General features: G+C 61.2%; 39 protein-coding genes and 1 tRNA gene (1 of these 40 only partly in view). 20 read left to right on the plus strand and 20 right to left on the minus strand.

What is annotated here, in order from left to right:
* Nucleotides 1-3,129, minus strand: partial view of an ATP-dependent helicase gene (locus tag HMPREF3171_RS06330; RefSeq protein ID WP_083291996.1) — the 5' portion only. 1,536 nt of this gene lie to the left of the window's left edge; 3,129 of the gene's 4,665 nt are visible here — the first part of the coding sequence; the start codon lies at nt 3,127-3,129; the stop codon falls past the left edge of the window.
* Between the two features lie 30 nt (nt 3,130-3,159).
* On the opposite strand from HMPREF3171_RS06330, the gene HMPREF3171_RS06335 reads away from it, so the two are divergent.
* Genes HMPREF3171_RS06335 through HMPREF3171_RS06350 form a run of 4 tightly spaced genes read left to right on the plus strand, consistent with a single transcriptional unit; the run spans nt 3,160 to nt 5,496 of the window.
* Nucleotides 3,160-3,933, plus strand: coding sequence for a 3'(2'),5'-bisphosphate nucleotidase CysQ (locus HMPREF3171_RS06335; RefSeq protein ID WP_070483710.1), 774 nt, complete (start codon nt 3,160-3,162; stop codon nt 3,931-3,933).
* Nucleotides 3,934-3,936: 3 nt separating this feature from the next.
* Nucleotides 3,937-4,734 carry a thymidylate synthase gene (locus HMPREF3171_RS06340; protein ID WP_070483712.1) on the plus strand — a complete coding sequence of 266 codons (798 nt, stop codon included), beginning with the start codon at nt 3,937-3,939 and terminating at the stop codon, nt 4,732-4,734.
* Nucleotides 4,734-5,210, plus strand: coding sequence for a dihydrofolate reductase (locus HMPREF3171_RS06345; protein WP_070483714.1), 477 nt, complete (start codon nt 4,734-4,736; stop codon nt 5,208-5,210). Before HMPREF3171_RS06340 ends, HMPREF3171_RS06345 begins: the two co-directional genes overlap by 1 nt.
* A gap of 1 nt (nt 5,211) precedes the next feature.
* The gene (locus HMPREF3171_RS06350; RefSeq protein ID WP_070421450.1) at nt 5,212-5,496 is read left to right on the plus strand and encodes a mycoredoxin; all 285 of its coding nucleotides are present in this window, start codon (nt 5,212-5,214) and stop codon (nt 5,494-5,496) included.
* 25 nt (nt 5,497-5,521) lie between these two features.
* Here HMPREF3171_RS06350 and HMPREF3171_RS06355 read toward each other — a convergent pair whose 3' ends face one another.
* The gene (locus HMPREF3171_RS06355; RefSeq protein WP_070483772.1) at nt 5,522-5,998 is read right to left on the minus strand and encodes a GNAT family N-acetyltransferase; all 477 of its coding nucleotides are present in this window, start codon (nt 5,996-5,998) and stop codon (nt 5,522-5,524) included.
* 48 nt (nt 5,999-6,046) lie between these two features.
* Nucleotides 6,047-6,119 (minus strand) — tRNA-Arg (locus HMPREF3171_RS06360).
* 114 nt (nt 6,120-6,233) lie between these two features.
* On the opposite strand from HMPREF3171_RS06360, the gene trhA reads away from it, so the two are divergent.
* Both trhA and HMPREF3171_RS06370 read left to right on the plus strand, forming a co-directional pair.
* The gene (gene trhA, locus HMPREF3171_RS06365; RefSeq protein ID WP_070483716.1) at nt 6,234-6,935 is read left to right on the plus strand and encodes a PAQR family membrane homeostasis protein TrhA; all 702 of its coding nucleotides are present in this window, start codon (nt 6,234-6,236) and stop codon (nt 6,933-6,935) included.
* Nucleotides 6,936-6,972: 37 nt separating this feature from the next.
* Nucleotides 6,973-7,776, plus strand: coding sequence for a DUF1906 domain-containing protein (locus HMPREF3171_RS06370; protein WP_070450789.1), 804 nt, complete (start codon nt 6,973-6,975; stop codon nt 7,774-7,776).
* A 174-nt stretch (nt 7,777-7,950) separates the two neighbouring features.
* Here HMPREF3171_RS06370 and HMPREF3171_RS12395 read toward each other — a convergent pair whose 3' ends face one another.
* A complete protein-coding gene (locus HMPREF3171_RS12395; RefSeq protein ID WP_256365569.1) occupies nt 7,951-8,073 on the minus strand; it encodes a hypothetical protein in 123 nt (40 codons plus the stop codon).
* 73 nt (nt 8,074-8,146) lie between these two features.
* Here HMPREF3171_RS12395 and HMPREF3171_RS06375 point away from each other — a divergent pair, with 73 nt between their 5' ends.
* Nucleotides 8,147-9,361, plus strand: a complete 1,215-nt coding sequence (locus HMPREF3171_RS06375; protein WP_141743371.1) for a hypothetical protein — start codon at nt 8,147-8,149, stop codon at nt 9,359-9,361.
* 344 nt (nt 9,362-9,705) lie between these two features.
* The gene (locus HMPREF3171_RS06380) at nt 9,706-13,428 is read left to right on the plus strand and encodes a DUF4062 domain-containing protein (RefSeq protein ID WP_070483720.1); all 3,723 of its coding nucleotides are present in this window, start codon (nt 9,706-9,708) and stop codon (nt 13,426-13,428) included.
* 126 nt (nt 13,429-13,554) lie between these two features.
* Here HMPREF3171_RS06380 and HMPREF3171_RS06385 read toward each other — a convergent pair whose 3' ends face one another.
* The 5 genes from HMPREF3171_RS06385 to HMPREF3171_RS06405 form a co-directional block, all read right to left on the minus strand.
* A complete protein-coding gene (locus HMPREF3171_RS06385) occupies nt 13,555-15,207 on the minus strand; it encodes a solute symporter family protein (protein WP_070421456.1) in 1,653 nt (550 codons plus the stop codon).
* Between the two features lie 3 nt (nt 15,208-15,210).
* Nucleotides 15,211-15,549 carry a DUF485 domain-containing protein gene (locus HMPREF3171_RS06390; RefSeq protein ID WP_070421457.1) on the minus strand — a complete coding sequence of 113 codons (339 nt, stop codon included), beginning with the start codon at nt 15,547-15,549 and terminating at the stop codon, nt 15,211-15,213.
* Between the two features lie 227 nt (nt 15,550-15,776).
* Nucleotides 15,777-16,604 (minus strand): aldo/keto reductase, encoded by an 828-nt coding sequence (locus HMPREF3171_RS06395; RefSeq protein WP_070483722.1) that lies wholly within the window; start codon nt 16,602-16,604, stop codon nt 15,777-15,779.
* A gap of 10 nt (nt 16,605-16,614) precedes the next feature.
* The gene (locus HMPREF3171_RS06400; RefSeq protein ID WP_070451706.1) at nt 16,615-16,974 is read right to left on the minus strand and encodes an FKBP-type peptidyl-prolyl cis-trans isomerase; all 360 of its coding nucleotides are present in this window, start codon (nt 16,972-16,974) and stop codon (nt 16,615-16,617) included.
* A gap of 109 nt (nt 16,975-17,083) precedes the next feature.
* Nucleotides 17,084-18,379: a citrate synthase gene (locus tag HMPREF3171_RS06405; RefSeq protein WP_083291997.1), complete on the minus strand. Its 1,296-nt coding sequence runs from the start codon at nt 18,377-18,379 to the stop codon at nt 17,084-17,086.
* A 253-nt stretch (nt 18,380-18,632) separates the two neighbouring features.
* On the opposite strand from HMPREF3171_RS06405, the gene sepH reads away from it, so the two are divergent.
* Together sepH and HMPREF3171_RS06415 are read left to right on the plus strand one after the other, a co-directional pair.
* Nucleotides 18,633-19,547 carry a septation protein SepH gene (gene sepH, locus HMPREF3171_RS06410; protein WP_070483724.1) on the plus strand — a complete coding sequence of 305 codons (915 nt, stop codon included), beginning with the start codon at nt 18,633-18,635 and terminating at the stop codon, nt 19,545-19,547.
* A 3-nt stretch (nt 19,548-19,550) separates the two neighbouring features.
* Nucleotides 19,551-20,390 (plus strand): DUF6928 family protein, encoded by an 840-nt coding sequence (locus tag HMPREF3171_RS06415; RefSeq protein ID WP_070483726.1) that lies wholly within the window; start codon nt 19,551-19,553, stop codon nt 20,388-20,390.
* 31 nt (nt 20,391-20,421) lie between these two features.
* Here the strand turns inward: HMPREF3171_RS06415 and HMPREF3171_RS06420 are convergent, their stop codons facing one another.
* The 3 genes from HMPREF3171_RS06420 to HMPREF3171_RS06430 all read right to left on the minus strand — a co-directional run bounded on the left by HMPREF3171_RS06420 (nt 20,422) and on the right by HMPREF3171_RS06430 (nt 23,434).
* Entirely contained in the window at nt 20,422-21,222 is an 801-nt protein-coding gene (locus tag HMPREF3171_RS06420; RefSeq protein WP_070421461.1) for a TrmH family RNA methyltransferase, read from the minus strand.
* The gene (locus tag HMPREF3171_RS06425) at nt 21,223-22,668 is read right to left on the minus strand and encodes an NCS2 family permease (protein ID WP_070483728.1); all 1,446 of its coding nucleotides are present in this window, start codon (nt 22,666-22,668) and stop codon (nt 21,223-21,225) included.
* Nucleotides 22,669-22,759: 91 nt separating this feature from the next.
* Nucleotides 22,760-23,434 carry a DUF3027 domain-containing protein gene (locus HMPREF3171_RS06430; protein WP_083291998.1) on the minus strand — a complete coding sequence of 225 codons (675 nt, stop codon included), beginning with the start codon at nt 23,432-23,434 and terminating at the stop codon, nt 22,760-22,762.
* A gap of 39 nt (nt 23,435-23,473) precedes the next feature.
* Here HMPREF3171_RS06430 and HMPREF3171_RS06435 point away from each other — a divergent pair, with 39 nt between their 5' ends.
* Together HMPREF3171_RS06435 and HMPREF3171_RS06440 are read left to right on the plus strand one after the other, a co-directional pair.
* Nucleotides 23,474-24,271 carry a glutaminyl-peptide cyclotransferase gene (locus HMPREF3171_RS06435; RefSeq protein ID WP_070483732.1) on the plus strand — a complete coding sequence of 266 codons (798 nt, stop codon included), beginning with the start codon at nt 23,474-23,476 and terminating at the stop codon, nt 24,269-24,271.
* A 15-nt stretch (nt 24,272-24,286) separates the two neighbouring features.
* Nucleotides 24,287-24,784, plus strand: coding sequence for a DUF2771 family protein (locus HMPREF3171_RS06440; RefSeq protein ID WP_070421465.1), 498 nt, complete (start codon nt 24,287-24,289; stop codon nt 24,782-24,784).
* On the opposite strand, the gene HMPREF3171_RS06445 is transcribed toward HMPREF3171_RS06440, so the two are convergent.
* The gene (locus HMPREF3171_RS06445) at nt 24,785-25,168 is read right to left on the minus strand and encodes a cold-shock protein (RefSeq protein ID WP_070421466.1); all 384 of its coding nucleotides are present in this window, start codon (nt 25,166-25,168) and stop codon (nt 24,785-24,787) included.
* Nucleotides 25,169-25,452: 284 nt separating this feature from the next.
* On the opposite strand from HMPREF3171_RS06445, the gene HMPREF3171_RS06450 reads away from it, so the two are divergent.
* A complete protein-coding gene (locus HMPREF3171_RS06450; RefSeq protein ID WP_070421467.1) occupies nt 25,453-26,184 on the plus strand; it encodes a resuscitation-promoting factor Rpf1 domain-containing protein in 732 nt (243 codons plus the stop codon).
* Nucleotides 26,185-26,301: 117 nt separating this feature from the next.
* Here the strand turns inward: HMPREF3171_RS06450 and HMPREF3171_RS06455 are convergent, their stop codons facing one another.
* The gene (locus tag HMPREF3171_RS06455) at nt 26,302-26,496 is read right to left on the minus strand and encodes a hypothetical protein (protein WP_092101852.1); all 195 of its coding nucleotides are present in this window, start codon (nt 26,494-26,496) and stop codon (nt 26,302-26,304) included.
* Between the two features lie 53 nt (nt 26,497-26,549).
* Here HMPREF3171_RS06455 and HMPREF3171_RS06460 point away from each other — a divergent pair, with 53 nt between their 5' ends.
* Nucleotides 26,550-28,583 carry a helicase-associated domain-containing protein gene (locus HMPREF3171_RS06460; protein WP_070483734.1) on the plus strand — a complete coding sequence of 678 codons (2,034 nt, stop codon included), beginning with the start codon at nt 26,550-26,552 and terminating at the stop codon, nt 28,581-28,583.
* Here the strand turns inward: HMPREF3171_RS06460 and HMPREF3171_RS06465 are convergent.
* The gene (locus HMPREF3171_RS06465; protein ID WP_070483736.1) at nt 28,580-31,396 is read right to left on the minus strand and encodes an FAD-binding and (Fe-S)-binding domain-containing protein; all 2,817 of its coding nucleotides are present in this window, start codon (nt 31,394-31,396) and stop codon (nt 28,580-28,582) included. The two genes, HMPREF3171_RS06460 and HMPREF3171_RS06465, sit on opposite strands and share 4 nt — an antisense overlap.
* Before the next feature lie 56 nt (nt 31,397-31,452).
* Here HMPREF3171_RS06465 and HMPREF3171_RS06470 point away from each other — a divergent pair, with 56 nt between their 5' ends.
* The 3 genes from HMPREF3171_RS06470 to HMPREF3171_RS11905 all read left to right on the plus strand — a co-directional run bounded on the left by HMPREF3171_RS06470 (nt 31,453) and on the right by HMPREF3171_RS11905 (nt 34,109).
* Nucleotides 31,453-32,331, plus strand: a complete 879-nt coding sequence (locus tag HMPREF3171_RS06470; protein WP_070483738.1) for an ABC transporter ATP-binding protein — start codon at nt 31,453-31,455, stop codon at nt 32,329-32,331.
* Nucleotides 32,331-33,515: an ABC transporter permease gene (locus HMPREF3171_RS06475; protein WP_070483740.1), complete on the plus strand. Its 1,185-nt coding sequence runs from the start codon at nt 32,331-32,333 to the stop codon at nt 33,513-33,515. The genes HMPREF3171_RS06470 and HMPREF3171_RS06475 overlap by 1 nt, the downstream gene beginning before the upstream one ends.
* 420 nt (nt 33,516-33,935) lie before the next feature.
* Nucleotides 33,936-34,109, plus strand: a complete 174-nt coding sequence (locus HMPREF3171_RS11905; RefSeq protein ID WP_210385601.1) for a hypothetical protein — start codon at nt 33,936-33,938, stop codon at nt 34,107-34,109.
* Here the strand turns inward: HMPREF3171_RS11905 and HMPREF3171_RS06480 are convergent.
* Nucleotides 34,106-34,348 (minus strand): type II toxin-antitoxin system ParD family antitoxin, encoded by a 243-nt coding sequence (locus HMPREF3171_RS06480; protein WP_070451679.1) that lies wholly within the window; start codon nt 34,346-34,348, stop codon nt 34,106-34,108. The two genes, HMPREF3171_RS11905 and HMPREF3171_RS06480, sit on opposite strands and share 4 nt — an antisense overlap.
* A gap of 43 nt (nt 34,349-34,391) precedes the next feature.
* Here HMPREF3171_RS06480 and HMPREF3171_RS06485 point away from each other — a divergent pair, with 43 nt between their 5' ends.
* Together HMPREF3171_RS06485 and HMPREF3171_RS06490 are read left to right on the plus strand one after the other, a co-directional pair.
* On the plus strand, nt 34,392-36,032 hold the full coding sequence (locus HMPREF3171_RS06485) for a DNA repair helicase XPB (RefSeq protein WP_070483742.1): 1,641 nt from the start codon (nt 34,392-34,394) through the stop codon (nt 36,030-36,032).
* 10 nt (nt 36,033-36,042) lie between these two features.
* The gene (locus tag HMPREF3171_RS06490) at nt 36,043-36,687 is read left to right on the plus strand and encodes a DUF3239 domain-containing protein (protein ID WP_070483743.1); all 645 of its coding nucleotides are present in this window, start codon (nt 36,043-36,045) and stop codon (nt 36,685-36,687) included.
* Between the two features lie 244 nt (nt 36,688-36,931).
* On the opposite strand, the gene HMPREF3171_RS06495 is transcribed toward HMPREF3171_RS06490, so the two are convergent.
* The 4 genes from HMPREF3171_RS06495 to HMPREF3171_RS06510 form a co-directional block, all read right to left on the minus strand.
* Complete coding sequence (locus tag HMPREF3171_RS06495; RefSeq protein ID WP_070483746.1) at nt 36,932-37,897, minus strand: asparaginase; 966 nt, start codon at nt 37,895-37,897, stop codon at nt 36,932-36,934.
* Between the two features lie 130 nt (nt 37,898-38,027).
* Nucleotides 38,028-38,759 carry a hypothetical protein gene (locus HMPREF3171_RS06500; protein WP_070483748.1) on the minus strand — a complete coding sequence of 244 codons (732 nt, stop codon included), beginning with the start codon at nt 38,757-38,759 and terminating at the stop codon, nt 38,028-38,030.
* 16 nt (nt 38,760-38,775) lie between these two features.
* On the minus strand, nt 38,776-39,480 hold the full coding sequence (locus HMPREF3171_RS06505) for a DUF5058 family protein (RefSeq protein ID WP_070483751.1): 705 nt from the start codon (nt 39,478-39,480) through the stop codon (nt 38,776-38,778).
* Nucleotides 39,481-39,489: 9 nt separating this feature from the next.
* Nucleotides 39,490-41,796 (minus strand): penicillin acylase family protein, encoded by a 2,307-nt coding sequence (locus HMPREF3171_RS06510; RefSeq protein ID WP_070483753.1) that lies wholly within the window; start codon nt 41,794-41,796, stop codon nt 39,490-39,492.
* Between HMPREF3171_RS06510 and HMPREF3171_RS11660 the strand changes: the two genes are divergently transcribed.
* On the plus strand, nt 41,746-42,840 hold the full coding sequence (locus tag HMPREF3171_RS11660; protein ID WP_083292001.1) for a LysR family transcriptional regulator: 1,095 nt from the start codon (nt 41,746-41,748) through the stop codon (nt 42,838-42,840). The genes HMPREF3171_RS06510 and HMPREF3171_RS11660 overlap by 51 nt on opposite strands.
* Nucleotides 42,841-43,578: the final 738 nt, after the last annotated feature.

Consider the following 43,578-nt stretch of genomic DNA (forward strand, 5'->3'; position numbering starts at 1 on the left):
CGCACCGACGGCCAGCCCGAACGCGTCCGCAAGGTCGCGCAACACAAAGGGCCCGCGGGTGCGCACCCAACGCCCCACCAGTTGCGCCAACGCATCCGGGATGGTCTGCACCTGGGCGGGGACGCCGGGCGGGACGGGCACGCCGAGGCCGTCGCGAAGCAAGGGCGCGTCCAGCACCTGGGCGACGTGCTCGCGCCCGCCGATGCGCACCAGCATCATGCGTGCCCCCAGGGACTGCTCCAGGGAGGTCAGGGGAACCGAGGTGTAGGTGGGCAGGTCGTCGATAGGCACGGGCCCCACGATGCGCAGGGTGTCGGCGAACTGCTCGGAAGTTTCCGCGCGGCTCACCCGGCGCAGCGAGGCGTCGACCTCCGCGATGATGTCGGCATCCAGCAGCTCGCGCAACTCCACGGTGCCCAGCAGTTTGGCCAGCAGCGACGGGTCCAAGGACAGCGCCGCGGCCCGCTTCTCGGCCAGCGGGGTGTCGCCCTCGTACATGAACGCGCCGGTGTAGCTGAACAGCAGCGAGGAAGCGAACGGGCTCGGCTGGTCGGTGGTCACCTCGGCGATGCGCACCCGGCGCGTATTGATGTCGCGCATCACCTCCTGCAGGGCGGGTAGGTCGTAGACGTCCTGGAGGCACTCGCGCACCGTTTCCAGGATGATCGGAAACGACGGGTAGTTCCGGGCCACATCCAACAGCTGCTCGGCGCGCTGGCGCTGCTGCCACAGGGGTGCGCGCTTGCCGGGGTTGCGGCGCGGCAGCAGCAGGGCGCGGGCGGCGCACTCGCGGAACCGGGAGGCAAACAGGGCCGAATTGCCCACCTGTTCGGTGACGATGTCCGCGATCTCGTCGGCGTCGAATTGGAAGATCGCCCCGTCGGGCTCCCCCTCCCCTTGCGGCAAGCGCAGCACGATGCCGTCGTCGCCCGCTACCGCCTGGGCATCCATCCCGGTTTCCTGGGCGACCCGCCACCCGGTGGCCAGCGCCCACGCCGCGTTGACCCCTTTGCCAAACGGGGTGTGCAGCACGACGCGCCAGTCGCCTAACTCGTCGGTGAAGCGCTCCAGCACGAGGGTTTTCTCGTCGGGGAGGATGCCGGTGGCCTCCTCCTGCTCGTCAAGGTATTGTAGCAGGTTGATACGCGCGCGCTCGTCCAAGCTTTCGTCCAAAGCATTTCTTGCTTCTCGACGAAACGCCCCCACCGCCTTACCCAACTCATACGGCCTACCCAGCCCGTCGCCTGTCCAGAACGGCAGGCGGCCGGTGTGGCCGGGCGCGGGTGAGACCTGCACTTGGTCGCGGGTGATGTTTTCGATGCGCCACGAGGAGGCGCCGAGGGTGAACACGTCGCCGACGCGGGACTCGTAGACCATCTCCTCGTCCAACTCGCCGACGCGCCGGGGTGCTTTGTCCTCGGCGCCCGCGAGCAGGAAGACGCCGAACATGCCGCGGTCCGGGATGGTGCCCGCGTTGGTCACCGCGACCCGCTGGGCGCCGGGCCGGGCCTTCAAGACAGTGCCCTCGAGGATTGCGCGGGGCCGCAGCTCGGCGAAGTCGGTGGACGGATAGACGCCGATGACCAGGTCGATCACCGAGTCGAACACCTCGCGGGCAAGGTCACGGTACGGCCAGGCGCGGCGCACGGTGTCGTACCACTCGTCCACATCCAGGTCCTCCACCGCAACCGCAGCCACGGTCTGCTGGGCCAGCACGTCCAAGGGGCTTCGCGGGGTGTGCAGCTCCTCGATGAGGCCTTGGCGCATCCGGGGCACCGTCACCGCGGTTTGCACCAGGTCGGAGCGGTGCTTCGGGTAGAACGTGCCCTCGGAGACCGCCCCTACGGTGTGCCCGGCGCGGCCCACGCGCTGCAGTCCGGAGGCAACCGACGGCGGCGACTCCACCTGGATGACCAGGTCCACCGCCCCCATGTCGATGCCCAGCTCCAGCGAGGAGGTGGACACCACCGCGCGCAGGGTGCCCTCTTTCAGCATGGTTTCGGTCTGGGCGCGCTCGTCCTTGGACACGCTGCCGTGGTGGGCGCGCGCGATCACGGTCGCGGCGTGGCCTGCGGTGTCCACCGACTTCATCAGCTGCGCCGGCGGGCGGCGGGTCTGCGGGGAGAGCGCCTCCGGGTCGTGCTCCTTCGCCCAGAGCTCGTTTAGCTGGCTGGTCAGGCGTTCCGCGGTGCGACGCGAGTTGACGAAGACGATGGTGGACCGGTGGGCCATGACTTCGTCGTAAATCGCGCGCTCGATGTGGGGCCAGATGGAGTTGGTAGCACCGGGCGGCGGGGCGTCCAGGGCGTCGTCCACGGCGTCGTCGAGAATCGCATCGCCGATGGTGGAGGCGTCCTCGGGAACGGGCAGGTCGCTCATGTCGTCGACGGGCACGCGCACATCTAACTGCCAGCGCTTCTCCCCCGGCGGGTTGATGATCGTCGTCTTGGGGCCCAAAAAGTTGGCCACCGCCTCGATCGGGCGCACCGTGGCGGACAGTCCGATGCGCTGGAAGTCCCCGGCGAGGCGGCGCAGGCGCTCCAGCGAAAGCGCGAGGTGCACGCCGCGCTTGGTGCCGGCCAGGGCGTGGATTTCGTCGACAATGACCGTGTCCACCGTTTTCAGAATGCCCGCCGCCTTGGACGTGAGCATGAGATACAGCGACTCCGGCGTGGTGATCAGAATGTCCGGCGGCTTTCGCACCTGCCGGTTGCGCTCCGCCTGCGGAGTATCGCCCGAGCGCACCCCCACCGAAATGTCCGGCATGTCGCGGCCCAAACGCTGCGCCACCCGCGCAATGCCAGCCAGGGGTGCGCGGAGGTTGTTCTCCACATCCACGCCGAGGGCCTTCAGCGGCGAAATATAAAGGACGCGCACGCCGCCGTGGGTGGAGGTGTTCGCCCCATCGATGGGCAGCGCCTGCTGGCCGGCCCGCTCCACCAGGGAGTTCAGCGCCCACAGAAACGCCGCCAGCGTCTTGCCGGAGCCGGTGGGTGCGACGACGAGGGCGTTCTCGTCGTCGGAAATCGCGCGCCACGCCTGCTCCTGCACCGCCGTGGGCGCTGCGAAGACATCCTGGAACCACCCCGCCACCTGCGGGTGAAAGCGGTCCAAGATCGAGCCAGTCATTTCGCCAACCTTAGCGGTAGAGTCGGGCACATGACTGCTGAGTACTCCGACTCCCGGCTGACCAACCTGATTGCGGAAGGCACGGGTGAAATCCTCAAAGGCATCCGCGGGGTGGGCCTGCTGCGTGGCCGCGAACTCGGCGAGACTGGCGACGATCTCGCCCAGGCCTGGATCGAGCGAGTCTTAAGCCAACACCGCCCCAACGACGGGTTCCTCTCCGAGGAAGCGTCCGACAACCCGGCGCGCCTGAGCAAGGACCGGGTGTGGATCGTCGACCCGCTCGACGGCACCAAGGAGTTCGCGACCGGCCGGCAGGACTGGGCGGTGCATGTGGCGCTCGTCGAAAATGGCGTGCCCACCCACGCCGCCGTCGGGCTGCCCGACCTTGGTGTGGTGTTTAAGTCCTCCGACGTGCGCCACGTCTCAGGGCCGTTCGCCGGCAAGGTGGCCATGTCGCGCAACCGCCCGCCCGCCGTCGCCCGCTACGTCGCGGACGCGATCGGCTTCGAAACAGAACAGATCGGCTCCGCTGGCGCCAAGGCCATGCACGTGCTGCTGGGCGATTACGACGCCTACATCCACGCCGGTGGCCAATACGAATGGGACCAAGCTGCACCTGTAGGAGTCTCGCTCGCGGCGGGCCTGCACGCATCGCGCCTCGACGGTACCCCGCTTCGCTATAACAACAACGACACCTATATTCCAGACATGCTTATTTGTCGCCCGGAGATTGCCGACGACATCTTGGAAGCCGCCGCCCGCTACCACGACGAGCACGGCTCGTTCGAAGGAGTACTGAAGTAACCAATGGTCAAGACCCCATACGAGGACCTGCTGCGCGACGTGCTGGAAAACGGCACCGAGAAAGGTGACCGCACCGGCACCGGCACCCGCAGCGTGTTTGGCCGCCAGATCCGCTACGACCTCTCCGAGTCGTTCCCGCTGCTGACCACCAAGAAGGTCTTCTTCAAGGGTGTCGTCGGCGAACTGCTGTGGTTTTTGCGCGGCGATTCCAACGTGCGCTGGCTGCAGGACAACGGCATCCGCATCTGGAACGAATGGGCCGACGCCGACGGCGAGTTGGGTCCGGTCTACGGCGTGCAGTGGCGCTCCTGGCCCACCCCGGACGGCGGCCACGTCGACCAGATCGCCGAAGCCCTGGCAACCCTGAAGAAGAACCCGGATTCGCGCCGCAACCTGGTGTCTGCCTGGAACGTGTCCGAACTGGACAAGATGGCGCTCATGCCGTGCCACCTGATGTTCCAGCTCTACGTCGCCGACGGGCGCCTGTCCATGCAGGTCTACCAGCGCTCCGCCGACATGTTCCTGGGTGTGCCGTTCAACATCGCCTCCTACGCACTGCTGACCCACATGTTCGCCCAGCAGGCGGGCCTTGAGGTCGGCGAGCTGATCTGGACGGGCGGCGACTGCCACATCTACAACAACCACGTCGACCAGGTGCGCGAGCAGCTCTCCCGCGACGCCCGCGAGTATCCGCAGCTCAAACTGCGCAAGGCTGCATCCCTGTTCGACTACGACTTCGACGACATCGAGGTCGTCGGCTATGACCCGCACCCCACCATCAAGGCGGAGGTGTCCGTCTAGTGTTGGGCGCGATCTGGGCGCAAAGCGCCGACGGCATCATCGGCGACGGCGACGACATGCCCTGGCACCTGCCCGAAGACCTCAAACATTTCAAGGACACCACCAGCGGGCATCCGATCATCATGGGGCGCCGCACCTGGGAGTCACTGCCGGTCAAGCCGCTGCCGAACCGCAAGAACATCGTGTTGTCCTCGCGCGAGGCGGGCGCCTGGTCCCGCGGGGCGTCGGTCGTCGCCGACATCCCGGACCTCGAGGGCGACGCCTGGATCATCGGCGGCGCCCAAATCTACGCCGCCACCCTCGACGAGGTCGACGTCATCGAACGCACGCTTATCGACGTCCACCCCGACGTCCCCGATGCCAAAGCCGTCTACGCCCCGCGTATCGACGACACCTTTGCCCTCGTTTCCGAAACGGAGTGGCTCACCTCGTCGACAGGCTTGCGCTACAAATTCCAACGCTTCGAAAGGATCTAACATGACCGTCACCGCACCCGAAACCAACGCCCACGTGACCATCTTCGCCGCCGACTGGTGCCCGTTCTGCCAGAAGCTGCGCCAGCGCCTCGACCGCACCGAAACCCCCTACGACATCGTCGACGTCGAGGCCGACGGCATGGACGAGGTCAACGAGTGGATCAAGTCCGTCAACGACGGCAACCGCATCGTGCCCACCGTGCTCTTCTCCGACGGCACCCACGCCACCAACCCGGAGGCCTCGGCAGTGCGCGCCAAGCTGCGCGAGCTCACCGGCGAGGAGTAGGCCCGGAGAATCCTTCGGGGCCCTTCTACTCTCTCCGGTCCCAGCGGACTTCGCCGTCGACGACCTGCCCCGTGGGGACCAACCCTACGGTGGCGGCGACTCGCTGCGAGGCGATGTGGTCGGGGTGGATATGAGCGATGAGGTACGTAATGCCTCGCTCCGCAAGATAGGTGGAAAGCAGTTTCACGGCTTCTTTGGCGTAGCCGTGCCCCTGCCACTGCGTCCCGATCACCCACGCGATCTCCGTCGCACCGCCGTTGCGGGGCACGGTCGCTTGGACGTATCCGATCGGCTGCTTGCACGCACCGAGTGTGACGACGAAATTGATCCACTCCTCGGCACCATCGCTGGATTCGCCTCGAGTCTGGATCGCGTACCGCCGCGCAAGCTCATCCTCAGAGGGCGGCCCACCGCCTGTGAATGTGTAAAGGGTTCGATCCGAAAGCACATCAGCCATCTCGGTAGCGTCCTCGACGCGAAGTGGCCGTAATTCGATAGTCATCTTCACCACCCGCCATCTGACCTCGACGCCACACCAAACCCCTATTTGCGCCCCAGAGAGGAATCGAACCTCCGACACCGGCTTTAGGAGAGCCGTGCTCTATCCACTGAGCTACTAGGGCAATGGGGCTTAGGTTACCGCAGCGGTTTTCGTTCGCGGAATCGGCTGGGCTACCCACATAAGTTACCAAGTAGTAACATAGCGTCACTGTTCCTCCACCCCCAGTGAGGTCACTATGACGATCCTTCAAGAAGGCCAGGTCCAGCGCTCCTACATCATGGCGGACCGCGGCCCGCGCCCCCTGATTCGCGGCTGGGCCCACTTCGTGGCGGCCGCAGCCTTCGCGCTGGCCTCCACCGTGCTGATCACCTACGGGTGGATGACCCTGCCGGCGCTCCACGCCGCCGGGGTTACCGTCTACGGCGTCGGGGTCGTACTGCTGTTTGGGGTCTCCGCGATGTACCACCTCTACCCGTGGCGCTCCCCGTCCACGGTGCAGTGGTGGCGCCGCGCCGACCACGCGACCATCTCCATCTTCATCGCCGCGACCTACACCCCACTGTGCCTGATCGTGTTCGAGCCGCGAACCGCCGCGACCATCCTCGTCGTGTCCTGGATCGGCGGCCTGGGTGGTGGCGCGCTCAACCTGGTGTGGATCAATCACCCGCGATGGCTGGACGTTGTGGTGTACGTGGGGCTCGGCTGGGTGATCGTGCCGCTGATCCCCACCCTGTGGGCCAGCGCAGGGCCGGCGGTGGTGTGGCTCCTATTCGCGGGAGGCGTGCTCTACACGGTTGGCGCCATCGTGTACGGGGCCCGCTGGCCGGGGCGCGAGGCGCGCTACTACGGCTACCACGAACACTTCCACACTGCGACGATCGTGGCGGCCGTGTGTCACCTCGTCGCCATCTGGATCGTGGCCACGCAGGCAAACTAAGGTGCACAAGAGGCAAAACGAGACTAATGTTACGCAAGTGACTACTTTTGATCGCCGCTCGTTCCTGAAGTCTGCGGGCGCACTCGCGGCAACCACCGCCGCCGCCGGCGCCGCAGCCACCGCCCTCTCCCCTGCCGCACAGGCTCAGCAGCGCCGCGTGCTCGGCACCGTGATCGACTACTCCGCCGCCGTCCCATCCGCCCGCGCCGTGAAAGCCGCCGGCCACATCGGCGCCGTGCGCTACGTATCCCAGCCCCGCCCCGACGCACTCTGGATGCGCGGCAAGCCCGTCACCCTCGACGAAACCCAGGACTACAAGGCCAACGGCCTGTCGGTGGCGTCGGTCTACCAGTTCGGCCGCGCCGACACCGCCGACTGGCTCCAGGGTCCGCTCGGCGCTGCCAAGCACGCACCCCAGGCCATCGCCCTGCACCGCGCCGCAGGCGGCCCGACCGGGCGCCCGATCTATGTGGCTATCGACGACAACCCGACGCTCGCCCAGTTCAACAAATTCATCAACCCATACCTTTCCGCCATGGGCGCTGTACTCAGCGCCGCCGGCTACCAGTTGGGTGTGTACGGCAACTTCTACACCATCGCCTGGTGCCTGGAGGATGGCATCGGTAGCTACTTCTGGCAGCACGACTGGGGCTCGCGCGGCAACATCCACCCCCGTGCGAACATTCACCAGGTCGCCGGACGCCAGGCATACATCCAGGGCATCCAGGTGGACATCAACGACGTCTACACCGCCGATTGGGGCCAGTGGACCCCCGGCCAAAGCGATTCCCTGTTCCAGATGAGCAGCCTGCTGTCGTCGAATGGACTGTTGGTCCGGTAGGTCGTCGATAAGCACTTAGGCTCAATGCTTCTTCCGGAAGCGAAACTTTTATCCTAACACTATGCGGCTCGATTCAAATCGTCTGGTCATCGCATTGTCTGCCACTGCGATTGGCCTCTACAACTGCGGCGTCACGCTTTCGGAGTCTCATAACGCGTCCGTCGTCTCGCTCATCTACGCGAGCATCGCGCCTTTTGCCGCCTCGTATGCGCCAGCGCCTGGCCAGCCGGCATCACCAACGACCTGGATGACGATAGGTTTAATCCTCTCACTCCTTGTCACCTTCGGAGCAGTCATTTCTGCCCTACTAGGAATATCGCGTATCGGGTGGGCGAGAGCAACGAGCAAGCGCCGCCGAGGAGGTCCAGTGGTGATCGGCTCCTCCGAGGAAGCAAACAGCATCGTCCGCTCAGTCCTTGACCAAGAAAGGGAGCTCCCCGTTCATATCTTGGAGAAGGGAAACCCAACAGCCAAAGGCACGCTTGGCTTAGGGTACAAACAGCATCTGAGCGATGATCGGCTCGTTGCTCAAACTGTCAAACATGCTTCCCACGTGATCATCGCTGCCGAAAATGACATCGAAACAGCTCGCCTGAGTTCTGAGGCGCAGGACCTCCGTCACGCACAATGCGGTGAGACGGTATCAATATTCCAGCTTCTTCGGTCCCCCGAGTTAGCAACCTCAGCACGCTTTACCCACATCGCTCAACGACAACCTGTTGAAGCATTTCATCCAGCCGACCTCACAGTTCGCGCAATCACAGACAAAATACTCCACCTGCTGACCACACTCGAAGCTCACACTGTTGAGGTCAAGCAATGCGGCCCGGGAGATGAAAAGCGTGAGTTGGACGCGTGGATCCACAATTACAACCGGTTCGCTAACGAGCTGGAAGTTCAACAGATTGTGAGCCCTCAGGTAGAGGGCCTGGCAGATATGGTTGTCCTCGTCGGCGATCCAGTCCACGTCGCTGCTCAGATCCCCTCCCTCAGGAAACGTCGAGCGATTATTGCGGTGACTGACCACATACTGCAGGGTCTTGTCTGGAACGATGCCGAAGCCAGAACAGTTCTGGAAGTTATTGACCCACAAAAGGTTGGGTTGAGCATCGACGCCATCCGCGATTCCGCCTTCTCCGTCTGGGGCTGGGCATTCGACATCGCCTACACGTCGCTTTATGGCCCGCCATCCCCATCGCAGAAGCTTTCTCACGACGACATCCTGAAGGCACGACAAACTTCTGAAGCAGCCGCTCGGTACATGGTTAAAAACCTACGCCTACACGGTTTTCAGCTTATGAAGGACGGCTACGGGTGGGAAGAGCATCCCTCGGAACAGGAGATCACCTCGATGGCGGAAGCCGAGCACAATGATTGGATGCTCAAGCGCACATGGATTGATAGCAACGGAACCGAGCGTCGAGCATCCTATGACTACAGCAAGGAACCTCCTGCTCGGAAACCCTCATACAAACCGTTTGCAGAGCTCGACTCGCACACCCAGGATTACAACCACAAGATCGTGAAAGTTGTGTACCCCGCCCTGGCGGGGATGTTCGGTTACGGCATTTCTAGGATCTCGTAGGCCTCGGAAAACTCCGCATCTGGCACTGGCCAACACTCTCCTGTTACGCCACGGACCACCCAATCACCTGCGTGTGCGTGAGCCTCTCCCTCCAGCGTGGGGATCGTAGCGTCCTCGCTGAGTCGGCGGGCTTGGACTCTCCCCGTTTTCTTGTACTCCCCCGGCGCGACTTGGCTGTATGACTTGTCGAAAACCTCAGACGCAACTGTCCATGTTCGTGTCCCGTCAGTGACCTCCCAGTCCCCCGCCTTTGCGTGAAGGACGCTGCCAGTGGAAGTCCGCCACTGCGCGTCTTTGTCCAAGCGTCGGGCCCTAACCTTGCGGATCGGTTTATACCATGCAGCATGCGCGAGATGCTGGTCAAGGCGCTCTTGGGACCATTTTTTCATGCAGGCGATATTAGCGGGTTGAGCGAAAACCAAGCGGTCGTCGGCCTCCTAATATGCTCCGGTTGGCGCATAATGAGTGTTCAAACACTGACTGCGCTAAGGGGCCTCATGCTCAACATTCCTGTTTTTGTGTCATCGACCTTTCGCGATTTCCATACGGAACGTGACATTCTCAATGGTCCCGTAAGTGACCGGCTCAACGAATCTTTGCGCCGATTCGGCGCAAAGATGCACTTTATTGACCTGCGCTGGGGAGTCGACACCAACGACATGGATGAAGAGGCGGCTGGGCGCAAGGTATTAGACGTATGCCTTGACGAAGTCGATCGCGCGGCCCCGCTCTTCCTCGGGCTCATCGGAGACCGCTACGGTTGGATTTCAGACGACAAGTCTCTCCTCGAATGGACGGCACAGCGCGTTGGACTCGACCCCGAGAGGTCTCGCGAGTGTTCTATCACCGAGTTGGAATTCGCCAAAGCTGGTCTTTGGGACGCAGATGATACAACCACACCGTTCATCCTTTTCCGGCAGGTCGAAGGCCCCCCACCGCACGGCTGGGCCGACTCAGACCCAACCCGAATTTCTGACTTCAAAGACGAGGTATCTCAACGATGGGGCAATGCGGAGACGGTGAAACGCTACTCCGTTGCCTTCGACCAGAATGGTCAGTGGCCCACTGCTTCAATGCAGCACTTCGAGGATCTTGCGGTCAGTCTGCTTGAACCGCAGCTTCTGGAGCGAGCCCGCAGCATCCCGCGCGACGGTACCGCGGAGGAGGTCCTGTTTCGAGGTTCCCGCACTCGTAATTTTGGGTCAGAGGAACTGCTCAAATCGATCGATTTTTTCCTCCGCATCGATTCGCCTGTCGTGGTTTATGGCGAGTCCGGCGCGGGTAAGTCCTCACTTCTGTTGGCACTCGAGAAGTATTTGGCGGCCTCCGGAGAATCTATATCCGGCAAGTTGCCCATCACCGTCATTATGGGGCTGGACGACCGCATTTGGACGGGGGACGAGCTCGCATTCGAGATTACGCGATGCATAAACGCAACCTTGGGCCTGTCGCTTTTCGACGATTGGCGGGGCTCTCCCGAAACTTGGCGCCCGCGCTGGAGGCAAGAAATGGAAAAGGTTGTAGCTGAGTATCCTGATCTGCTTTTCATCGTCGACGGTTTAGAGCAGATTGTGGATGGAGCCGGCGGATTCTGGCCAGTGGAATGGCTCTCGTCTCGCACCGCGTTGGCTGTATCTTCTTCCTCGCGCTCGGACGTCACTCTGTTGAAGAACTCCGATTTCAAAGAAGTCTTGGTTGGGCCAGTGCCAGCCAACATTGCGCGAGAATTCGTAGAGGACTGGGAGCGCAGAATTAGGCGCGAGATCGGAGGCGGCGCTCGCCAGATCATCGCGTCCAAACAACGCTTACCTCTTTGGATAGAGCTTGCGCTGGATCTACTTCTCGATATCGATGGTGATGATTTCAAGTCCATCGAGGATGAACCTGATCAAGCCAGCGCAATCCAAAACATGCTTGCAGACCGCGCGTGGCTCATCCCCGATGACCTGTCAAGCGCTGCCCACCACTTTTTGGAAACCTCCATCGCATCTACCGATCGTGCCCTCGCCCGCGCTGCAGTAGGTCTCTTGGGTGCTTCTAGGATCGGGCTTTCGCAAGAACAAACCGTCAACGCGCTGCGCGACGCTGGCTTCACAACAAATACTGAGATCTCGGTTGCCCGACTTTTCCGTTCTTTGGCGAATCAACTAACTCCAAATGGGCCGGAGAAACGGATGCGCTTTACGCACCGAGTATTTAGCGAGGCCGCGGAGAGTTTTGGTTCACCGCTCACACATTCTCTACTCATGCGCATTTACGAAACCGATCTGCGCAACAGTGTCGAGACCACCCCAAAGTATGCGGCGCTCGAAAGCGAGGATTATTACGACATTGAGCATCAGTGGAAGAACCAGCGCAAACTCGCGGAGGCGTTCCTGTTCCACCTCTTTTCATCGCCTGCTCCCAAGGGTCCTCAAAATCTAGAGAGCATTCCGTTGGCGCTCGACTGCCTTCCGCAAACCACAGTGTACGACGCAGCAATTGTGACCAACTTGCTTCACTTGCCCTATGCAATCTCACACCTTCAGCATCTGCGTACGGCCGGTGCATCATTCGAAGCGCTGCGAACGCTCTTAGCTGCTGCTGATCTTTCCCCTGACCCACAAGTACAAACAAGTGTGGCCTCAATTTGTTTTGAGGTATTGAACGACTTCCCTGTCACGGCGAAAACGGTTTTATTGCGCTGCCAAGCTCTCACGATTGCTGCTTCACACACCGAAGATGTGGAGGAAGCTCGCCTACTGCTGTACCTGGCGTTTAAGAATATCGACCCCCTGTACGACGCCGAGCCAAATCGTGTTTTACCTGCTGTCTTCTATTCTCGAGCCCAACGTGAGATGGCACTTCTGGATGCAAATGCAGGAGACACAAAATCAGCCCTCGAGCTGCTATTTAGCTGCCAAGACATGCTTGTTCCTGCGCTCCAAGCCAGGGATCCTAGAGCCATCGAAGAAGCGATACGCGTGCTCCTTCAGATCGCAGATATCCATGGATCTACAAACAATGGGCTTGTGATCCCCACCTTGGATGAAGCCATGGAGATCGCTGCCATCCTGGTTGACGGCGGCGACGGGCCAGCTGTTTCCTTCGCATTGGCAGCGGAAGCCACGGCGATAAGAGCACAGTTTGTCCGGAAGCTTTTTCCGAATATGGCCCCGCCGGTGGAGCTGCTCGAGGATGCTGTCAACCAATTCGTCGTAGCAACGCAGAAGGTTCCCTTCGGCGGCAAATACGCAACCGACATACTTCGGACCAGCATCGAACTAGCGAATATTTACATCGAGATGCAGAAAGAAATGGACGCTTTCCTACGGCTTCGCGCTTCGGTGGTGGCGCTTGTCCCCTTCCTCAACTCCGCCCCGCCGGCTGGGTGGAACGAGTTGGCTAAGGTATTTGCTCTTCTTCTTGAGCTCTGTGAAAGCACCCATTCAAGGGAGGTTCGCGTCGGGGCAGCAAGGTTTGTTCGCGTCCATACTTCTCGAGTACTTGCGGAAGCATCAAGCGTTAACCTGCCTGAGGCGTTCGCCATTGCAAATGCTGCGCATCACGCACTGCTGATCGGTCTCTCCCAAGCCGAAAACCTAGAAGCAAGGCTCCGCTTCATGGAGGCACTTACCGATATTGCAAAGTGGATCGCACAAACACACCCCGACGCTCAATGCCAGCTCAACTACAGCTACTCGTTGAGGAAGCTCTACGAGCACTACGCACGTGTTGGCCGTCATGAAAAAGCCAGGGCAACCCTTGATACCGTGCGCAAACGGGACATAGGTTTGGCCGAGCTTCCGGAGGATGGGCAGGCGCTTTCTCAAACGTCGCAGGTGTTGACCCAGTACTGCACCGCGCTCGTGTCAGAGTATGACAGTCCCGATGCGACGGTACCGCGCTTTGCCCATACGGTTGTGCTTGCAGCACCACTGATCCTTCGTGGGGTTCCTGATTCTCTCCGCCAGGAGTTTGCTTCCGCCGTACACGATTCTTGTGTCACCCTGCTGCAAACTGACAGCGGTACACCCGAGCAGCGCAGCATGTGGGAAGCGATGAAGGAAATCGCAGAGCAGATGTAGACATGGCGGTGCTTCCCGGCATTCCTCAGTGCACGCAAGCTTGAGTTGCGCGGCTGGCTAAAACAAAGCAAACGCAAAAACGGGCTCAGCATCACACTGAGCCCGTTTCTTGTTATTCAGCCAGGATTAGTGGTCGACCGGAGCCTCCACACCAACACCGGTGAGGGAACGAACCTCCATCTCGGCCTGGAGTTCATCGAAGTTGTCCGGCTTGCCCAGGAAGGTGCCGATAAGGCCACCCAGGAAGCCGAGCGGGATGGACACGAGGCCCGGGCTGGTCAGCGGGAAGATGGACCAGTCGGCGTCCGGGAACATCGCGGTCGGGCTGCCAGAGACCGCCGGCGACAGGGCGATCAGCACCAGCGCGGAGATCAGGCCGGTGTAGATCGACGCAACCGCGCCGGTGGTGTTGAAGCGCTTCCAGTACAGGGAGTACAGGATGGTCGGCAGGTTTGCGGATGCCGCGATCGCGAACGCGAGGGACACTAGGAAGGCCACGTTCTGCTGCATCGCCAGGATGCCCAGGACGATGGAGACGATGCCGAGCACCACCACGGTGATGCGGGAGACGCGGACCTGCTCATCCTCGGTGGCCTGGCCGTCGCGAAGCACTGCGTTGTACACGTCGTGCGCGATGGATGCGGAGGCGGTAATCGCCAGGCCTGCCACCACGGCAAGCACCGTTGCGAAGGCAACCGCGGAGATCAGCGCCATGAAGATGGAGCCACCGAGCTCGAATGCGAGCAGCGGTGCCGCGGCGTTCGCGCCACCAGGTGCGGCAAGGATGCGGTCCGGGCCGACGAATGCTGCAGCAGCGTAGCCGAGCACCAGGGTCAGCAGGTAGAACGAACCGATGAGAACGATTGCCCAGGTCACGGACTTGCGGGCTTCCTTGGCCGTCGGCACCGTGTAGAAGCGCATGAGCACGTGCGGCAGACCCGCGGTACCAAGCACCAGGGAAAGACCCAGCGACAGGAAGTCGAGCTTCGAGGTGGTGGTCGCACCGTACTTCAGGCCCGGCTTGAGGAGATCCTCGGCCTGGTAGCCCTTCTCCGCGATGTACTGGGACGCGGCGTGGGTGTCGATCGCCTGGTTGAGCACCGCATTCATGCCACCCTTGGCCATGATGAAGGCGAGGATCGACATGATCAGCACGCCGGCGATGAGCAGCACGGCCTTGATCATCTGCACGTAGGTGGTGCCCTTCATGCCGCCGATAAGGACGTAGGCGATCATGATCACGCCGACGATGGCAACACAGATTGCCTGTGCGGCGAAGGAGTGCAGGTCCAGCAGCACGGACACCAGCGAGCCGGCGCCGGCCATCTGTGCGATGAGGTAGAACAGCGACACGAACAGGGTACCGAAAGCTGCGGCCACACGCACCGGCTTCTGGCGGAGGCGGAACGACAGCACGTCCGCCATGGTGAAGCGGCCGACGTTTCGCAGCGGCTCGGCGACCAGCAGCAGGGCGACCAGCCATGCGACGAAGAAGCCGATGGAGTAAAGGAAGCCGTCGTAACCGCTCAGCGCGATGGAGCCGACGATGCCCAGGAAGGACGCGGCGGACAGGTAGTCGCCGGCGATGGCGAGGCCGTTCTGGGTGCCGCTGAAGGATGCGCCGCCGGTGTAGAAGTCGGCGGATTCGCTGGTGGTTTTGCCAGCGCGGGTCACGATGAAGAGGGTGACCACGATGAACGCGCCGAAGATGGCGATGTTCAGCAGAGGGTTGCCGGTGGCGGTGCTTTCAGCCGCTGTGGCGTTGATGTACGTCTGCATGGCTTAGCCCTCCATTTCCTGGCGAATGTGCGCTGCACGGGGTTCGATGTTCTTGTTTGCCCACTTCACGTAGACCCAGGTGATCAGGAATGTGGTCAAGAACTGTGCAAGTCCGAGCCACAGTCCAAGGTTGAGGCCTAGGAAGGGCCGCGCCATGACATCGGGCGCGAAGGTAGCAAAGACGACATAGAAGACGTACCAGAGGAACGCCGCAATCATCACCGGGAAGGTGAAGCCACGGAATGTTCCACGCAGATCTTGGAATTCGGGGCTCTGTTGCATTGCCACAAACTCGTCTGGCGTGGGCTCGCGGCGCTGCGGGACAGCGGGGGAACCTGTCATTGCCTCGATCCTTTCTTGTTCACGGGATTGGGTCTTGCCTTGCCGACAATTCGCGATTCTCGACTCAACAATGTGGAGTGTAACGTATCACACACTCACGGAGAGTTGTTTAAATCCTCTCACCCCTACCCCTACCCCCGAAAAGTCACGCTTTTCGTTGCGACGAGAAAAGCCCGCCCGGCCGCTTCCACGGCCGAACGGGCTCAAATCCACTCCCAGGAAAACCTTTATCCCGGGAACGTCAGGGGATCCCCTGACATACGCTCCCCTTGCACCGCATCGAGGGTGGCAACATCTTCGTCGGTGAGCTTCACATTTACCGCGCCGAGATTTTCGACGAGGCGCTGCGGGTTCTTCCTCTTCGGCACCACAGAGCAGCCAAGCTTCATCAGGTATGCCAAGCACACCTGCGCAGGTGTGGCCTCATGGGCATCCGCGACGGCCCGGATGGCCGGGTCGTCAAAATTCTTGCCGCGGGCGATCGGCGCCCACGCCTCGGTGAGGATGTCGTGCTCCTCGTGGTAAGCACGCAGCTCCGGCTGGGTGAAACCAGCGTGCAGCTCCACCTGGTTCAGCACCGGCGTGATGCCGGTGGCGTTGATGATGTCGTCGAGAACCTCCGGGTAGAAGTTCGCGACACCCACCGACTGGAGCCGGCCCATCCCCTGCAGTTCAGCGAGCTGCTCAAACGCCTTGACGTACGTGCCGTTCTGCGGCCACGGCCAATGCACAAGGTAAAGGTCGAGGAACTCCAGGTCGAGGCGCTCGAGGGACTCGTTGTACGCCTGGAGGGCGCGCTCCTGATCGTCATTCCACAGCTTGGTGGTAATGAACAGTTCCTCGCGCGTGACGTCGCCCGCCTTAATCGCGTCGTTGATGGCCTTGCCCACCTGCACCTCGTTGTCGTAAAACGACGCGGTGTCGATGTGGCGGTAGCCCAGCTCGATCGCGGTGCGCACGGTCCGCTCCACGTCCTCGCCCTGGAGCTTGTAGGTGCCCAGGCCAAGCAGCGGGAGATCGTAGCCGTCGTTGAGCGTAGTTACCGGGATTCGCATGCGCTTTCCCCTAACGGGCGTCGAGCAGGTCGATAATGAAGATCAGGGTGCGGCCAGACAGCGGATGGCCGCCACCTGCCGGACCGTATGCCTTCTCCGGCGGGATGGTGAGCTGACGGCGGCCGCCAACCTTCATGCCCGGGATGCCTTCCTGCCAGCCTGCGATGAGGCCCGCGAGCGGGAACTCGGCTGCTTCTCCGCGGTCCCAGGAAGAGTCGAACTCTTCGCCGGTTTCGTAATCGACACCCAAGTAGTGGACTTTGACGAAGCCGCCAGCCACCGCTTCTTCGCCCTCGCCGACGGTGATGTCCTGGATAACCAGATCAGCTGGTGCCGGCCCCTCGGGGGCTTCAATGAATGGCTTTTCCATTTCCATGAGTGAGAATCTCCTTGAGGTTTGTGCGGTCGGCATTAAAAAACCGCCGGGAACTTCCCCGCGAATTATAGGGGACGTGTTCCTCGGCGGTTGAAACGTTTGGTTAGCGCTGGTCGCGCGGGACGAAGTCGCGCTTCTGGTAACCGGTGTAGATCTGACGCGGGCGGTTGATCTTGGTGTTCATTTCAAGCTGCTCGCGGTACTGTGCGATCCAGCCCGGCAGGCGGCCGATGGCGAACAGGACGGTGAAGAAGTCCGTCGGGAAGCCCATGGCGCGGTAGATCAGGCCGGTGTAGAAGTCGACGTTCGGGTAGAGCTTGCGCTGGATGAAGTACTCGTCGTTCAGCGCGATCTCCTCGAGCTTCATCGCCAGGTCGAGCAGTTCGTCGCCACCCAGGTGCTCGAGCACCTCGTGTGCGGTGTCCTTGACGATAGCCGCGCGCGGGTCGTAGTTCTTGTACACGCGGTGGCCGAAGCCCATGAGGCGGACGCCCTTTTCCTTGTTCTTCACGCGGTTCATGAAGTCGGTTGCGTCGCCACCGTGGTTGTTCTTGATGTCCTCGAGCATCTCGAGCACCGCCTGGTTTGCGCCGCCGTGCAGCGGGCCGGCCAGGGCGTTAATGCCGCCTGCGATGGAGACGAACATGTTCGCCTGTGCCGAGGCGATCATGCGCACCGTGGAGGTGGAACAGTTCTGCTCGTGGTCGGCGTGCAGGATGAGGAGCTTGTCCAGGGCCTTCGTCAGGACCGGATCGACGTGGTAGTCCTCGGTCGGGTAGCCGAACATCATGCGCATGAAGTTCTCGCGCGGGTTCAGGGAGTTGTCCGGGTACATGTACGGCTTACCGCGGGATGCACGGTAGGCGTATGCGGCGAGCATGGGCACCTTAGCCATGAGGCGCACGGTTGCCTTGTCCAGCTGCTCTTCGTCGAGCGGGTTGAGCTGGTCCTGGTAGTAGGCGGAGAGAATGTTGACCGAGGAGGCAAGGACGGCCATCGGGTGCGCGTTGCGCGGGAAGATGTTGAACGCGGCCTTGAAGTCCTCGTCGAGCAGCGTGTGGTGGCGCAGGTCGGAGTTGAAGTTGTCCAGCTGGTCGGTGGTCGGCAGTTCGCCGTTGATCAGCAGGTAGGACACCTCGTTGAAGGTGGCGTTTTCTGCCAGGTCTGCGATGTCGTAGCCGCGGTAGCGCAGGATGCCCTCTGCACCGTCGATGTAGGTGATCTTGGACTCGGTGGAGCCGGTGGAGACGTAGCCCGGGTCGAAGGTGACCAGGCCAGTTTCACCGAGGAGGTTCCCCAGCACGACACCGTCATTGCCTTCGGTGGCGCGCATGATGTCCATTTCATACTCGCCGCCCGGGTAGTGGAGTACGGCCTTGTCCTTGTTCTCAGTAGCCACTGGTTTCCCTTTCCTACGTTGGGTGTTGCTCTCGTTTTTCGGGCAACCTTTTTACGTAACGCACTCTAGCAAATATTGTGATGCGTCCGACAATGCTGCGATTGTCCTGGATGTACCACATATTTTTATGGCGTCATTGGTCGTATTGGGATGGTATCGCTTTGCGCCGTCGGGTGTCTTGGGGCTGGTTGCCTGATGTGGGCACGTGCGTCCGATAGGCTTAGTTTTCGTATTGCCAGGCGGAAGGAGTCCTATGCGCGAGCTTGTTTTCTTGGAAGACGAGTCGACGGAGACGTTTTTTGTGCTCCGCGACGAGGAGGGTGTGCGCTATCAGCTTGCCCGTGAGGAGCTTGCGCCGTTGCTTATCGACGACTCCCCCGCCCCGGAAGAACCAGCCACCGATACCGAGGTGACTGAGGAAGAGCAGCCTGCGCAACCGGTGGCACCCGCCCCGGAGCCGCGCCCACTGCCGGAGCCGGATCCGCTCTACGCCACCCCGTTGTCGATGCGTCCGAACGAGATCCAGGCACGCATCCGCGCCGGCGCGACCGCCGCGGAGTTGGCAGAAGAGATGGGTGTGGCCGAAAGCCGCCTCGAGTCCTATGCCCACCCGGTGTTGCTTGAGCGCGCCCAGGTTGCGGAGGCTGCGAAGCAGTCCCATCCGGTGCGCGAGGATGGCCCGGCGAAGCAGACGTTGTTGGAGATCCTGGCTACCTCCTTTGCTGCCCGTGGTCACTCGATTTCCGATGCGGAGTGGGATGCCACCCGCGAGCAGGGCGACACCTGGGTTGTGCGCGTTACCTGGCAGGCGGGCCTGACGGAGAACGAGGCCTTGTGGTCGTTTAAGCGCTCCATGGGCGCCGCGGCCCAGACTGAGGCGCGCAACGCTATGGCTGCGGATCTGACCGATCCGGATTTCGCCCAGCCGGTGCGCTCGCTGTCTGCGGTGCGTTCCTTGCACGGCGAGCAGGATGAGGCTGCGCCGGCCGCGCCCGTCGAGATCCTTCAGGATGCACCCGCCGAGGAGGGCGAGGTGCTCGAGGGCGATTTCCTGCGCCACCCGGATGAGGAGGAGCAGCCACAGAAGCGTCGCCGCAAGTCGGTGACGCCCCACTGGGAGGACGTGCTGCTCGGCGTACGGACCAACACGAAGCGTCCGAAGCGGTAAGCCATGAGTTTCAACGCCGTTGTCACGTTGTGGTTTGTCAACACTGCTGAACCTGCGGAGGTGTTGCGTCGTGAGCCGAAGGCCGACCGCGGGTTTGGCCGAAAGCTGCTGGCTCAGGTGAATCCGGCGTGGCCAATCACGCCGATTGGGTCGTTTCCGTTGAACCGCTCGTCGGTGCCTGGCCGCGACGAGTTTTATATTGCGGGCTTCCCGGGGATTTCGGTGGTGCGCATGCGTGTGGACGTCACTGAGTTGTCCTCCCCTACCCAATGGCACACCGCGCTTCCGGCGGCGGACGTGTTCGTTATCGCGCTGGGTACGGATAGCGACTTTGGCGGCTTCGCCCACTTCAATGGCGAGAAGGTGTCGCGCAGTTTCTGCGCCACCCGCACCAGTGTTATCGAAGACATCGGCCTGCCTGAGCCGTTTGAGGCCCCCTACTGGGCGGGCGAGAAGGCGGAACAAGCAGGCGGGATCGCGCTGCCGTTTGAGCCGAAGGACCTTGCGCTTGCCGCCGAGGAAGCCTGGCTGGGTGCGGAGATCGGCCAGAACGGCCCGGACATCAACGTGGTGGGCTATGCCGTTGACGGCCGGCCTGAGCCGAAGATTGAGGAGCCGAAGCCGGCCACCAAGTCGGTCAACGAGGTCGCAGCGAAGTTCGCGGAGCGCGATAAAGTTTACGACGACTACGAGGCCGAACAGGAAAAGCAAGAGGGCGACGAGTTTGCCGAGTTGGCGGACGCGTCCGTCGCCGCCGCGAAGCGTGTCGGTCGGGGTGTGCGCCGCCGTGCGGTGCAGTGGGCGTCTGCGCTGAAGGAGCGCATCCGCCACATCGACCGCTAACCCGCTCGCCCCGCTAGACGGGCTAGCCCGGTTAGCGCATGCGCTCGTAGAACGCGATCGCGGCCGAGGTGGCCACGTTCAGCGAATCGGTGCCCGGCGCCATCGGAATCTTGGCGCGCACGTCGGTAGCACGCATGGCGTGCGGGGTCAGCCCCGGGCCTTCCCCACCAACAAGGAAGGCAACTTTGTCGTGGCCCTGGATGGCATCTTTAAGTTCGACGGCGTCGTCAGCGGGGGTCAGTGAAATGAGCCACCAGCCGTCGTCGTGAAGTTCGGCGAGCGAGCGCTGCCACGTCGTCGGGGTGCCCTCCAGGTGCGCGAACGGGGTGCGCAGCACGTGCCCCATGGACACGCGCACACTGCGCCGGTAGAGCGGGTCAGCGGTCGCCGCCCCGAAAAGCACGCCGTCGACCCCCATGCCGGCGGCGTTGCGGAAGATGGACCCGATGTTTTCGTGGTCGCCGACCCCTTCCAGGATCACCAAGGTGCGCGCCCCTTCGAGCACCTCGGAAACGGTGAGCGGCTCCGGCTTATCGGCGGAGACCAACAGGCCGCGGTGCATGTCGTATCCGGCAACCTCCCCCATGATCTGGCGGGTGATCTCGTACACCGGGATGCCGCGGCGCGACAACTCCTCGCCGTAGTCGGCCATGAACGACTCAAGCCGTCCCCCGAAGCCGAACACGGCGCGCACCGGAAAGCGCGACTCGACCAGCCGGCCAGCCACCAGCGGCCCCTCGGCGAAGACAAGGTTTTTCTCCTTGTCGGAGTGCTTCAGGTCGCGGATGTCGTCGAGACGGGGGTCGAGGGGGTCGTCGATACGCAATTGCATTTAGCTAATCGCTGCCATGATCGGGCCCTGCGCGAAGTACACGACGAACAGGGCGGAGATGAGCCACATGATCCAGTGGATGTCCTTCGCCTTGCCGGCGAACAGGGACAGCAGCGCAAACGAGATGAAGCCGACGCCGATGCCGTTGGCGATGGAGTAGGTCAGCGGCATGGTGACGATGGTCAAGAATGCCGGCAGCGCGACCGAGAAGTCGTTCCACTTGATCTGGCCGACCTGCATCATCATGAGCGCACCGACGACAACGAGTACCGGTGCCGCGGCCTCGATGGGCACGACCTCGTAGAGCGGGGTGAAGAACATTGCGAGCAGGAACAGCACACCGGTGACCACGTTGGCCAGGCCGGTACGAGCGCCGTCGGCGATACCTGCCGAGGAGTCCACGAACACCGTGTTCGACGACGCCGACGCGCCACCACCCACGACTGCGCCGAAGCCTTCGACGACGAGGGCACGCTTCATGTCGGGCAGGACGCCGTCCTCAGCGGCGAGGCCAGCCTGGCGGCCAAGCGCCGTCATGGTACCCATGGCGTCGAAGAAGTTCGCCAGCACCAGGGTGAACACCAGCAGGGATGCGGAAATGACGCCGATGTTGATAAACGCACCAAACAGGTCGATGTTGCCCACGATGGACAGATCCGGGATGCCGCCGAAGGAATCCGGCAGCTCCGGCACGGCCAAGCTCCACCCCTGCGGGTTGTCTGCGGACGAGCCGGAACCCGTGATCGCCTCCACAATCATGGCAACAATCGTGGTCAGGATGATGCCGATGAACAGGCCACCACGCACGTTGCGCACAACCATGAAGCCACAGATGAACAGGCCGATGATGAACACGAAGGTCGGCCAGGATGCGATCGAGCCGCCGGTGCCCAGCTGGACCGGAACGGTAGTCATGGCGGCATCCGGGATGCGGCGGACAAAGCCGGCATCTACAAGGCCGATGGTGGCGATGAACATGCCGATACCGACACTCATAGCCACCTTCATCGAATCCGGAATAGCGTTAAACACGGCGGTGCGGAAACCGGAGATGGCCAGCAGCACGATGATGATGCCGTCGATAACCACCAGGCCCATCGCTTCCGCCCAGGTCAGACCCTGCTGGCCCACCATGGTCACGGCGACGAGCGTGTTAATACCCAAGCCGGCGGCGATGCCGAAGGGGTACTTGGCAACCAGGCCGAACAAGATACACATCACGCCAGCAGCCAAAGCGGTGGCGGCCGCTACCTGCGGGATGCCCAGCACGGTGCCCTCGCGGTCGGGGCTGGTGCCGATGATCAGCGGGTTGAGTAGCACGATGTATGCCATCGCGAAGAAGGTCACTACCCCGGCACGCACTTCGGTGCCCACCGTGGATCCGCGCTCTGTGATGTGGAAGAAGGCGTCCAGCCCGCCGCGCGGCTGCGGCTGGTCCTTATTCATTTTTGCTCCCGTGGTCGTACTCACGGGGGCTTAGCTTTTCACTCTCCCTGGGCAAACGCAACTATTTTGCTGCCCCAGTGATTGGAATTACTTAGGAGTTTTCTACTTCCGTGTCCGAGTGCGCGCCGCAACCGTAGGAAGACGCAACGACATGGCCGTCGGCGGAATACTCGTTGGTACAAGCACCGAAGTGCTCCCCCACCGGTTCCGCCATGGGGATATAGAAGGCGCAGGTGCGGCACGACAGGGCTGCCTTTTCGGCAAACTCGCTGTTTGGCCCGTAGTCGCCGGTGCGCCAGCGGTGCTTCGCGTCCTCTAGTCCTTGTTTGGTCAGGTAGTGCTTGGTTTCGCGGCCCGGGAAGGTAATGGCGTCGCGGGCGAAGGAGTCGTCGGTGACGCGCTCGTCGTCAGGCAGGAGCTCCAGCACATCGCCTGGGCCCAGGTCGCCGGGGCGCAGCCGCTCGGAGTACGGCACCCAGTCCGGCGCTTCGAGCGCACCTTGGGAGGGCACGAGCGCGACCTCGTTGACGGTGACCACGTTGGAGCCGTCCGCGCAGGCGATGACGGCGTTCCATTCCCACCCGGCGTATCCGGGCACGTCGGCTTCGAAGCGGTGCGTGGCAACATTGCGGGTCAGCCCGGTAACACCGATGTGTTCGCCGATGTCGCCGTCTGCGATTTCTTCAAGCGCCTCGAGCGCAATAGCTATTGCATCGTTGCCAAGCAACGGGTTGCGGGAGCGAGTGCGTTTTCTGGATCGTGACACGCTTACCCATTATGCGCGATGTAGTGCAGGATGTAACCCATGGGTCATCGTGAAGCTTTGTCCGCTCTGTCTGTTATCGCTGCGCTTTCGGGCGGTTTGCTTGCTGGCTGCGCGCCGGAGTCGTCCACCCCAAGCGTCGAGCACCTTCGCGCCGAGGTGATCGAGCGCCTCCCGTTCGACCAGACCAGTTTCACGCAGGGCCTCGAGGTCACCGCTGACGGCAACCTCTACATTGGCACTGGCCAGGAGGGCGAATCGCGCCTGTACACCCGCACTATCGCTGGCGATGAGCTCGCGTCGGTTGATTTGGATCAGCAGTTTTTCGGCGAGGGCATTACGCGTATCGACGACACCCTGTGGCAGTTGACGTGGCTCGACGGGACAGCGATTCGTCGCAACGCAGAAACGCTCGAGGAGATCGGCCGCGCCTCCTATCAGGGCGAAGGCTGGGGGCTGTGCTCACGTACGGAAGCGAACGAGGTGATCTTCTCCGACGGCACCGAAGAGCTGCGCCGCATGGATCCGGAAACGCTCGAGGAGCGCGAACGCTTCACCGTCACGCTTGATGGCGAGCCGGTGGCGGGCCTCAACGAGTTGGAGTGCGTCGGTAACGATGTCTACGCCAACGTGTTCACCACCACCGACATCGTGCGCATTGACGCGGAAACGGGCGAGGTCACCGCACGTATCGACGCCTCCGCCCTGCCTAATAACGCCACCGACGACCCGAACCACGTCCTCAACGGCATCGCCCACATCCCGGGCACTGACGAGTTCTTCCTTGCCGGCAAGCGCTGGCCGGACATGTACCGGGTGCGCTTTACCCAGGCTGACTAGTTAGGATTTCTCGCCATGGCACAACGTTCAGGCAGCAAGCAGTGGAAAACCATCGTGGTCGCCCTCGTGGGCGTCCTGGCACTCGTCGGCGTGGTCTACGCCGTCATGGAGTACCAGCGCACCCGCCCCACCACTCCGGTCGATGAACTGACGGTGTCGGTGGCTGCCAACGGTGAGCGCGAGGACATCGGCGTGTACACCGTGTGCGAGTTGGACGAGGAGTGTGCCGGCGGCGACGCCCCCACCATGCAGCGCGGCGAGGGTGATGTAGTGGTTACGGTTCCTGACGAGATTGCGTCGAATAGCTGGCGCCTGCTGCTCATTTACGACGACCCGGAGGCCAACTCCGAGCGCGTCTTCACCTCCGGCGAGGCAACCGAGGAGACCGTGCCGGCTACGACCGAGTCGGGCGCGAAGCTCGTCGTTGCCGAGGTAACCACCCTGGACATTAAAAAAGGCGATGACGGGGAGGAAACCCCTGTCATCGCCACCTGGTCCGTGGGCTTTAACTAATTACGCATCCAGCTCGCGCGCCACGGCCCGCAGGATCTCCGCCACCTGGCGGCCTTCCTTGCGGTCCGGGTAACGGCCGTTGGTCAAAGCAGGCTGGACCTGGGTCTCGATGAGCGTCATCACGTCCGCGAGCATGCTTCCCAGCTCCTCCGGCTTACGGCGGTGCACTGGGCGGCGCTTCGGGGTGTCCAGCACCTTCACGCGCAGCGCCTGTGGGCCGCGACGGCCTGCGGCGAAGTCGAACTCGATGCGCTGGCCTGCGACCAGCTCCTCAACTCCCTCAGGCAGCACGGACTTACCGATGAAGACATCCTCGTCTCCCGGGTTGGATGCGAAGCCGAACCCTTTTTCGGCGTCGTACCATTTCACCTTTCCGACAGGCATGGCGCTCTCCTTCCGTAACGCATCACTTATGCAGTATCACTCGTGCAGATGTACCGCCAGTAAGTAAAACAAAATCAAAACCTTACTATTTCCGCCCGAAAATCAAGCAGTTCACGCCAGTGTGACCCAGAACACATATTTTGCATGTCGCGCCTTCGAGCTGGGGAAATGTGAGGCTTTTTCGAGTATTGCGCCCCAAAACGACACCGTTACGTGACACAATCGTTATACAACGTTAGGCTGTCCCGAGAAATTGGCGGTCAACGATGAGAGGAAACGAAACAATGGGACGCCACTCTAAGAAGACCACCTCCATGGGCAAGAAGGCTCTGGCAGGTTCTGCAGCAGCAGCTGCACTGGCTGGCATTGTTGCCCCGCAGGCAACCGCAGCACCGGATTCCGACTGGGACAAGCTCGCACAGTGCGAGTCCGGCGGCAACTGGGCTATCAACACCGGCAACGGCTACTACGGTGGCCTGCAGTTCTCCTACGGCACCTGGCTGGCATACGGTGGCGGCGAGTTCGCCCCGACCGCTAACCTGGCAACCCGCGAGCAGCAGATCGCTGTCGCCGAGCGCACCCTGGCAGGTCAGGGTTGGGGCGCATGGCCGGCTTGCTCCGCTCGCTACGGCCTGAACTCCGCGCCGACCAACCGCGACGCGCAGGTATCCAAGCCGGCCCCGCAGCCAGCACCGGCACCGGCACAGCAGGCCGCTCCGGCTCAGCCGGCAGCACAGGCCCAGGCTCCGGCCGCACAGTCCCCGCAGGTCGATGCCCTTTACGCACAGGTGCGTAACGCTATCCAGGCATTCGGCTTCCAGGTTCCGGCTTCCGTGCAGTCCAACTACGTTGCTAACCGCAACGACTACAGCGCGTTCTACGCTGCAAACCAGCCGCTGATCGACGCTGCCCTCTCCGGCGACTTCGCAGCCGTGGCAAACCTGGTCGGCGCTAACTTTGCCAACCAGGTCAACAACACCGTTGCTTCCGTGCAGCAGTCCTTCCAGGCTCGCTAAGCAATAGCGCACAGCAATCGTCCGCCCCGTTCAGGTTGTGAACGGGGCGTTTTGCTTTACGGCACAACAAAAACCGGCACGGTCAGGCACCGTGCCGGTTTTTTAAGTTCCGCTGGTTTAGCGGTTGATGCGCGTCGTCGGGTGGACGTAGCCCGTCTCTTCTGCCGGCATCGGCAGGATCAGGTCGTCGCCGAACGGGCTGGAAGCACCGGTTAACGTCGAGGTGATCTCGGTGACCGGGTGCAGGTTACCTGGGGTATTAGCGGGCCATGCGGGGTTTGCGCGCCCAATCTTCTTCACATCTTTAGCCATGCCCCTCATTCTTTCACGCCGGAGACAAAAACGCACGTAAACTCACCCCCGCAATGTCTACGTTCCCTAAATTCTTGAGTTCGCTCGATGACGACGCGCTGCACGCCCTCATCGAGGCACGCCCGGATGCCTTCTTCCCCGCCCCGCCGTCGGTGGGCTCACTCGCAACCAGGCTCGGCCTTCCCGGGTCGGCATCGCGCGCGTTGCGTCTCCTCAACGCCGCGGATCTGGCGGTGCTCGAGCAGCTCGCGGATGCCGGAGCGGAGCTTGAGCCTGTGAACGCCACCGGCTTCGGCTCCACTCACCACCTGCGCGAGTTGGCGCTCGTATTCGGTCCGGATGAGGCGTTGCGTATCGCCCCCGGCACGCTGACTGCCCTGCCTCCCGGTTGGCGCGTGACCGATACGCTGCCACCCGGCGCGACCGAGGCGCTGGCGTCACTGCCTGCGCGTGAGCGCAAGGTGTTGGACACCCTTGCGGCGTCCGGCGGGGTGGGCACAACCGCGGCGGCTGCACCCGATGCGGACCCGGATGCGCCGGTGGCCAAGTTGCTCGCGCTTGGCATGCTTGTGCGCGTCAACGAGACCACGGTGCGCCTGCCCCGCCCGGTGCGCGACGCGATGCGTGGCGCAACGCCGCGCGTGTTCCCGCTTGCACCACACGCCGTACCAGAGATCGATCAGGCCACTATCGACGAAACCGCAACCGCCCAGGGCCTCGACGCGGTGCGCCAGATGCGCCAACTGGTCATGACGCTGATGGATACCCCGGTGGTACTGAACAAAGACGGCACTGTCGGCGTGCGCGCGGCGGCAAACCTGGAGAAGGCACTTGGGTTCGACCCGAGCTTGCTTGTCACCGTCGGCGAGTCCGCGGGTCTTGTCGGCCGCGGCAACGTCGACGATGAGGATGTGCTCGCCGCCACTCGCGACGCCCTGACCTGGCTTGACGCGACACTGTCCGATCAGTGGGCGATCGTGCTCGCCGGCTGGGTGGCCTCCCCGTGGCGCGTGGATACAGGGGCGAAGTTGCTTAGCGACGACGCCCACGCCCCAGCGCTTCGCCACGCCCGCCTCACCATGCTGCGCCACGCGGGCGACATGGACCGGCTGCTTTTCCACGCCCCGTTGGAGTCGGCAGGGTTTTCCGACAAGCTCATCGCTGTGGTTGTGCAGGAGGCCGAGTTCGTCGGCGCGCTGGCCAACCATGGACAGCCGACGCCAACACTCGCGCTGCTCAACGGCGAGGACGTCGCCGCAGCAACCACCACGCTCGTGCCCGCCTCGGTGGACACGTTGATCGCCCAGGCTGACATGACGGTGCTGGCCCCGGGCCCGCTCGAGCCCGCAATGGCCGGGTTCATCGAGCGCATCGCGGATCTGGAGTCGCCTGGTCTTGCCAGCGTGTGGCGTATCTCGGAGGCGTCGGTGCGCCGTGGCCTGGATAGTGGACTGACCGCCCCGGAGATCCACGGCTGGCTGGCCGACCACGTGCTTGGCGAGGTCCCCCAGGCCATCACCTTCATCATCGACGACACTGCCCGCACCCACGGCGCCATCCGCGCCGGCGAAGCACTCGCCTACATCCGCTCCGAGGACCCGGCGCTGATCGCCACCGCAGCAGAGAAGTTAGGCCTGCGCATTCTCGCCCCCACCGTGGCCATCTCGCGCCTGCCGCTGGCAAAGCTCATGACGGCGCTGCGCACCGCAGGCCTCCAACCCACCGCCGAGGACGACCAGGGGGTTTCCGTCAACATGGCGCCTGAGCCCGCCCTGGTCGCGCCAACGCCATCGACGCTTCCGAAGTCGCGGAGGGTGGCGCCGGATCAGGTGCGTGCGATCGTCGCAAAGCTGCGCTCTGCGGAGACCACCGATGCTGGCAGCGGGAATGCGTTTGAAACGCTTCGCGCGGCAGCGCGGGCGCGCAGGCATGTCACGGTGGGCTACGTGGACAAGCAGGGACGTGGCAAGACGATCACCGTCCTGCCGCTGAGTGTCACTGCGGGCCAGGTGGACGCGCTCGACGAAGCGAAGGACCGGGTCGTGCGCATCGCCCTGCCGCGGGTGACAAAAGTGGTGCTGGCCTAGCGGCTGGCGCGCTCCAGGATTTCCAGGATGTGCTCGTAGTCCGCGCCGGTCGCGGCCGTCAGGCCCAACTCGCAGGTGCGGTTGGACGACGCGTGGCACGCCGAGCCGAACTCCTTGGCCTGTGCAGCCTCCCGCTTCGTCGCGGCGTGGGTGAGTTCGGGGTGCAGCATGCCGCGGTCACCCGCGTAGCCGCAGCAGTTCCACTCGGCCGGAACGTTTACTTCCTCTGCAGCGGCGGCCGCAACGTGCTTCAGCGTATCGACGATACCCAGGTGGGTTGCCGAACACGTCGGGTGCAGCGTCACCGACGGCACCTTGTGGTTGACCGTGAGGCGATCGAGCACGTGCTCGTCGACAAACTCGATGGCGTCGATGACCGTGATGCCGATGTTTTCAGCCATGTCGCGGAAGCCGTGCGTGCAGCTCGACGCGTCCACCACGACCGGCAGGCGCCCGCCGTCGGTAGCGGCGATGAGCTGGTCGTTGACACGGCGCTGCATGATGTCGTGGCCGGTGCTCATGCCCTTCGAGGTCCACGGGGTGCCGCAGCACATGCCGTCGATACCCTCCGGAACGACGAGGGACAGACCGGCGCGCTCGACGAGTTTCGCAAACGCCTCCGAGGCACCGACGCCATCGCCCTGCGGGCCGAACATGGAGTTCACACACGCCGGGACAAACACGCCAACAGGCTCCGCGCCCGGCGCGCCGACCTTCGTGCCGAATGCCTTGGAGCGCTTCACGCCACCCTTGGAGAGTTCCGGGCGATACTGCGGGACGGTGTCCTCGCCCACGAGCGCGCGGGCAACGTCAGTAACCTTCTGCACCAGGCTCGTCGGCATGACGTACGCACCGGTCAACGCTGCGGAGGCCAACGTGTTGCCCGGGCCCCACGCCTTCGCGGCGGCCGCCCAACCAGCGGACTTCACGGCACCGGCCTGGCCGCGGCGCAGCGACTTGATGAACTTGCCGGTGTCAATATCCACCGGGCACGCGGTGACACACATGGAGTCCACCGCACAGGTGTCGATGCCGTCGTACTGGTAGGCCTCGTCGATGTGCTTGACCAGCTCCATGTCGCCTTCCTGCAGCGCCTTCGCACGCGCGCGACGCACGACGATGCGCTGGCGCGGAGTCATAGTCAGGTCGCGCGAGGGGCACACCGGCTCGCAGTAGCCACACTCCACGCAGGAGTCGATCTCGTCTTCGACCTGCGGGTTGAGCTTGAAGTTCTTCATGTGCTCACGCTCGTCGTCAGTGATGATCACGCCCGGGTTCATCACCCCGCGCGGGTCGGCGGCGCGCTTGACCTGCACCATTACGTCGTAGAGTTCCTCGCCGTACTGGCGGCGCACGTAGGGCGCCATGACGCGGCCGGTGCCGTGCTCAGCCTTGAGGTTGCCGCCCGCGCCGAGCACGAGGTCGACCATGTCCTCGTTGAAGCCGTCGTAACGCGTGAGGTTTTCGTCGCCCTCGAAGCGGTCGGTGATCAGGAAGTGGATGTTGCCGTCCTTGGCGTGGCCGAAGATGACGGCGTCGTCGTAGCGGTATTCGTCGAAAAGCTGCTGCAGCCCACCGCAGGTGTCGGCGAGGTCCTCGACGGGCACCGCGATGTCCTCGAGCAACGCGGTGGTGCCGGACGGGCGAGCCTCCGCGACCTGGGCGTAGAGGCCCTTGCGGAACGCCCATGCCTTGGCGGCCTCCATGGGGTCGGTGCTGAACTCGGCCGGGGTCTGCAGGTCAAACTCGCGCAGGAGCTTGGAGCCGGCCTGCTCGTATTCGCGCAGCTGCTCAGCCTCGTTGGCGTGGTACTCGATGAGCAGCGCCGCCTGGCCGCCGAGTTCGAAGCCGGTGATCTGCTCCGGCACCGAATCGAAGGTGCGGCCAACCTTGATGGAGCGCGAGTCCATCAACTCCAGCGTCGCCGCCTTCGACTCAAACAGTGCCGGAAGCGAGCGGGTCGCGGCGTCCAGCGTCGGGTACACCGCAATGGTGGTTGTCTTCAGCTTCGGCACCTCGATAGTGCGCAGCACGGCCTCCGCGATGAACGCGAGCGTGCCCTCGGATGCGACCAGCAGGTGCATGAAGATGTCCAGCGGCGAGTCGTAATCCAAAAACGAATTCAGGCTGTAGCCCATCGTGTTCTTGAGCGCGAAGTGGCGCTCGATGATGTCTACGGATTCCTTGTTGTCGCGCACACGTCGCTTGAGCTTCTCAATCGTGTCCACGAGCTCCGGCTCCTGGCGCGCGAACTGCGCCTCCGCATCCGGGTGGGCGGTGTCGATCACCGTGCCGGACGGCAGGACGAAGGTGACGGATTCGATGGTGTTGTAGGTGTTGAACTCCGTACCGCAGGCCATGCCGGAGGAGTTGTTGGCAATCACGCCACCCATCGTCGCGGCGCCCTCGGACGCCGGGTCCGGGCCGATCTTGCGGCCGAACGCGGCCAGGTGCGCGTTGACCTGGCGCACCGTGGAGCCGGGCTGGACGCGCACGCGCTTGCCACCGTCAAGCACCTCCACGCCGCGGAAGTGCTTACGCACGTCCACCAGCATGCCCGCACCGCCTGCCTGGCCAGACAGCGAGGTACCGCCGCCGCGCAGCACCACTGGGGCGCCGGAGGATGCCGACGCGCGGAACGCCGCCGCAACGTCGTTCGCGTTGCGCGCTTCCACCACCACATCGGGGGTGTAGAGGAAGTGGGATGCGTCGTGGGCGTACTTGATGCGGTCGATCGGGCGCGTGGACAGCGCCTCGTCGGCGCCGAGTTCGCGGGCCAGATGCGCCGCAGGGGATGAGATGGTTGCAGTCATGAGTTCATGGTAAACCCGCCCTGAGCGAAGTCGAATCCTTTGCTAGTTTTTGTCGGGTGACTACGTTTCAGATTCAGGACCTTCACAAACGCTTCGGCGACGTCCAGGCCCTCGACGGAATGGACTTCACCGTCCACGATGGGGAAATGTACGGTTTCGTCGGTTCCAACGGCGCCGGAAAATCGACGACGATGCGCATCGCGTTGGGCGTGCTCACCGCCGATTCTGGCGAGGTGCTCCTCGATGGGCGCCCGCTTGACGACGACTCCCGTCGCCGCATCGGTTACATGCCCGAAGAGCGCGGCCTCTACGGCAAGGAAAAGATCCTCGATCAGTTGATCTTCCTGGCCAAACTTCACGGTGTGGACGGCGCGGCCGCAAAGCAGCGCGGAACCGAACTGCTCGAGGAGTTGGGCCTCGGCGAGCGGCTTAACGACAAGCTTGACGACCTCTCCCTGGGCAACCAGCAGCGCGTGCAGTTGGCCGCCAGCCTGATCCATGACCCGGAGGTGCTCATCCTCGACGAGCCGTTTTCCGGCCTGGACCCCGTCGCCGTGGACGTGATGAGCACGATGCTCACCGACCGCGCCCGCGCCGGCGTGCCGGTGATCTTCTCGTCGCACCAGCTCGATTTAGTGCAGCGGCTTTGCGACCGCATCGGCATCGTCACCCGCGGACGCATGGTCGCCGAAGGCACCGTCGATGAGCTGCGCTCAGGCGGCCCGGTGCGCTTCCGCGTCGGCACGCAAGCGCGCGGCTGGATCCCCGCAAGCGCCACACTTATTAGCGACACCCCCACCCACGTCATCGTCGAAACCACTTCCGCCGACAACGACCAGGACATCCTCCGCGCCGCCATGGCCGCCGGCCCAGTCCACGAGTTCACCCGCGTCGTGCCGGATCTGGCCGAGCTGTTCAAGGAGGTTGTGAAGTAATGAAGACCTACTCCCCCATGCACACCATCACCACCACCGCGAAGCGCGAGGTGCAGATTCTGCTGCTGAAGAAGGGCGTCATTGTCACGCTCGTGATCATGTTGCTGGTCATGATCGGCTTCGGCACCTGGATGAAAAACAAGGACGAAGCGGAGGCAGAGGCCGGCGGCCCGGCCGTTGCCACTGTGGGTATCGCAGAGCAGCTTCTCGACGACGCCGGCTACGACGCCCGCACCGCCACCGACCGCGCCGAGGCCGAACAGTTAGTCCGCGACGGCGACGTGCAGGCCGCCCTGATCGTCGAGGGCGACACCTGGGAAGTCCTGGCGGACGGCTCCCCCTCCACCACCATCCTCACCGGCCTCGATGCCCTCTCCCAGCAGCAGGCGCGCGCCGAAACCTTAAGCAACCTGGGCATTAGCCCTGCCGACTACGAGGCTGCCTCCCCGCAGATCAACGTTGTGCCGGTGGACATCAACGACACCGAAGGCGACGACACCGCAGAGCAGTTGACCCGCCTGCTGACCACCTTCTTCGCGCTGATCATCGTCATGTTCACCGTGATCACTTTTGCCGCCCAGGTGGGCAGCCGCGTCACCGAGGAGAAGTCGTCGCGTGTCGTCGAGCTCATCTTGGCCTCCGTTCGCCCGCTGGACTTCCTCGCCGGCAAACTGCTGGGCACCGTCATCTTCGGATTCCTCGCCACCGCAGTGTTGCTCGCCGTCGGCGGCATCGGCCTGAAGGTCTCGGGTCTTATCGACGATGTCGAAGTCGACTGGTCCGTCCTCCCCATCCTGCTTGTCGCCTGGCTGTTGTCCATGCTGTTTTTCGGCGGCCTCTACGCCGCCGCCGGCGCGATGGTGCAGCGCACCGAGGACCTGCAGTCCACCCAGATGCCGATTCTGATCCTGCTGATGGCGTGCGTGTACATCTCGTCGTTTGGTTGGTCCAACACCGACTCAACCTTCATGCAGGTCGTGAGCTGGATCCCGCCATTCTCCATCTTCGCCGCGCCCTTGACCTACGCAGCTGGCGACTTCACCGCCATCCAGCTCGCGGGCTCCTTCACGCTCGCTGCGGTCACCACTGTGCTCGTCGTGTGGGGTGCCGCCCGCATTTACAAGCGCACGATCCTCAACAACGGCAGCGTGACCAAGTGGTCACAGGTGCTGCGGAGGGGTTAGGACCTTTCGCGCATTTTGGCGATGAGCTGTCGAAAACGGAGATTCTACGAAGGTACAAAAATGGCACAAGAGCATTGCCGTCCCAATTAGGACAATTTAAACTGTGACCCAGGTAACTGTACGGCTTCGAGGATCTGGGGCGGAATGTGAAGAAAACTAGTATTTTAAGTTTGGTCTTTGCCCTAGCTTCCATTCTCATTCTCGTGACGGACTCTGCCCCTAAGCTTGTCCCGCTCGCGTTGGCTTCCCTTGCACTCATTGTGTTTGCGCTGGGCTCTGAGATAACGAAGGATCTCCGCTAGTTTGAAATCTGCCTAAACTGCATTTCTAGTTACGCGGTCGGCCAGAGTCTGGCGCAACACATGGGAACAGTCCTTACCGTTCCTGCAGTCCCCGCTGGCCTTCCTTGCCTGCAAACCGTTGGGTACCGTCAACTTCATCTCCCTCGCCACCACCACCCAGCTCGCGGGATCCTTCGCACTCGCTGCGGTCACCACTGTGCTCGTCGTGTGGGGTGCCGCCCGCATTTACAAGCGCACGATCCTCAACAACGGCAGCGTGACCAAGTGGTCACAGGTGCTGCGGAGGGGTTAGGACCTTTCGCGCATTTTGGCGATGAACACATCGGGGTCGAAGTCGTGGACAACCTCGCTCAACTCCCCTTTTTCCAGAGCATCGTTGAGTGCCTTAAACTTCTGCTCTCGCTCCTCCACTAGCCGCAGGCCTTCGCGCAGGACTTCGCTGGCGGAGGCGTAGCGGCCGTCTTCGAGCAGTTGGGCGATAAATTTGTCGTAGCGTTCGCCGAGGACAACGGATGTGTTTTTCGCAGCCATGCCCGTAGAATACCAACGCCTACTATCAGGAGGAGTAGATCGCATGGCTCTCGGCGACGGCCCGCTCATCGTCCAGTCGGACAAGACTGTGCTGCTCGAGGTCGCACACCCGGACGCACCCAAGGCCCGTGCTGCGCTCGCCCCGTTTGCGGAGCTCGAGCGCGCACCTGAGCACATCCACACCTACCGCATCACCCCGCTCGCGTTGTGGAACGCGCGCGCTGCCGGCTTCGACGCAGAGCAGGCCGTTGACGTGCTCGAACGGTTCTCCCGCTTCCCCGTCCCGCAGCCGCTGCTCGTGGATGTTGCGGAGACCATGGCGCGCTACGGCCGCCTCAAGCTGGTCAAGCACCCCGCGCACGGGCTCATCCTCGAGGCCGACGACCCGGCAATCCTCACCGAGGTCACTCGCTCCAAGAAGATCATCCCGCTTGTCGCATCGCGTATCGACGACACCACCATCCCCGTCCACCCCTCCGCCCGTGGCCAAATCAAACAGGAACTGACCAAACTCGGCTGGCCTGTGGAGGACCTCGCCGGCTACGTCGACGGCGAGTCTCACCCGATCGCGCTCAACCACGACGGTTGGGAGTTGCGCGACTACCAGCAGTACGCCGCCGAGTCATTCTGGGAGGGCGGCTCCGGCGTCGTCGTGTTGCCGTGCGGCGCGGGCAAAACCATTGTGGGCGCGGCGTCGATGGCGCAGGCGCAGACCACCACACTGATCCTGGTCACCAACACCGTCGCGGGCCGCCAATGGCGCGACGAGCTGCTGCGCCGCACCACGCTCACGCCCGAGGAGATCGGCGAGTACTCCGGGGAGAAGAAGGAGATCCGCCCGGTCACCATCGCCACCTACCAGGTGGTCACCCGCAAAACCAAGGGCGAATACCGCGCGCTCGAACTTTTCGACTCCCGCGACTGGGGCCTCATCATCTACGACGAAGTCCACCTCCTGCCCGCCCCCGTCTTCCGCATGGCCGCCGACCTCCAGTCCCGTCGTCGCCTGGGGCTGACCGCCACGCTGGTGCGCGAGGATGGCCGCGAGGACGACGTGTTCTCACTCATCGGCCCGAAGCGTTACGACGCCCCCTGGAAAGAACTCGAAATGGCCGGCTACATCGCCACCGCCGAATGCGTCGAAGTGCGCACCACACTTGGCGACGACGAACGCCTCACCTACGCCACCGCCGAAACCCGCGAACGCTATCGGTTGGCGGCGTGTTCGAAGGCGAAGCTTGGGGTCGTCGATAAGCTGCTTGCAAAACATGAGGGCCAGCAGACCTTGATCATCGGCGCCTACGTCGACCAACTCGAAGAGATCGCCGCGCGCATCGACGCCCCACTTGTCGACGGAAAAACCACCACCAAAAAACGCGAAGAAGCCTTCCAAGCCTTCCGCGACGGGGCTATCTCCACCCTGGTGGTGTCCAAGGTGGCGAACTTCTCCATCGACCTGCCCGAAGCCGCCGTAGCCATCCAGGTTTCCGGCACCTTCGGCTCCCGCCAAGAAGAAGCGCAGCGCCTGGGCCGGCTGCTGCGCCCTAAGGCCGACGGCGCAGAGGCCGTGTTCTACACCGTTGTCGCCCGCGACACCCTCGACGCCGAATACGCCATCCACCGCCAGCGCTTCCTCGCCGAGCAGGGCTACGCGTATCGACTCGTCGACGCCTCCGACCTCTAAACTCTTCCCCATGAAGGTTTTCAAGTTCGACGTCGACGAAGAGTACGCAAAGCAACACAACGAAATGATCCGCGACACCCGCAGCCTCGTCGCTTCGGGCGTCGCCCTCTTTGTGATCTCCTTACTCGGCGCCGCAGCCGTCTGGTTCTTCGTCGACCCCGAATCCCCCTGGCACACCCTAGGCACGTACGGCCTCGCCCTCTTCGGCCTGATGATGCTCGTCGTGGGCCTGCTCATCCCCCGCAGCGTGGGCAAGACGCAAGAACTTTACGACGCCAACCCGCTGGCCCCAGCCATCATCACCGAACGCGTCGGCACCACCATCACCCTGACCGCCCTGGTGAACATGAACGTCGAGCCCTCCCTGCCGCCCCGCTGGGGCATCACCTCCCGCGTCTATCACCCGATTCCGAACACTTCCGACAAGGTGGGCACCAAGGTCCCCGTCGCCGCCGTCGGTGCGCAGCGCTCCGCCCAGAACAAGAAGATGTGGCAGATGGTCACCCCGATGCCGATCGCCTGGGGCACCCCGGACGTCGCCGTCATCGACGAAGCCCGCAACGCCGTCCCCGGCGACCAATGGTCCAAACTCGAGCGCGCCCGCAAGAAGAAGGACCTCCTCGAGCAGTCCAAGAACGCCGTCGTGGAGTTGTAGTTCTGTCCTTTGCGGGCCCTCAGGCACCGCCTGCTTCGGTTGCTCTGGCGGCTCCGCCAGCTCTGCGCCATGCTGCGCCACGCCTCGCTGCGCCACGACGCGCCAAAATGTAAAACGTGACATCATACCTTTCGCTGACCTGGGCGGAGTGTAAAATCACGCAGCCAGCTGAGCTACATTTTGCACCGGTGTCAACGGGAACCCGCGCTTCTGTCTAAAACTCCAAGTCCCCTAGCCGAGCATCTCAACCGCGTAAACGGATAAATCTTTCGCGGAACGCCTGAAAATTTTCTGCGGTACTTGCGGCGACTGCGGCCAACACCCTGGCCTGAAAAACGCTTAGGGTTCCTGCAGTAATTGCCCCTGCTCTGACCAGGTCAACACCTCCACCGTTCCCATACATCGGAATCACTGGACCTTCTTCAACGCGTGTTGCAAGAATAACGGGAATATCCGATTCAGCAGTTTTAGCAATAGCCTCTGCAAACCCTATTCCCGCATTGCCAGAACCACAGCCTTCAAGAACTATTGCCGTAGGATCTGTAGCGCGTGCCGCTTCGAATAGGACTGTATCGGTTCCAATGCCATAGGTAATGATTGGAATGTTTCCCTCAGAAAATTTACCAGCATCAAAATCAAGAGTCTCGTTCGTCTCAGGCAAAGCAACGAGCGTAAAGGCGTCCTCGTAAACCTCCCCTACTTTCGTTCCAGTGAATGCCTGCGACTGGATCGTGTGACACTTCCGAACCCCTCGAGCGTTCCAAACATTTCCTGCAAAACACACCACAACTCCGAGATTACGAGCCCTCGGCGATGCAGCAACCGTCAAAGAATCTTGGAGATTCCGTGGTCCATCAGAGTCCGGTGTATCGAAAGTACGTTGGGCACCAGTAAGCACGATAGGCTTATCAGTCGCAATTACAAGGTCAAGAAAATAAGCAGTTTCCTCCATCGTGTCTGTCCCGTGCGTGATCACGGCACCAATGCAATCAGAGTCCTTGAGAGATCGGTTTACGACATCGGCAATCACTGACAAGTCCTCAAATGTGAGGCGGTAGCTGCCCTCTGAAATGGCATCGACCCGTCTTACTTCCAGATTGCTTTCGGTCCCTAAATCAAACATCTCGGCTGTCACCCCGACGGAAGCTCCATCCTCTGAACGAGTTGAAGCAATCGTTCCGCCAGTCGCAATCAATGCAACGTACGCCATATCCGTCTCCTATTGACCAAATGCGTTGTTATCGGAAAAGCGCTCTCTTTCTTCTTTTCCCAATTTCACCCATCCCAGTGTCAAGGATCAAGACACTGGGACTGTGAGGCGAGCAGACTCTCGAGATCGATTAAATCTCAACTCTTCCGGGGACAGTTTCCTTGCCACCATCTTGCGCTTTGTTCGCAGCACGAGAACCGAAGAACATTGATGCGGCGACCGAGCTCAGTACAACAATCGGTAGAGAGAATGCCGTCCAGTCAGGGAAAGCAGGCGCGAAAGCGAATACGACTCCGGCTGCAGTCACAAGCGAAACCAGTGTCGTGGGAATCGACTTAACCACTACAGCCAATTGCACAAAGACTGCACCAATAATCGCGGGAAGAATGTAGTCAAAAGTTGCGCGAACACTCTCAGGAAGAACTGCAATAATCCAGTTGCCGAAAATAGCTACTGCAAGGATCATCACTGTTACGTGAACAATAACAGCACCAGAAATAGCGGCAACTGCTGTTAGCTCTGCTTTCTTCGTACCTGGCTTAGCATCGACTGCTGCTTGTGCTGTCACAGACGCGGGAAGTAACTTGTTAGAGATATTTCCTACGAGCCAGGCTTGATAAGTGCCTGACACTCCCAGCATCGGGAAATAGGTTGCAGGTTCAACAACCCAGTTCGCAGCATAAATTACGGCAACCGCCAAGAAACATGTGCCGAGTACTCCCCACCCCGGAAACAACCCTTCGACCGTGAAGAGGTAGATCGGAGCGGCCATTGCCAGAATCAACCCGAGCCCAACTGTGATTCTGCCCCAAAAATTAATCCGGTTAATGTAAACGTCATCAGACATTGCTTTGGTCTTCATTTCAGATGCTCCTCGATTACGCAGCCACAAAGTATGCAACTGCTAGGCCAATAATCATTGCAAAACCAAGCGCCCACTCTCTGAGCCAACGCATATTCAATCGCTCCGACAACAGTAGGAAGATCACCATTGCACCGGAGGAGCCCGCCATGACGGCCAGGTTCTTCGATCCGCCAGAGGCCTGACTGACAGTCAGGAAGGCAAAAGCACCCAGAAGTGCGCCTCCTGTTAGTGCAGCCATAGCCCATGGCTTCCATTCGCTTAGCTTCTCGGACATCTTGCCCATCGCACTAGTTGCTAGAACTACCTCGAGCATCCAGACTCCTGCGCCCAACGCCATTGTGAAGAAGACCGTGGCGAAAACAACTGCGTCAAAGTTCTCGCTCCCCATCGGTGCATTCATTGATTCAGCTGCAGCATTTGCGGCAGCCAGCTCATACGGCACCGATCCAATCATTCCGATACGCATTAGGACGGGCGGAGTACCGAAGATAGGAATCAGGGACAAGGCCACGATCCCCACTGCCACAGACGGTCCAATCGCTGAAATAGCCCCAGCCCTCATTGCCTGCATAAGTTCTTTATTCTCAATATGGCCTTCCTGGGCATTTTGCTTGGCTAGGCGAAAGAACACGACTGCCTGAAAAACAATCACAGCCATTACGGCTAGCGAAAACATCCACATGGCTGGCGATTGAGCATACGAAATATAATCGGGCATTTTTCTCTCCTATCGCGGCTTCAAAATAATTAGTTGACGGCGGTGTTTTTCAATTAGACCTTTGGAGTACAGCAAAGGAAATGGCTCTCCTTTCACCCATCTGTCCATGTGTTCAAACTGGTATCCAGACGAGAGATCTCCGCTTTGCCCTGGTCCATTAAGCGCAATTGAGTTGTCCCATTCCCCAACGTCAATCGCTACCCTGAATGAGCTGCCATAGATCTGCCTGTAATCCCCCGTACTGGCGTATCCAGCCAGGCCAACTGTCTCTCCACTTCCTGGCACTTCATATTCCCCAGAGCGAACCAACTTTTCTTCTACACCTGCTTCGATGAGCAAATCAGCAAACGCGTGATCGGCGTAGCGCATATGAACATCACCCCAGGGGCAAAGCTTGTCCATGTCGACAAAGGCGTCAAAACTGATAAGTGCATGTTCTACAGCAAGATCAAGCTTCCTTTGGTCGGAGTCAGCCCAATCCCGCATAAGGCTCAAAGCAACTCGAGAATCTCTCTCAGCAGCCAGGTCCGGAATAAGAATCCCAAGAATCTTCTCAGCCTCGCCCTCGTATCCCAAGGTCTTAAGTTGAGAACGCAGGACGGTAGGGACCAAGTGTTCCCAGAAAAACAGTTCCCATGCATGCGCTTGTGTCGACCCAGCCGACATCCGAAAATCCCATGCGTCAACAAGTCTCCCGAGTGCATGGTCCTGAAACTGCGCGACTTGCTTGAGTACGACGATCGTTTCCCGTGCATGCAGGTTTAAATCATCTGTTTGAAAATCAAATGCTTCCCGAATCGTGACCTCTCGTGCGTCATCTAGCCACTCTTTGATACGCCGATAACGGACATCGTCGTACCACTCATAGGAGATATGCACTTCCCGTGGGAATTCTTCTGGCAAAAGATACTGGTTCGCAGTGGCAAAATAGCCGCTATCTTTCGCGAACCCAGGCAGAACATCGTTGTCATAGAAGCCATCCCAAACGTACTGACCATCACCCGGAACCGGGAACAGACCATTCCAATTCTTCCGCTTGGGAATAATGCCACCAGGTTGCCAGGCGATTCTCCCACCAGGTTCGGCAACGATCTGGTTTTCAGGCGGAGCACACCATCGATTCATCGCCTCGAGAAACTCATCAATATTATCGGCCCGCATGTATTCAATAGAACCGAGATAAGGTGCCCCTCCAGGCTCTAGCCAAGCGGCTGCCAGTGATACTGCGACGTGCCTCTCAGGGTCATGATAGATAACTGGACCAAACTCTGAGAAACGGAGAACGACCGTCTGCTCCGGCCCATCGCACGAGTGAATCTCCTCCGTAACTTCTGAGAACTTTCGCCAAGCACCTTCAAATTGATACTCATCTGGGTTATTCGGATTCAGCACATGGACAAAGAGATCTTCCTGGTCAATGGCGAAAATCGTAAGCCCGAACGCGACTTTGCCATTGTGTCCAATAGAAACCCCCGGGAGTAGTGGCTCTCCACCACCTATTACATCGAAGTCCCTACAAGATAGGTGCGCAATATACCGCAATGACGGCATACTCGACGTAACGCGGTGGGGGTCGTTACAAAGAATTGGCCTTCCTGTAGAGGTCAAATCACCAGACAGAACCCAGTTGTTTGAACCATCACTTGGCTGCTGCACACGACCGATTCCAGAGTTGGAATCTTCGGATCGAACAATAGGCCCAGTTCCAAGCCAATAGTCTTTCATCACGTCTTCTGCGAACACAGAAAAATCTAGCCCCTCAGGAACTTCAAACTCTATTGCGGGCTCAAAAAGCTTGCGCAGACTCGCAACTGAGTGGTTCCATTCATGAGCTAACCGCGCCCGTACTGCCTCTTCCGCGGCATTAAAAGACAGAGAATGGGAACGAAGCCTCAGTAGATCCTCTGGCGCCCATTTCTCGGGTAGGTAACCTAACTTTTCGAATTCAAGGGGAAGCGGCATAGCACCACTCACCACCAAATCAATGAAGCCATTCACCCCATTTACAAAACTTGTCACGATAGCTTTCGCATCGTTACCGTAGGCAAGCCACTCAGCACGAAAATCTCCACGGTAGATAAAAAGACGTGCAGCCCTGTCCCATTCCACGAAATCACTACCGAATACCTCGGCGAGCCGTCCGAGCCCTCTTCTTCGGGAAAAATCTAACTGGAACAGACGATCTCGCGCAGCGTTGAAGCCTTGCGCTAGAAAGACATCGTTTTTCGTTGAGCCGAAAATGTGTGGAACGCCCCATTCATCAACATGAATTTCAACCTCATCTTCGAGGTAACGCAATTCGAAATAGTCAGCCATCACACCCTCCTCATAGTGCCTTCGCTTACATCAATTGACCATTTGTGCCTGCGCTCACAATTGGATCCCAGAAAACTAACATCTTGCCGCTATGCTTTGAATAACTATCAACCGTTACCCCCCATACCTCTAGGACATACCTTGGACTTAAGCGAAATTCGGACCCTCCATACTGTGGTTAGCGAAGGGTCGATGAGTCGGGCAGCCAGCTTTCTAGAACTGGCGCAGCCAACTGTCTCCAGACAAATTCGCGCGATCGAAGAAGAAATCGGGACACAAGTCTTCTACAGGCGCTCTACAGGCACTGTTCTCACGCCAGCCGGGGAAGAGTTCGTATCACTTACTAAAGGAATTCTTCTCGAACTCGACAGATCGATAGCTCTCATGAAACTGAGATATTCAAGAAAATCTGTATTCAAAATCGCATGCACACAGACCACAGCGCACGCAATCCTCGCCCCGTTCATTGCCGATGTAAACCCCCCAATCATCGACCTAGTAATCGTTGACGCCACTGAAGCGGACAAGCGACTTGAGACTGGAGCCGACCTGGCCATCACGACTCTGAGACCTCCCCCAGATCGTTGTTCAATGGAGGTTGCTAGCCTAAATATCAGGGTCCAAGCGCCAGATATTGCTATACAAAAAGTATCGAAAGAACACCACTTCATCGATCTAGAAAATTTCAAAGACGAAGAATGGATACTCCCAAGAACCGGCGTGCCCCACGCCGTATTCTCTAAATACAACACACTGAATAGCGAGGTTCGAAAACGTTATGTAACCACGGGGGTAGTTGCACAAAGCCTCGCCGCAAATGGATACGGCTACGCCATAGTTACCGAATTACCCGCTCTAGGGTTAGCAGCAAAAACCGCGCGCGCAAATGGCGAACCAATTACCTGCCCCCTTTTCGCATCCTGGGATACACGGCATGAGGCCGACGAAGAACTACGATCTATCGCAAATCGCTTAGCCTTCTGGTTAAAAAACGCACCCGGAGCAGCTGGAATCACCCCCGAAAATGACGCTTTCGAATCATGACAAAATTACAAAAAGCGCCCCGCAGACGTGCCGACGTTCGCATTTGCCGGAGAGCGTCGTGCAGCTTACTACAGACAGGTTGTAGAACTACTCGACTGCCTTTGGCCACATGAAAATTTCTCCACATTGCCGACAAACGTACTCCGCATTGCGGACAAGTGGGGATACACCAACTATTTCGACATGGTTGCTGGGATACCTCTTTAAGAGCACGGTCAAAAACTGGGCTGATGCGACAAGGACAAACTCCGCGTTGCGGACAAGTTGGTAAACACCAACGATTCTGATGCAGTCAACCTCGTCGCCGATACGTCAATAAATGCCCATGACTATGCAGGGGCATAGTGGCGCCCGCTGACCCCTCACCCGCATTGCAGACACTGCGAATCTGCATTGCGGACAAGTGGGTGGTCACCAACGATTCCGGTGCCGGCAACCAAGTTGCGGATACTCCGGCTCCGCGTTGCGGACTAGTTCGTGTGCACCAACGATTCCGGTGCCAGCGATCTGATTGCGGACCTTTGTTCTCCGCGTTGCGGACTAGTGGGGACTCACCAACTATTTCGACACGGTCAGGAACTGGGCCGATGCGACAAGGGCAAATTCCGCGTTGCGGGCTGGTGGGTGTGCACCAACTAATAAGAGGGGTGGGTATGCGTGAAAAACACCCAGGAGCAACCATGCGGTTGGTCCTGGGTGTTTTAGTGTTGTGAAGTTGTTGGGTCGGCGGTAACCTAC

This window comes from Corynebacterium sp. HMSC08F01, assembly GCF_001807545.1.
Lineage (GTDB): Bacteria > Actinomycetota > Actinomycetes > Mycobacteriales > Mycobacteriaceae > Corynebacterium > Corynebacterium coyleae.

What these genes read in the sequence shown, in the direction of transcription:
- HMPREF3171_RS06335 (WP_070483710.1), top strand. Translation starts at nt 3,160, where the DNA reads ATGACTGCTGAGTACTCCGACTCCCGGCTGACCAACCTGATTGCGGAA.
- HMPREF3171_RS06340 (WP_070483712.1), top strand. Translation starts at nt 3,937, where the DNA reads ATGGTCAAGACCCCATACGAGGACCTGCTGCGCGACGTGCTGGAAAAC.
- HMPREF3171_RS06350 (WP_070421450.1), top strand. Translation starts at nt 5,212, where the DNA reads ATGACCGTCACCGCACCCGAAACCAACGCCCACGTGACCATCTTCGCC.
- HMPREF3171_RS06355 (WP_070483772.1), bottom strand. Translation starts at nt 5,998, where the DNA reads ATGACTATCGAATTACGGCCACTTCGCGTCGAGGACGCTACCGAGATG.
- trhA (WP_070483716.1), top strand. Translation starts at nt 6,234, where the DNA reads ATGACGATCCTTCAAGAAGGCCAGGTCCAGCGCTCCTACATCATGGCG.
- HMPREF3171_RS12395 (WP_256365569.1), bottom strand. Translation starts at nt 8,073, where the DNA reads ATGACTGCTCCGAAGGTGACAAGGAGTGAGAGGATTAAACCTATCGTC.
- HMPREF3171_RS06380 (WP_070483720.1), top strand. Translation starts at nt 9,706, where the DNA reads ATGCGCGAGATGCTGGTCAAGGCGCTCTTGGGACCATTTTTTCATGCA.
- HMPREF3171_RS06385 (WP_070421456.1), bottom strand. Translation starts at nt 15,207, where the DNA reads ATGCAGACGTACATCAACGCCACAGCGGCTGAAAGCACCGCCACCGGC.
- HMPREF3171_RS06390 (WP_070421457.1), bottom strand. Translation starts at nt 15,549, where the DNA reads ATGACAGGTTCCCCCGCTGTCCCGCAGCGCCGCGAGCCCACGCCAGAC.
- HMPREF3171_RS06395 (WP_070483722.1), bottom strand. Translation starts at nt 16,604, where the DNA reads ATGCGAATCCCGGTAACTACGCTCAACGACGGCTACGATCTCCCGCTG.
- HMPREF3171_RS06400 (WP_070451706.1), bottom strand. Translation starts at nt 16,974, where the DNA reads ATGGAAAAGCCATTCATTGAAGCCCCCGAGGGGCCGGCACCAGCTGAT.
- sepH (WP_070483724.1), top strand. Translation starts at nt 18,633, where the DNA reads ATGCGCGAGCTTGTTTTCTTGGAAGACGAGTCGACGGAGACGTTTTTT.
- HMPREF3171_RS06415 (WP_070483726.1), top strand. Translation starts at nt 19,551, where the DNA reads ATGAGTTTCAACGCCGTTGTCACGTTGTGGTTTGTCAACACTGCTGAA.
- HMPREF3171_RS06420 (WP_070421461.1), bottom strand. Translation starts at nt 21,222, where the DNA reads ATGCAATTGCGTATCGACGACCCCCTCGACCCCCGTCTCGACGACATC.
- HMPREF3171_RS06425 (WP_070483728.1), bottom strand. Translation starts at nt 22,668, where the DNA reads ATGAATAAGGACCAGCCGCAGCCGCGCGGCGGGCTGGACGCCTTCTTC.
- HMPREF3171_RS06435 (WP_070483732.1), top strand. Translation starts at nt 23,474, where the DNA reads ATGGGTCATCGTGAAGCTTTGTCCGCTCTGTCTGTTATCGCTGCGCTT.
- HMPREF3171_RS06440 (WP_070421465.1), top strand. Translation starts at nt 24,287, where the DNA reads ATGGCACAACGTTCAGGCAGCAAGCAGTGGAAAACCATCGTGGTCGCC.
- HMPREF3171_RS06445 (WP_070421466.1), bottom strand. Translation starts at nt 25,168, where the DNA reads ATGCCTGTCGGAAAGGTGAAATGGTACGACGCCGAAAAAGGGTTCGGC.
- HMPREF3171_RS06450 (WP_070421467.1), top strand. Translation starts at nt 25,453, where the DNA reads ATGGGACGCCACTCTAAGAAGACCACCTCCATGGGCAAGAAGGCTCTG.
- HMPREF3171_RS06455 (WP_092101852.1), bottom strand. Translation starts at nt 26,496, where the DNA reads ATGGCTAAAGATGTGAAGAAGATTGGGCGCGCAAACCCCGCATGGCCC.
- HMPREF3171_RS06460 (WP_070483734.1), top strand. Translation starts at nt 26,550, where the DNA reads ATGTCTACGTTCCCTAAATTCTTGAGTTCGCTCGATGACGACGCGCTG.
- HMPREF3171_RS06465 (WP_070483736.1), bottom strand. Translation starts at nt 31,396, where the DNA reads ATGACTGCAACCATCTCATCCCCTGCGGCGCATCTGGCCCGCGAACTC.
- HMPREF3171_RS06475 (WP_070483740.1), top strand. Translation starts at nt 32,331, where the DNA reads ATGAAGACCTACTCCCCCATGCACACCATCACCACCACCGCGAAGCGC.
- HMPREF3171_RS06480 (WP_070451679.1), bottom strand. Translation starts at nt 34,348, where the DNA reads ATGGCTGCGAAAAACACATCCGTTGTCCTCGGCGAACGCTACGACAAA.
- HMPREF3171_RS06485 (WP_070483742.1), top strand. Translation starts at nt 34,392, where the DNA reads ATGGCTCTCGGCGACGGCCCGCTCATCGTCCAGTCGGACAAGACTGTG.
- HMPREF3171_RS06490 (WP_070483743.1), top strand. Translation starts at nt 36,043, where the DNA reads ATGAAGGTTTTCAAGTTCGACGTCGACGAAGAGTACGCAAAGCAACAC.
- HMPREF3171_RS06495 (WP_070483746.1), bottom strand. Translation starts at nt 37,897, where the DNA reads ATGGCGTACGTTGCATTGATTGCGACTGGCGGAACGATTGCTTCAACT.
- HMPREF3171_RS06500 (WP_070483748.1), bottom strand. Translation starts at nt 38,759, where the DNA reads ATGAAGACCAAAGCAATGTCTGATGACGTTTACATTAACCGGATTAAT.
- HMPREF3171_RS06505 (WP_070483751.1), bottom strand. Translation starts at nt 39,480, where the DNA reads ATGCCCGATTATATTTCGTATGCTCAATCGCCAGCCATGTGGATGTTT.
- HMPREF3171_RS11660 (WP_083292001.1), top strand. Translation starts at nt 41,746, where the DNA reads ATGAATTTCAACCTCATCTTCGAGGTAACGCAATTCGAAATAGTCAGC.
- HMPREF3171_RS06510 (WP_070483753.1), bottom strand. Translation starts at nt 41,796, where the DNA reads ATGGCTGACTATTTCGAATTGCGTTACCTCGAAGATGAGGTTGAAATT.